This is a genomic window from Neisseria sp. 74A18 (assembly GCF_001308005.1).
Lineage (GTDB): Bacteria > Pseudomonadota > Gammaproteobacteria > Burkholderiales > Neisseriaceae > Neisseria > Neisseria dumasiana.
On the sequence record NZ_LGZA01000017.1, the window covers coordinates 1 to 52,889 of the forward strand.

A 52,889-nucleotide genomic window follows, 5' to 3' on the forward strand; every position below is an offset into this window, starting at 1 on the left:
TTATAATAACAACATAAATATATTCAATATTAATATTTTTTAAGGTGCGTTGCACCAAACCATAGGGTGCGTCTCGACTCATGAATGATTATTTGTCTTGATTTTTTGATAAGGAAGTTATCATGAGCAGCAAACAAAATCGGGCCTCAGGCACCGCAACAGACGGCCAAGCCGGCGCATCGGCGTTGAAAGCAGAATCTGCCGCCCGTTCTCCCCGTGTGATGTACGGAGATGAAAGCAACAACTTTTTCCGCGTTACCCACCCCGGCGACCGCGTGATCGAGAAACCCGATCAAGGCACCGATACCGTGTACAGCACCGTTCATTACACATTGCCGCAAAATGTTGAAAATCTTTCTTTGGTAGGCAAAACCGCGCTCAACGGTTTAGGCAATGATGCGGGCAACGTGATTATCGGCAATGAAAACCGCAACCGTTTGGTGGGCGGCGGCGGCCGCGATTATTTATACGGCAACGGCGGCAACGATTATTTGGACGGCGGCAGTGGAGCAGATGTGATGTTCGGCGGCAACGGACACGACGTTTACCAAGTGGACAACCGTAACGACAAAATTGTTGAATTTGCCGGACAAGGCACCGACAGCGTATTCAGCAGCACCGACTACACCCTGTCTGAACATATCGAAAACCTTACCCTAACCGGCGAGAAGGCCGTAAGAGCCACGGGCAACAGCGGCAACAACAAACTCACCGGCAACGCCCAAACCAATCTGCTGCGCGGCGGCGGCGGTAACGACGTGATTGACGGCAGGGGCGGCAACGACGACGTTCGCGGCGGCGACGGCAGCGACAAACTATACGGCGGCACAGGCAACGACCGGCTGATAGGTGGCACTTATGCCCGCCCCGAAAAAAATGCCCAAGGCAGACTTTACTGGCGCGACAGCAACGACGGCGATGACTACTTAGACGGCGGCAAAGGCAACGACACCCTATACGGCGGCAAAGGCAACGACACCTATTTTTTCACCAAAGGCTACGGCATCGACACCATTATCGATTACCGCATTCCCGGTATCGAAACCCTTGACGATCCCGAAGGCGAAAACACCGTACGTTTCGGCGCAGGTTTACGCCCGCAAGATTTAGAAATCAAAGCAGATGTATTGCCGAGCGGCAGTATCGACAACGTGTGGAAAGTCGGCATCAAAGGCACCCGCGACATTTTGCTTATCCACAACCAAAATGCCCACAGCGATGATGCCGCCATTCAAAATTTTGTTTTCGATACAGGTTCTTACAAGCCGTGGGAATTGCAAGACATCATCGGCATACAGGGCAATGTCAAAACCCTGACCATCGACAACAACAATGCCTACCGCTTGAGTGCCGCCGATTTCGGCGTGGGCGCAAACAATGCCCATCCCGAACACAGCTACGATATCCAAAAAATCACCGGAGGCCGCTTGGCGTATATGTCTTCAGACGGCAGCATCCGCCAATGGGTTAAATCGGATATTTTCCACGTTTCCGACAGCGAAGATTTGGTTTTCATCCCCAACAAAGGCATCCATGAAGCTGAAATACAATTTTCCTTCCATTCTTATTATCCCGACCGCACACTCAGCGACGACGCCACCCACACCATCAAATTCGCCCTGCGCGACCTGCCCGACACCGGCGACCGCATGCTCTTCGGCGACGTAAACGGCAATCTGCTTATCGGCGGCAACGGCAACGACCTGCTGCACGGCTTGCAGGGCAACGACACCCTAAACGGCGGCAAAGGCAACGACACGCTGTATGGCGGAGCCGGTAACGACACCTACGTTTTCGGCAAAGACGGCGGCAGAGATACCCTGATCGACGCACAAGGCAACAATATCGTGCGCTTCGACAAAGGCATCACCCCCGAAGACCTCACATTCAAAAAAATCACCTATGCCGCAGGCGGGCAAACCGACTGGGTTATCGGCTTCAAGGACAGCGCAGATACATTAGAAATAAAGCGGCAGCTGAACCGTGAAAAAAACGTATCCGTCAAATTATTCGCATTCGATACCGAAACCGTGAGCCACGATTTGCTCGAAAGCAGAATCAACAGCAAACTCGAGGCCGTTCTCGGCAATGCCGAAGCCGGCAAACAAGCCGCTCCGCCTGCAAAAGCCGAATATGCTTATCAGAATGCACCCGCATCGGCTTTATCCGATGAAACCGCCACCCCGTTAATCTAACCTTATCTCTGCTTAGCTTGGATAGAGGCCGTCTGAAACCCGCTTTTCAGACGGCCTTCACTCTAAAAGCCGCAGACGCAGGTTTTGCAAAGGTTTCGATTCGTTTGGCAACTATAAGTTAATCCACTTAAGTTTAATAACAAAACCGTCATACTCGGGCTTGCCCCGAGTATCTCGAGTTTCAGCAAATTTAGGGGATATTCGGGTCAAGCCCGAGTATGACCGATGTACTATAGAGTGATGCCGTCTGAAAACGGCTATATCGCGCCAACCTGCGGTTCACATCAAAACACACCGAGATTAGCGAAGTATTTTTGTTTGGCGATTCAAACCGTTGCCAGTGCATAAGCCGTGATATAGTTCGGCATGGCCTTTTTACAACCTGTTTAGCGCAAATGATGACTTGAAGCCGCGTGACACAAGGGATGGGGAAAGGGCTTCAGCCACCTTCGCGTGGCTGTGTGTTGAAACAACCATAACTGATTAAAAAAAAATAGTTGACAAGTCAGCCACCTTCGCGTGGCTGTGTGTTGAAACTGGCACAAAGTCTTGAACAAGGTGCGTTGTCTTCGGCTCAGCCACCTTCGCGTGGCTGTGTGTTGAAACTAATTTTCGCGGGCGCCGTTTGATTAGGGTTGATAGTCAGCCACCTTCGCGTGGCTGTGTGTTGAAACGCCCGCCGTGTGAATCCGACGATTTGCGATGTGCTCAGCCACCTTCGCGTGGCTGTGTGTTGAAACAGGCTTTAATGCTTCACGGCCTTTTTGAGTTGTTGTAAGGCGGCGCGCGTTTTGTCACTACTTTGCATTTTTTTTGTCATCCAGTAGCATTTAGGGGCATGACAAAAAAACCGCCAAAGGAAGTTTTAAACCCCGATTAAAGTCGGGGTTTTTGGTATTTAAAACTTGTACACCAAGTTGTCCTCATACGAGGCATCCTTGCTTAACTTTGCCTGCACGGTTAGGCGTGTGGCTTGGTCGAATGCCTGCCAATTATCCAGCTGCATTGATACGATCGTATTGATGTAGTCGATAAACTCGGAGCGGGTGGAACTGAAAAACAGGTACGGCGGGCGGGTTAGGCTTACCAGCTTTAGATAGTCCACCAAGCCGAAGCGATTGGCTTGTGCGTAGGCGGCCTGCGTGGTGGATAAATACGGCGGGTCGAGCACAAGTAACGCCTGCGGGTTGTCTGAAAATTGTGGGATTAGGTCTATATAAGACTGCCGCGTTATCTCCAAGCCGTCTAAGTAGTGGCGGGCGACGGGGTAGTCAAATATCGGTAATTGGTAATACCACTCGGCCTTATATAGCTGCTGCCAGCTTGCGGCTTGACGGCCGCTGAACAGGAACCAAGACGAAACGACTACATGGCATTTGAAACCGTCGAAGCGCTCTATATCTTGGATAATGGCCTGCTTAAGATCATCAGGTATGCGTTGTTTTTTGCGGAAACCATCAAGATGTTGTGCGATCAGGCGGCGCAGGCGGTTAATGTCGGGGATGGCTTTTACGCGGGCAGCGTAGTGGTCGTAATCGTTATAGATGACACGGGCGGCGGGCTTGACGCGCTTGGCTACATGAGCCAGTAAACCGCTGCCTCCGAATACATCGACAATCGTCCAACCTTGGCCGTTGCCGGGTATATTATCCAGCACGTTGATATAGTGCCTAATGAAATTGCGCTTTTGCCCTGCAAATGGAAGCGGTGCCTTTGAGTAGTATTTTTGCATCATAATTTACTTGCTCTCTGGCACTCTTTTGGCGCTCTGAAATAGTCAATAAAAAATGATGCTCTCAGGCATTCTGATATAGTTACTTACTGAATGTATTGATTGTTTTGCATCTGCTGCATTTGATTTGTACGCTGCCGCTGCCTTTGGCCAACAGTTTGTGGCAATGTGAGCAGCGCAGCTCGCGGTAATTAACCATATTGCATTTACTCCGTTTAGGTTAAAATTCCGCCGCTTGTACAAGCAAGGCGGCCTTGAAGTCAATGCAGGTTAGGTCTGCTTGGCTGGCGTTACGGTGTTACCGCACCGTAACGTCGCCGTCCCTCGAATCATCTTTATTTAAATCTGCATCAATCTCCTTTTACTGCCATCGCTAATTTTTGCGGAGAATACCGCCACGGCTTGATAAGGCCGAAGGCTTGGGCGCACCACTCACTGCAAAACCAGCGGCTTTTGCTGTGCGGAGTTTTGAGTACCGTACCGATTGCGCCCGACCAGTCATAACGCGCGCCTTGTGTGCGGGCATATAAACTGACGGCGGACGAGATACAACTTTTGGGCAAGGGGATTAAATCCCATTTTTCGGCCGGCAGCGCCATCACTTTGCAGCGCACGCCGCCATCGCGGGCGCTGGCGGAGTAGCATGTGTAAAGTGTTTTAGGATGGACTGTTACGGCTATCTCGCAATGGCTGTATGGACTGCGGGTTACGGTACGCACCAACCAATCTCTAAACCGCGCCCATCTTACTTTGAGGCCGCGGCCCTCTTTTTTGCCCTTATACAAAGCTAAATACACCTTGCGATTACTCATCTGCCACCTCGGTCGTTGTAGTTTGTGATGGCGGCGTGGTGCAAAAATCGCATTGCACGGCGGCAACATCTTCGGGGGTTTTGGCAGCGTAGATTTTGTCTTCGGCGGCTTGTCGCAAACCGGCTATATGGGCGGTCAACATCTCAAACTTAACCGCCTTTTCATAAGCTTTTTGCTTAAGCGCTTCTGCTGGGATACCGCGAGCGTCCGCAATCGCATCCAGCGTGGGCGTGACAGCGGCATTGTCGGCGTGCCATGCCTTAGCCTCTAGGGCTTGGATTGTCCACGTTGCGACTTCAAACTGCGGCACTTTGTCCAAGCCCGCAGCTTGGTCGATACAGGCTTGGGCGGCTTGGTTGATTGCGGCGAGCTTGGCCGCTTTCGCCTGCTTGAGCTGCTCGGCTTGGTCTTCTTTACTTACCGTCCATTTTTTGCCGCTCCATGTGTGCCAATGGCTCGGCGGGGCATCAAACGTTAAGCCGTCTGAAAGCTCGCCAACGGCATCTACAATCACGGCTTGGCCGTCTGCGGTACGGTAGGCTGTTTGTCCTCGATGGTCGGGTATGTACTCCCACGCCTCGCCCGTCCAGCGGGCGGCATGGCCGTCTCGGGCTTCGGGCGGCTCGGTGTCGATGCAGCCGCCGGGGATAATGTAGCTGCCGTCGCGAGCATATACGTCTAAATCGGCTTCGGTTTGTCCGATATACAGGCCGTCTGAATCGAGTTGGCAGACGGGTTTTGTCCATTGGATGTTTTGGGTCATTCCTTTTTCCTTTTCGGGTTTCTGTTTGGGCGGGCAAGGATGCCTGCCCTACGGTTTCAGACGGCCTTAAATCTTGATGCAGGCCAATAAGGCGACGTTACGCGGGTAAGTCTCTCCCTGTTTGTCGTAATAAGTGCTTGATGTCGCGTAGGTATCGTTGCTGTTGGCGTAGGTGCTGCCTGATACATGCACATAATGCTCATCATGCCCGGGTATCTGCGCACCGCCTTTGGCAACTACGTCAGCCGTTATATTGCTTTGACCCGACCAAGCCGACCGCAAAAGCACAAACTCGTTACCTCTCGATCCTGCACGCCAGCCTGTTGCATGACGGTGCTCGGCTATATTGTCGCTTTGGTTACTGCCCACCGCACGGCCACGGTCGATATTGCGGCCGTCGTCCCAGCCGCGTACAAACTCGCCGCGCAGGTCGGGCAGGTTAAATGTTGTGCGTCCGTCACCTGCTCCGTATGTTGTGCCGATGGCGGCAAACAGGCCGGCGTATGTCGTTCGGGATACGGCAGCACCGTTTGCTTTAAGCCAGCCTGCGGGGGCGTTGCGTCCGGCAAAGTAGGCAACCGTACCGGCAGGTGCTGCCTGCTCTATTTTGTTGTCAAATCCACCTGTGGCAGCATTGATTCGGGTTGTCACCCAATCTTGATATGCAACCGTGTGGTTGGTACTGCCCAACTCCGGAAAATGTATATACCGGGTTTGCCCGCTTGATTGCTCATATTTGATGTTGACTTTTAGGGTACTGCCGTCGGCGTAGTTTGATTTGGGATTGGTCTCAAACACCCAATGCCCCCCGCTCTCAACCGGATTGCGCAAAAATCCCCAATGGTTATTGCGCCCGGCAGTTAAGATCTCGCCAAAGGTTTTGCCTCCGTTGATGGTTTGGTCGCCCGTCAGCATCACGCCGTTTTCTTCGGTTAGGATTTCCTTATATCCCCGGTAGTTACCTGTCGCGTCCCAAGCGGTTGTGTAGATGCCCCAGCTCGTCCCGTAGGCAAACCCGATACCGCGCGAGTATGCACCATTGGCATAGCTGGGATGACCGACATGTATCTCCATGCTGGGTAGACTATTACCGTTCAGGCTACCCCCGTTTGTACGGACAAATCCGCTTTTACTGGGATTAAACTCGCCCAATGTACGCATAAAGTCTTGTGTGGTATTTGGTATTTTTTCTTCGGCTAATTTTTTCCCCATTGCGGCCGATAAAGGCTTGTCCGTATTGGTGGCGGACAAACTATTAACCACGCCGTCGCTAAATATCTGTTTGATTGCATCGGCAATCTGATTGGTTTTGGCTTTATTCGGCTGGATATTGGCAGCCGTCAGCACGGCCAACAGCTCGGCCTGAATCTGATTGAGCCACCATGCGGGCAGGATGGTACCCAGTTCGCTGGTACCGTTGCCGTCTTTAAACTGTTTATCGGGGGTATCGATAGCGTGCATTGTCTATGCCTCATAAGTAAATCGCACTGCGGTATGTGCGGGTTTTAAATCTTGGATAACGGCCTCAATCACGGCATCGCCGTAATCGGTCAACCTGTCGCCCGCCGCCGAGATACCGGCGCGGAATCGGGTAATGCGGTTGTTGCCTCCGCGCACGTTAACGTGCCACACCCACATGATTTCCTGCGGCGCGAGGCGGTCGCCCGCACGGTTGACACCGGCGCGGAACGGCTGCGGTTCGTCAATTTCGATTTGATAGCCCGCCGCCTCGGCCAAACGCACAAAATAAGGGATACTCAAGCCGCCTGTTTCGTTTAGTTTGGCCATAACAGCCAACACACGGCGCTGGCGGTTTTTGCCCGTACCGTCCAAACCTAATACGCGCTCCCAATCGGCCAGCATTTGGCCGGCGCTGCGCGGGTCGACGGCATCGGCAACGCTTTGAGCCGATTCCGCCACCGCATCCAGCGCTGCGCCGTCTATTTCTGCCTGCGCCCGCACACGCGGGGCATTGCGGGCATACGACACGGGGGGCAACAGTCCGCGCAAGATGTCTTGATAGCTCATGACGGCATCTCCGTTACATTAATCGCACCCGCTTTAAACCACTCGATGCGGTTAACCGTATCGGCGGCACGGTTGGCCGTCGGCGCAGTCAGACGGCGGTCGATCACACCTTCTACATTGCTGATAGCCGCCTCGATTTGCGACACAGTCAGGCCGTCGCCGGGGATCAGGGTGTCGAAATATTCTTTTAGGGCCGTCTGTATGCGGCGTTTGGCCTCGTCCAAGTCGATGCCGTCGAGCTTGACTTGCACGGTAACAGGCACCGCCGTTACGGTTGGCTTGAGTACCAGCGCATTTTTTGCTGTTACCGGGCGCATCTCGTCGATATAAGCCTGCACGCGGCGCACGGTTTCTTCCGACGGCACACCGTCGGCGGAGGTAATCGCAATATCCACCGTGCCCAAGCCGCGGCGCAGCGGATAAACATATGCGCTGGTTACGCCGTCAACACTCAACGCCCAGTTTTTATAGTCGTAACGGTTGCCGCCTGCGGGCGGTCGGCGGATGATTTCCAACAGCCGCGCCAGCAGCGAGGCATCATTTTCGCGGTCAGTGCCGCCTTGCACGGTAAGGCGGCATTCGGTGGCCACACCGGCGGGGGCGGCCATCAGTTGAGCCTCGCCGTCGCGCACATTGGCGGCCGCGCCCGGCTCTTCGGCGATTGCCGGTATTTCCGCCGTGCCGCCGCTGCCGATAACGGCGCGGGCGGTAGTGCGGTAAAAACGCTGGCCGATACGCACTTGCAGGCCGTCTGAAAGCACGGATTGGGCAATGCCGCTTACGGTCAGCGTGCCGCTGGCCGTGGTAGGATTGCGCCGCCGCAGTCCGCGCATGGAGGCATGCCGCTCCAAATACTCGCGGTCGGCCGTATCGGGGAAAATCTGCCGCGCAATCCAGCTTTGATGCGCGTATTGCCCTTCTGCGCAGCTGGCCAAACGACTGGCGTGCACATAATGGTCGCTGTCGGGGCTGATATCGGCATCCGGCCACAGGCTTTTGGTATCGCGCAGGATACGCTCGCGGATTTGCTCAAATGTCGGCGTTTCAAACACGTTTAAAACCTCTTTAAATCACGGGCACTTCGTGGCGGTAGTCAAACCCGCCCGCCGCCGTATCCACCCGGATATGCAGGATCAGGCGGCCGTCGTGCGGCTGCTCTGCGCGCACGGTAATCTTGTCGGCACGCCCGCTCTTAACAATCGGTTGCAGTGCCTCATCGGCATATTGCTCGGCCAACAGGCTGACCCGTTGCAGGTCTTTTTTGCGCTGCAACAAATGCAGCAGCGAGCCGAGCGTTTTATCCGCCCACCAGCTGCCCAACGGTGTCATCAATCGGATGTACACGGCATTTTGCAGCGTATCGACGGTGCAGCCGGTATAGTCGCCGGTGCCGGGGTTTAGCTCTTTGTCCATGTTGGCATTTTGCCGTTTTCAGACGGCCTCACGGAGTACACGGGCTTCAAGCCCGCCGGCGCAAAAAAAGCAGCCCGAAGGCTGCCAAAGGTCTGCTTGTCTATGCTGGTTTCGCCGACGAGGTTTTGCCGCCGATGCTGTCGGTATGCGGGTGCTGGCGCAAGGATATATCGCCGGCCACCACGTCGCCGTCGGTGTTAAAACTGCCGCCCGTTTGACTCACATCGCCGCTAAAGGTGGCGCCGTTGCCGCCCTCGACGGCCATGCCGCCGTTGCCGTTGATTTGGCCTTGAGCCGTCAACACCGCACTGGTCTCCACCAACGGCGCGTTAAATTTGGCATCCGTGGCCGCATTAACCTCGTATTGTTTGCAGTTAACCCGGTACACGTCGCAATGGGCCTCAATGATTTTGCCTTGCTTAATCACGATTTTTGCACCCTCATGGTTAAAAATCGCCGTCTCGCCGGGCTTAAGGTTTTTGATGCGGTAGTTGCCGTGCTGGCTGCACACAATCACACCGTGCGATGTATTACCACCTAGCGGTATCACTACCGCTTCGCTTCCGTCGGGGGGATGGCTGGCAAAGCCGTATTCCTGCAAATGCTCAAGGTCTTGCAGGTTTTCGTCGGCCAAGCCGCTCAACTGCACGCGCTGTATCGGCTCGGACGACACCACCAGCGTGATTTTGCCCCGAAAGGCCGCGCGCAGGGTTTCGCCTATGTTTTTAGCAGTTTGTGCCGTTTTTTTAGCCAATTTACTCAAAATCATTCAAACACCGCCGTTTCCGTTTGCTTTCTGCCGCCTTTTTTGCCCTTATGGCTCACGCCTTTGCGCTTACCTTTGCGCTTGCGCGCCGCCTCGGCTTTTTTGGGGTAAGCGTCGGGTGTCCAAATGCCGTCCTCTTTGAGCCGCAGCTCGGTTTGGGTGCCGTCCATGCGCGACAACATAAACCGCCGCCCCATCAGAAAAAACACCGCATCGATACCGTGCTCGTCGTCGATCACATGCACACGCTGGCCGGGTTGCCACAATACGCCGTCGCGGGTTTTATGGCCGCCCACGGTTATCGTGAGCGTGAATCCCTCCAGCCGCCAGTCGGCCAGCTGCTTTTTAGCCTGCTTTTGCAATGCGGCCAAATTGTCGGCATCGGACACCACCACCGTTTTGGGGCGGTGCAGCGTCATGGTCGGGTCTTTGTACACCCACTTTAAATTGTGTTTGGCGCTGTCGCCGCTGCGGCCGTGCGATTGCGCCAAAAAAGTAACCTCGGAAAAGCGGTTGTCGGTATCCCACTCAATATCCATGCGCTCGATATTGCGGCGGGCATCGGTGCGGCTCCAGCACAATGTCGCCACCGGCGGGCTGCTGTAATCCGCACCGCCCACCACCAACGTGCCGTCCGGCTCCAGCCACGGATGCAGCCCGACCGAGTTGGCAATATGGGTTAACGCCTGCCATACGGTTTCGCCCGGCTCGATGTCGATTTTGTCCAAAGCGGGGTTGTTTTCCGCTTTGAGTACCACCGCCTTAATCTGCGGCCACGGCGCGGCCAGCTTTTTGGCTGCATCCAATACCGTCATGCCCTTTACATTGAGCTGCGGCGCGGAGCAATCCACCAAAAAACCGGCCAAATCACGCCCGCTCAAGCTCAACTCGCGGCTGCTCTTGCTTTTGCCGTGGCGCTGGCTGCCGATGATGCCCGTCATCACGGTTTGCCCGTCTATCACTACCTCGCAGCTCTCTCCGCTTAAATCGGGTATGGCCGCCTCCGGCCCCGACCTGCCGATGGCAAAATCGAAGCTGTCGGCAGGGATTAAAAAGTCGCTGTCGATGTCGTAGCGCTCCCAGTGGCGGTGCTCTTTACCGCCCACGCGCACCGACACGGCATAACCGTATGAATTATTTTGCATAGCTGTTGACCAAAGTGCCGCGCTTGATAAACGCGGGGTGGTGGATATGGGGATTGAGCCGCACCAGCTCTGCTGCGCGGCTGATATCGCCGTAAAACTCATGGGCGATTTGGTGTATCGTGCCGTTGATTGGGGCTTGGCGCACAATCAGCGGCGGCTTTTGGTTGATGGCCGCCGCAACCAACGCATTCAGACGGCCTGCCGCCGCGCGCAGGGATTCTGCCGTTTGGTAAGCCTCGGTATACACGGCGTTGGCCGTCAGAGTGCCGGACTCGGCAGCAGCCGTCTGCACCGCCCGCAAGGCGGCAATCTCGGCCTGCATACGGCGGCGCATGGCGCGGTTAACCTCAATCAAATCGGGCGCGGTCATCTCTTCGCCGTGCGCCTCGATTAATGCCGTTGCCACCGACAACAGCGATGCCGTCGATAACAGGCGCACCGCCTGCGCTACCGGCTGCACTTGTTTGGCGGTTAAACGGTTCAGGCGGTTTTGCAGGCCGTCTGAAAAGCGGCCGGTAAGCAAATTATCAGGGATAGCGGCGGCACGGTCGGCAACACCCGCAGCCCCGTCAAACCGCTGCCGCGGCGACCAGCCGGCATGGTGCATGGCATTATCGGCCAAACCCGCCTCACGGCGTATGCCGGTATCCACCATAACCGCCATATCGGCAAACAGCTTGGCCGAGCCGCTTTTAAACGCCGCTGCGCTGTATCCGCCCCGATCAGGAAAGGCGATTTTGTCCAAATCAAACAAACGGCGCACCGCGCTAAACGTACCTGATGCCGCACTCCAAATGCCCAACGCGCTGCCCCATAAAGCCGATACGCCCGCATCCACCGCCAACACCGCATCAATAAAGCCGATAGCCGCCTCGCGGTAGGTGTCGATATCGGCAATCAACGCCTCAAGCTCGACCAAAAAGGCGTTTTCAAATACAAAGATTTCCTGCGCTTCGGCCGCCTCGCGGAAAGTAATATCGATGCCGGCATAATCCACATAATCAGCCTCATGGCGGTAGCTCCATGATGCTGCAATCATGTTGTGCATCCGCCCCCAAACAGGGTGCACCAGCACGCCGCCGCCCGGCTGCTCCAGCGCATCCAGCAGCTTTTTCAGACGGCCTGCATAGCCCTTGCCCCAAAACACCGCATTAATCTGCACCTGCCGCCCGGTCGTGCCCATGTCTTCGAGGTCGATACCCTGCACAAACGGCCGCGCATGCTCGGCCAAAGCCTTGCCGTTGCTCTCGTCCACCGCCTCAATATCAAAGCCGACGCCCTTGTAAGATGCGTCCTGCAATAAGGTATGCCATCCGCTCATTGACCCGCTCCACGGCCGAACATGGCCACTTGATACCGCGATACCTCGTGGGCAATCACGCGCCCGTCGAGCGTTATCGTCATATTGTTGTTGATGGTTTGGTTGGCCGCCGCCAGTGTGCTGTTAATTTGATTCAGCCCGCCCGTTACCGCCGCCGTCTCGGCATTCAGCGCGGCTTGGTATTGCGCCGTCTGCTCGATAATCGCAGCTTGGTAAGCCGCGGTTTGCTGGGTAATAACGGGCGCAAGCGGTTCGGCGGGTTTAAGGGGTTCGAGCGGGCGCAATGGTTGCAAGGGTTCGGCAGCCATGCCCGCAGGTTTGGGCGGCGGGTTTTCTTTCCACGCATCGGTAATAGCAGCCATTAGCAAGCCGCCACCGCCACCAATCGCAGCACCGATGGCCGTGCCGATACCGGGGATAATCGAGCCGACGGCCGCACCCAAAGCCGCGCCGCTTAAAGCAGACTCGGCATATCCCGCCGCGCGGCTGTTTAGGCCGCCCTCTGTAAATCCCTTACCCTCATTGCGGTTGATGCGGCTGTTGGCATCCCATAAACCCAAACCGCCCGCAGCAGCACCAATACCGACAAGGCCGAAGCGTGCGGCTGTGCCAACCGCCGCCGCACCGCCGCCCAAACCGCCACCACCCAACACACCCATTAAGCCTTGAGCCGCCGCCGCAGCCATTGCGGCAGCAGCAAGCGTTTGCAGGGCTAAGGTTGCGCTGGGAAATTCAGCAGTCAGTTGTTTGAATGCCGTTTCGGCCTCGATGAATTTTTGAGGGTCTTGGCGTAACACTTTAAGAGAATCGGCCTGCTCTTGTTGGGCAGCAGCATCCAACATACGCGCCTGATTGAGCTTATCGACCTTACCATCATCGGTTGCCCGTGTTTTGGCTTGGTAATCCTGCATTTGTTTAAAGTCCATTGCCGCAATCAACCCGCTTTGCGCCTGCAAGTCGGGAAATATTTCTGCAACCAATTCACGGCGGATCGTTTCGGCCTGCACCGCAGCATTAGCATCCCCCGCTTTGGCTTTACTTAAATAGCTTTGATACTCTTTGTTTTTGTCCAAATGCGTATTAATCAGTCTCGCCAACACTTCTATCGAGTTTTCGCCTTTGCCTTGGCCTGCCAAAACCTCTTTACGCCAATCCAGCCCCAAATGTTTTTGGACGTTTTTGCCGGTTTGAGACGACACCACTTTGGCCAAAGCATTATTAATATTGTTGGCCGCTTCGCTGGTTGTTGCCGCCTTATTGGCACCGGACTGCATCCATGCCAGCATGTAGTCGATATCTTTGTCGGCGGTCATACCTGCTTTACCCATGCTTGCAAACAAACCGGGAGCCTCACGCACCACGTCATCAATTTCAAATTTACCGTCCAAGCCTGATTGAATGGTTTTTTCAACGGCGCGGGCTAGCTTGTCGCCGGTTAGTCCTTGATCGGTAAACGTCTTATAGAGCGATGCCACCCCGTTATAGTCGTAATGGCCGTTTTGCGACGTCGCGGTCATGGTTAGATATCCTCGGCCTTGGTCGTTTTTGATTTGCTCAAACGATAAACCTTGTGCCATTTGCGCATTTATAAATTGCGCCGCCGCATCGGCATTGCCCCCGTACTTGCTTACCCACTCGTCGATAAGCGACCGCACTTGAGCCTTACCCGATGTGGCAATCCATTCGGCAGATTTATCCGAGTCGGCGATAAATGCGTTACGCGCAACTTGCCCGATATTGGCATCCATCTGCTTGGCGCTATCCATTGCAGGCTTAAGCGCGGCATAGGCTGCCGTACCCGCAGCAAGTGCGGTGCCGCCGATAGCCATACCTTTTTGCAGTTTCGAGCTTTTACCCAACTCTGCATTTAATTCAGCAATGCGTTGTTTATGTGCTTTCGTCGCACGCGCCAAATCGTTTTGTGTAGCCGTGCCGCTGCGTTTAAGGCGGTTGTATGCCGCCTCGGTCAGTTTGATTTCACGCTGTATCGCCTTTTCAGAGCGGATACCTGTTATTTCATAAGGTTTATGCGCCCGAGCCATTTTCATACGCGATGTGGCCGTGCGCTGCAATTGCCGCTCGGTTTCGGCCAAAAGCCGCTTTGCGCCGTCATCCCGCCCGGTCAGCGACAACACCAATTTCATCAATCCGTTTGCCATAAAAAAACAGCCTTTAAACTCACATTAACTCACGGTTAATTATGGTTTAAAGGCTGTTTGAATCGGGATTTAAGAGGCTTCAAGCCTGATTGTTTAAAAATTCTTTAAATGCACCTTGATAAATAAACTCATCATTCAAGGCATCTTTAATTACCTGTTGGATTTCATTTCTAGCTTTTTCTTTTGACCTATCGGTTTTATAGGTGGTTATTTTAAAATTTAAATGCTCTATATAAACCATGTAATGCCTTGTATTTACCAACCTAATTTCTTTATCACCAATCGGAATGTGTGGATATTTCATATCCTTTAAAATGTCATTCATTACGCTTGATCTTGATTGAATGGTTTTAGGGTTATCACTAATCAAGCATATTTCCAAAGATTCCCATAAGATCATTCTGTTTCTGTCATCTATAGATAACCTGCTTGATTGGCTTTTTTTAAAGTAATCACCTGCTGTCGTTTTCGCGTATTGATGACAATCATGCACTTCTCGCATAAACCCCTTAAGTGTATGCAGCCGCTTCTCTTCTTCAATTTTTCTTTGCCTTATTCTCTCCAGTCTTTCTTTTTCTTGCTGTCGATGCTGTTCAATTAATGCTTGTCTTTCTTTTTCAAATGCTGTTTTTTTATTTCTTTGCACCTGTTTGATTATAGCTACCACGCCAAAAAAGAATACAAACCAAATTAACATTAACCACACCAAAATATTCCCCTTTTTATATATAGAAAGGGAAAATATGTTAATTACAATGTGTGTAAATAGCAATACCGCCTGAAATCTAAGTTTCAGACGGTATTTAGATTATCCCTTCGGTTTAGGCAACCGCCTCGAGATAATCACTCCGTCATCCGTGGGCTTTTTAACGCCTAAGCTGTCCAAGATGTCTCCAAACCAAGCCACCAGCTCGGCGTGGCACATACCGGCCACGGCATCGGCGGATATACCCGCTTTGGCCATCAAGATGACGGATTGTCGGTAATTGCGGTGGCAGTTTCGGTAGCTTCGGGACTCGGTCTTTCGGCGGCCGCCGTGGTGTTCCCGGGGTTTGCCCCAGCGGCGGTGTATTTTGCCCGCAGGTCGTCCTGCGCGGCCAAGATGATGCCGTAGTCTTCGCCGGTCAGGTTTTCCGCTAGGTATTCGGCGGTTAGCTGGTTGGGGGCGATGCCCTCAACGGTAAGCTGCTGCGCCCAATAAGCCAAGGTTTCTACCATCAGGGCGCGGGCCTTGCCGCTTTCGGTTTCCGCTTCGCCCCAATCCATATCTTCCAACGCCGCCTGCGCGCGCAGTTCGCCGCCGATAGTCAGCGGCCGCAATGCGGCACGTTTGGCCACACCGCCGCCCGGCAAGGGCAGGCCCCACACCAAATCAATCTCGTGTTTCACGCGGCGTTACTCCGTGATTTTGTGCAGTGCCACCATCTCGATATCGATACGCGCCTCGTTGTCGGTCTCGTATTGCTCGCTGGTTTCCACGGTAAAGCAGTCGAGATAAGAGGTACGCTTATCGTCTTGGTTGATGGGGTAGATGGTAATTTTGGCTTTGGTGATGTTGTCCCAATCCACGGCGCGGCCGTCGAGCGGAATGGCGGCAGTCACGCTTAACTTGTGCTCGGTTACACCGTCGCAATAACCGTTTACACGGCCGTTGCGGTTCATGGTTTTTACCGACTTGCGGCCTGTGGTGGTTTGCGGCTTGATGCTCACAATTTCGATATCGCGGCCGTTAACCTCCATGATCACCGTACCGGCATAAGTTGCATCGCTCATGTTTTATCCTTTTTTAAGGTTTCAGACGGCCTTTAAAACAGGTTTAAACGCCGTCTGAAAGGGTTACAAAATCAAATCAATGCGCCCGGCAAACACATGCAGGCCGTTGACCACGTCGGCGGGGATGATGGCATTCACGCGGTTCGGGTCGTTTTGCGCACGCGCCACCACCAGCTTGCCTTTGTTGGCTTCGGCGTTTTCGATGATTTCGGCTTGGTCGAGTTTAATCAGCACGTCCAAAATCTCGCTCTTAACCTTGGGCAGTAGGCGGTCGCTCAATTTGTCGCGCGGGAAACGCAGGGCAATGCGCTCTTTAACGCTGCGGCGTACATAATCCAGCGTGCGGATGGTGGTAATGTCGAGTAGTGCCGGGTCGTCGGTGTTATTGGCCGATTTGGTGTAGGTGGATACGGCACGCATAATCTGCACGCGGTTATTGACCACGGTCAGCGGGGTCAAGCCGTTGTACAGCGCGTTGTTGCACTCGGCAAACAGCGGCCATTGCGCATCGGGCGTAACGGCCAGCCCCTTGATCTCAAGGGTATTCAGCGGCTTGGCGGGGTCTTCCTCAAAAGCCAACACCGCCGCATAGCCCGCGGCAATGATGCCGTTTGGCTCTACCGCGCCTTTGTACCAAGCGCAGGTAATGCGGCCGTCGTTGATTTTGCCGGTAGCGGTGGTGGCCGCGCTCAAGGTCGCACTCATACCCAATACGCCGATACAGCCGCGCTGCTCGATGGCGTTGGATACGTTGGTAATATGGTTGCTCAAGGCTTTGGCGTTGGCGTCATCGCTAAACGGGCTGCAAATAATGTGATAATGCTTGCCCGCCACTTTGGACAAGGCCGTGGCAATGTCCGCATTTTTGGCACCGCCGGTAAAGGCATTGGCTTGATAAGTCAGGCCGGTATTGCCGGTGCTCACGGTTAAGCCGCTCTCGTTGCCGATCTCGCCTTTGTGTTTGGCCGTCAGCGTAACGGCTGCGCCGCTGCCGGATGCGGTAACGGTTACATCGGCGGCAGTGATGGCGGTTTTCAGACGGCCTGCCACTGTGGCGGCGGTCTCTCCGGTGTTAACGGCCGTGCTTACCTGCTTGCCGCCAATCGTGATTTCCACCACGCCCGGCGCGGTGGCCGTGCCGGAAAGGGTAACGGTTGCGGTTGCCTGCACGCCTGCGCTGTGGTCGGCAATGCCGATAACGGTCAAATCCAAATAAGGGTTGTTGGCAAACGCTTGGCGCACCATCAAATGCGCGAGCGAGCCTTGCCCGAACAAATCGGCCGCCTCGGCATCGCTAAACAGTTGCACCGGCTCTAAGGCGGGCTGTCTGCCCGCGGTCAGCATGGGGGCGACCATCAATACCTTTTGCGGATTTTGCGGCAAACCTTGCACCGCATTGCGGGTATTAAATTCAATGTACTGGCCGGGCACGCGGATGCTGCCCGGAATCGTGTCAAAATCAATATGGGGCATGATTACTCTCCCTTAGTATTGCGGGTTTTGGTATTTGGGGCGGCATCCTCAACCACCACCAAATCGCCGTCATCAATCATGCGGCGGTAATACAGGCTGTTGCCGTCCACCTCCACCGGCTCTTGGCCGATATACTCATGCGGGTTGTGCTCGGTCGGCACACGCAGGCTGTCTGCCGCCGTTACTGTCAGTTTTGTCATTGCTTGTCTCCAAGTGTTAAGTGCAGATTGATTTCGGCATGCGACTCCCCGGCGGGGCTGCTCAACGCTTGCCCGCTGCGCGCATGTCCGATACGCAGGCGGTGCAGGGTTATATAGGCATTGGGGTCGGTAATTTTTGCGTCTAACAACCTAAACCAAGGCCACGGGTCGCTTAATTGGCCCTGATACTTGGTAAAGATATGGTCGGGGTGGTCGGGATTGTCGGTGCGTTCGGGGTAGCGGTCGTTTTCCAGTCCGCAGGTGTTAAAGCGGATGGCGTACTCAACCGCATATATGCTTACCGCGGCGTTTTGCACCAACACATGATTGGCAATGGCGCGCACCGCTTTGGGCACCAAGCCGCGGCTATCGGCAAAACCGAGCCGCTGGCCGTCAAGCAGGCGGCGCACGGCGCGGATTAAATCGTTGCTGCCGATTTCACGGTTGTCGATGCCGCCTTGCCGCTGCGCCTGCTCGTTGCGCAGATTGCGGGCCGCCACCATCACCACAAATTCGGCGGTATCCTGATAACGTCCGCATACGCCGCCGGTGCTGGCAGGCTCAACTTTGCTGCCGCCATACGTTACCCAAACCGCAGGCAGCGCATGGATTTGCCCCGCCAAATCGTCGGCCTCGCCGTTGTAGCTTTTAACCGTGCGCACCATGCGACCCAAGCCCCGTTTCAGACGGTCTGTTATCGCTTGCTCAATATCAGTGATCACGCCCGAACACCTTATTTTTACCGTTTACAAACACAATACCGTCTTCGCCCGCGGCCACTTCTTCGCCGCTATCATCCACGCCCAGCTGCACATCGCCTTTAGCCATAGCACGCAGCAGGTCGAGCACGTCGATTTTGTAGCGGTTGCGGATTTCGTCGGTAATCAGCACGCCGTTGGCGGCGGTAAGGCGGTAGCGGGCAATATCGCAACACAAGCGCTTGAGGATGGGCGGCACATCGGTAAACGGACGTTTAAACCGACCCAGATAAGCGTCTATTTCTGCGGTGGCATCGGCCAGTGCCACTGCCGCCACGTCCTCGTCAATCAAGCCGTCTTGGTTGCGGTCGGTCAGCTGGATAACCTCCAGCTCGCCGAAACGCGCCACCATATCCGCCGTCACCGCATAAGCCATGATTTATGCCTCTTTAGTTTGCAGGGCCGGCTCGTCGATAATGCGCTGCCACGCCTCGTCGCCAATCACGGTGCGGTCGATCTCGCGCCACTCGCCGTCAAATTTCTCGCCGGCGCGCCAAAACTCGCGACCCGATGCCGTGCGCACCAGTCTCTTATTTGGGTTGCCGGACTTAGCAGGCTTATCCACCTGCTTGCGCAATGCGTCCAATTCGCGTTCAGCGGCGTTTTTTGCAGATTCGGCAGCGGCCAATTGCTCCTTTAAGGCGGATAGTTCGGCCTGCACTTTATCCAGCTCTTGCTTGAGCGCCGCTTCGACGGCTAAGTCCTGCGGGTTTGGTTGGGTTACAGATTCAACGGTGGTGTCTTTTTTTGGATTTGCCATAGTCAGGTCTCCATTCAGACGGCTTTTAAAACAGGTTTAAACGCCGCCTGAAAATCAAGGTTGGTTTACAGGTGCACCGATACGTGCAGTTTCAGACGGCCTTTAAAGGTGTTGGTCGTACCGTTGATTTTTTCGGCTTCCAACAGCTCGCGGGCTGCGTCCTCCAACTCGGGCGGCACCACCAGCAGGCTAGGCTTGATATTGAGGGCATAGCCGCCGTTAGATTTGAGGCGGCGCATGGTGGTAATAATTTTTTGCAGGTTGGCTCTGTTCAACGCGGTTTTTTCCGCCATATGCGCCAACTGCCACAGCCCGAAACCGGCCACACAGCGGCGGCGCGCACCGTAAACATACACATCCTCCATAAACACTTTGTCGGACTTGGACGGGTCAAACTTAGTCTCAAACTCCGGCTCGGTGCGTGTTTGGAATACCAGAGGCTTAACCGTGCGAGTATCGTCAATCACATACCATGTCGGCACATTGTTATCGGTGCCGGTGGTAATGTTTGCGGCGGGCGTGTTTTGGCCGGTGCCGTCGGATTTTTCGAATACCGGATGATCTGTGTCGAAAAAGTATTGGCCGTCATAGCACAAAGTGGATTTGCCTTTTTTGAGCAATTCCCAAACCAAACGGTCGGGCAGCTCGGCGGCAGATTCGCCCATCTCTGCCATCAACGGGCGGTAAACGCCGACTTGGTCGTCCTCAATGTCGGTACGCTCTACGCCAACCGTTGCCTCGTATTTTTTGTTGGCCAAACTCATGGCCTCGGTTTGCATTCTTTCGACCACACGCTGACCGACCCACTCTTTCATTTTCGGGAATTTACCCAACCACGCGTAAGTATTGGTGGCGGTATTCGATGGGATAGTCATGGCAATGGTTTGGTAAGTCTGCTCAACCGTACTCAAACCGCGCTGAAATTCTTGTCGGAAAGCGGCAGTAATCGCTTTTAAAATTTCGGTTTTATTCATTGTTCACCTTCTTTACTTTTAATTTCCGCGTATTCTTTATGGCTCATGCCGAGCATTTGAGCAGCTTTTTCTTCTTCCGCCGTCAATGCCACCACATTCGCACCCGGCTCTTTGCCTGCGGTTTGCGTGCCGGCCAAAGCCGCTACCGGCTGCGCGTTTTCGATAAAGCCGGTTAAAAAGGCCAAGCCGCCTTCTTGTTTCAGCACGCCCTCCGCCCATGCCTTTTGCGCGGGCAACAGCTTGCCTGCTGCCAATGCGGCAGTAATCAGCTCGTTGCCTTTATCGGCGTTACGTTCGGCGGTCAGCGCGGCGATTTGGCTTTGCAAATCCTGCACCACCGACACCGGCGCGTATCGGGTCAAGTCGGGCTGGCCTGCCGGCTGGGCGGACAAGGCGGCGATTTTGCTGTCTTTGTCGGCCAGCTCTTTAAACAGGTCGGCAGATAAGGCAACGTTTTGCGGTTTGGCCGCCAGCAAAGCGGTTAACGCCGCCGTAATCTGCTCGTCGCTTGCCTGCGGCAGGCCGAGCAGTTGTTGCAACAACTCTTTCATCGGGTTTTGCTCCGTTTCGGGGTTAAAAAACTGTGCCGACGCTGCCGCCAACACTTCATCCATGCCGTCCAACGCGGGGTAATTGGTCAGCGCGGCGTGGTAAATCTTGCGCACATAGCCCTTGGTGTCATAGCTGAACACCGCCGAGATATAACGGTATTCTTTGGCGGCAATGGCCGCCGCGGCTTTATCCGTCCACTCCACATCGGCAAACAAGCCTTTGGGGGTAAACTCCAGCCAGCGCATCCAACCGGCGGCGGGCGCGGGCTGGCCGTTTTTTTCCTTGTGCAGGGTTTGGTGCTCGTAATCGACCACCAGTTGATTGCGCGAGGCATTGGCCAGCTCCACCACGTCGCGGCCGTTTTCTTCCGTTAGATACCAAGCGGGCACATCGTGGGGGCGGCCGTCAATCGCTCTAAACTCGCCGTAAGGCAGCAACTGGATGCGGCCGTCGCGCGGCTGCACCCCTAAACTGCATGCGGCAAGCGTTAATCTGTTTTGGGGCATGTTGCACATCCTTTTTGCGATGCTGTCATTTTCGCCGCAACAACCGCGCCGAAAAGAGTGGACGCGTTTCAAACCCCGCACCGCATTTCAAACCCCGTTTAAACCCCTTTTAAAATCGCGTCAGATTGGTTTTAGCCTATCGGCCTATGCCAACCTATTACCCAAAACAAAAACGCGCTAAAAAGCGCGTTTTAAAGGCGGTCTGAAAAATCATTTAATCAGGTTGGCAAAATAATCCTGTACATCGTCCATCAAGTCTTGTTTGTCTTGGTCGGTCAGCGTTAAAAATTCCCGCTGCGGTATGTTCACTTTGCGGCCGCGTCCGGCCATGCCGCCGAAGTTGTGGATGGCGGCATACACCATATTGGTGCCGACAAGGGCGGTATCGTTGTCTGAATAGGCAACAACGCTGTCACGCAACCGCCCGCTATCCACCAGCGGTTTACCGTTGCGGTATTTCAGCCCCAGCCACTTAGGCCGGCCGCCTTGGCGGAAGTTGGTATTAACGGCGGCTCTCATTGTTTCAGACAATTTACGCATCAACAAATAGCGGTTGTCGTCCAAACCTTGCCCAAGCCGTTCGATTTGGTTTTGCACTACAAACAGATTGTCTATTTTTATTTCAATCATTGACTTAGATTTATCAAGGGGTTAGTATTTTAATAAAGAGCCGTAACTGCGGGTTTCCTACTGGAAAGGTTAAGCTGGCGTATGCCACCTTATGATCCTGTTCGAATCAGGCAAAGCAGTTTACGGCTTTTTCCATATCAGCTTATATCCTTTCAAGCTTTCTGCTTGCCGTATATCCAACATTGTCCCCGTGTTAACCATATTGGTAACAACAAGTTCTTTTTTGCCGCTAAACGGATTGCGGGTTTTGGCTTCGTAATCCAAGGTAACGACCATTTTTCCTTTGCCGTCGGGCAAGTCGTAAATCATCAGGATGGCATCTTTTTGCCCCTTTCTGTCCGCAGGGCTTAACCTTACCTCGCTGGGCTTGGTCAGATATACGGGCAACTCTTCCCAAAAGTCCGACGGCAGGGGCGTAGCTTTTTTATCCCGCCAAGCATGCCATAAACGCTCATCATTGGCGGAAATAACCGCACTGACCGGCATTTTGTTTTCAAGCGCCAACGCATCCAGCACGGCCAACGGCAACACACCCACATGCATAAATTGGCCTGTGGCAAAGCCGCTTGCCTTTGCCTTTTGCACCATTTTTGCCATATCCGCAGCAATGGCTTTGAGCAGCAAATCATCTTGCAACGCCTGTCCTACCGCCATCGCCGCCAAACGCGGAGGCAAATCGACCGCCCGCGCCATCTGCAATTGCCCCAATTGCGCCAAGTGCGCCATACCCACATTGCGGTCAAAACCTTTATCGGGTGTGAGCCGTCTGCCGTCAGGCAGCTTAATGCTTTTAACCGGCGTGCTCTCTCCCTTGCGGTTGGTAACATGCACTTCTTCAATCAGGCCGTCTGAAACGCTGATCGCATGGCCGCCGCGCTCCAAATCTCTTTGGCTTAACGCATGCGCCTTGCAGCGGCAGCGGAAACCGTTTGGCGGAAAAAAGTAATGCCAAAACTCATCGTCAATATGGTAAACCAAGCCGTCCATAGCGCGGTGTGCGGGGCGGGTGCGGTAATCGTTTACCGCCGTGTACATCAGATAGGGCCGCTCGTTTTTGTTGGCCTGCAAAGCCTGCCATTCTCCGGCCATAAAAGCATTTTGCATGTTGGTGCGGTACACAGTCTCCAGCCGGTGTTTGGTCAAGCCCGTCCCGGCCACTTCGCCGGTTGTCTGATCCACAATATCGCCGTCTTTATCCAGCGCATAACCCGATTGCGCCAAACGGATGCGGATGTCTTTTTGCCAAGCGGCAAACGGTGTGCCGTTATAAGCGGATGCCCTGATCGCACGGTGTAAATCGGCCACGATATCCTGCCGGTAGATACCGGCAATGGTGCGGGCTTGGCTCTGCGCCTGATTTGCCAAGGCATGCCAATCGGCAGGGATATCGTAACCGAGAGTTTCAAAGTATCTGACTGCGGCCTCGGGTTTGAGGCCGAAAGCAAAACCCATATCGGGTGCTTTAGGCTTGTCCATTGATACGTCCCCACAAGTCAGACACAAACAGTATCCGCGACAACGCCTCCTGCATGGTAGCCGTATCCAATTGCGGGTATGCCTCAATCAGGCGTTGCTCAACATCGGCATAATCCTCTCCTTGCGCCAGCTCTTTGCCCAGCGTTTGGATAAGCGGCTCCAACTGCGCCTGCAATTGAGCCTGCTGCAAATACTGCTCAATCCCGCCGTCTATTTGGGCTTGCGGCATAGACACAATATCGTGCTGTGCATTAAGGGCAACCTGCCGATAGCTCAAGGCCGATTTAGCCTGCGCCGTGCCGTCTTTGTCTGCCACACGCGCCAGCACCCGCTCGCCCTCGGCAGGCTCGGGGATTACCAGCTTGTCGCGTACCCAGCTCTCCGGGATTTGCACGCCCACATCCACCAGCTTAGGGATGGCTTCGGCCATTACCGCAATATCCTCCGCCTCGCGCGTATCAAACTCAAATTTGGGTATGCGGTTCGGATCGGTATTCGGGTGGTTGATTTGCAGGTAGGGCAAGATGATCTGCTGGGTAATGGTCTGTGCCACTTGCTTGGCATCCGACACCAGCAAATCACGGCGCACCTCGTTGTGCACTTTGCCCAGCGCATTGGTGCTGCTTTTGCCGTCGGCTCCGCTGGTGAGCGTTTGCCCCAAAATCAGGCGCGCGGCGGATTTTTCGCACCAATCAGCCATCTGCAAAAACGGGTTGCTGGTGGCGGTCGTGCCGCTGGCCGCTTGATGCAGCTCGATTTCCATGCCTTCGGGCATGATGCCCGCCGCGTTATGGCCGATTTCGGCCACCGCGCGCAACAGCGTGCGTTTTTCCGCTTCCGTTGCGCCCGCCCCGTATTTGCCGATACGGATGGGCATGCCGTAAAGCTCCAAAAACTCGGCAAAATCATGCACGGCGTAGTGTTTGAACATATACAGCCATGCCAGCGTGCGGAATAAGCCGTTACGCGCCTGCTGCACGCTGCGCGATTTGTGGCTGTGCACAATCCATCCCAGCGGCCACAGCGGCTCGCCGTCTTGATTGTCTTGCGATTTGAGCATCAGCTCGTCTTGATGGCTCCATTTAAACCAGCTTTGCGGGCGGTGTACAAAGCGGGCGGGGGCATAGCGGCCGTCTGAAAAAGCCCACTCGATTTCCAGCGCGGCAAAACCGTGGCCGACCGCGTCCATCAGGTCGATAACCAAGTCCTCAAACTGCGTCAGGCCGTCTATCAGCTCAAAGGCAGCCTCGGCCAATTGCTCTTCGGCGGGCGTAGCATTGCGCGGCGGGGTCACGCGCCAATCCAGCGTCAGCAGCGCCCGCTTGCGCGTGCCCATATTGGCACCGATGTCGCTGTCGCGCTCCTCAATATCGGCAAACAGCTCGTGTTGGGCGGTAATGTCGCCCGATTCCGCATCTTGAAACAGCGCGCGCATTTTGGCCGGCGTGATAAAGTTGGACGGATGTTCTGCGATTACGCGCCCGGCAGCGGTAATTTGCGCCAAATCGGTCTGCAAGCCGTTTTCAGGCTTTTGCAGTTTGTTTTTTTTGTCTTTTTTAGCCATTATCTAGCCCACTTGCTTTGGGTATTGTCATCAAGGTCGTCGTCAAAATCATCGTGTGTTTCAGACGGCCTCACGCTTTGCCACTCAATCGGCGCGGAGTTGGCCAACGCGCCCGCCCACAGCATCTGCACCGCATCGGGGCCGTCGTCATGGTCGGCCATCGGGAAATGCCTAAATTGCTGCTCCAGCGTGGTTTGCCCCGCATGCAGCAAAATCAGCCCGTTGGCCATGTGCGGCTGCAAGGTCTCAATGCGCAGCAGCTTGTCGGTAATCGGCTTAACCGCCCGGGCGGGCACAGGCAGGCCGCGCGCCGCGCTGCGCTTAACCAGCTCATCTTTTAAAAATTCTTGGAATTGCACCGTCTCGATAAACCACAGTTTGCAGCGGTATTGTTGGTGCAGGCGGATCACGTCCTCGATAATCAGATCGGGCAGGCGTTTTTTGATTTGTGCCTCCACGATATACAGCTTGCCGGTGCTGCGGTGGTATCCGCCGACAATAATCGCACTCGGGTCACGGCTTGCGCCGGCCTTGCCCAACGACGGGTCGAGCGCGCCGAAATAGATTAAATCGCCCGGCAACTCCGTCCAGTATTTGAGTGCAGACGCAAACGGTGCCGCATCGCCGCTGACCGGGTCGTTTTGATATTCGCTGTCAAACGTAGCATGGCCGTCGCGGGCGCGGATTTTCATTAAATCCAACACCCCGCGCGCCGCCCAGCTCGTTACCGCACCCGCGTCCATTTCCGTTTGGTTGGCCTGATAAAACGCATCAGCCATTGCCGCACCGGCTTTGCCGTTGTTGCGCAGGATGGCTTCCCATTCGTCCCATAAATCCATACGGTCTGGCCAGCTCAACATCGCCTTAAACTTGATGCTGCGCCAAAACGGGTTATCCAACGTGCGGTTAAGCACGCTGTCGTAATGTAGGATCGTGCCGATATACACTACATCGTATTTTTGCCCGACACCGCCCAGCGGCAACACGGTTTTGGTCAACCACGCATTGAGCTTATCCCGCTGTTCGGGATTTCTCACTTGTTCGTCATTTTCAATATCGTCTAATACGGTTAAGTCGGGGCGGTAAGGGCCGTGGCGCAAACCGCGCAGCTTTTTCCCCGAACCGGCCACCTGCACCTTGATATCATTGGCCGTCACAATCGTACCCGCCTGCCACACGCGCCCGCCGCCCGCCGCCTCGGGGAAATCGGTTTTTAACCGCGGGTTAAATTCCAGCTCGGCCTTAATCGCCTCCAACATCGGGTAGGCTTGGTCGATACTGTCCATCACAATCACAATGTAATGTTTTTGGCCGGTAACGATGCACCACAGGCTGAAAAGCTGCGTAACCAGCGTTGACTTGGCTTCACCGCGCGGCGCGGCAATCCCGTCGTGGCAGCCTTTATCCTCGCGCAAAATTTCCGGCAGGCGCTTAAACAGGTATTCGTGCAGTTGAGATTTGCTGGCCGAGCGCACATAATGAGGGAAGTAAGTATTAACGAAGTATTCGTAACCGCTTACCGGGTCAAATACCTTTCGCCGACGTGCCGCCACCGCAAGAGGAGATGCGTCGAAACCGTCCACCTCCGCCTCAATGATTTGGCGCAGGTTGGCGGCTAGGTCGGCAAGGGATTTGAGGAAATCTTTGTTTTTCATAGGAGACAATCATGAATAAGAGCGTATTAAAAAAACAATTTCTTAAGTTTCTAGAAGGAGAAACACGTGGATTAAGATTTGAAGATTTTGTAATCAGAAGCTACATGGACACCCCAAACGAAACTATTAATCAATCGACTCATCCAGAGATTGCGGAAGTACTTAATGAATTAGTCGAAGCAGGCGAGATCATTGCAAAAACACACCCAGAAGCACCGGGGGCAGGTATTGTTTATTTCCTTCCCCGCTAACCAAACAGCTCCACAAAAGCAGCCAAAGGAAAAGAGGATTTAGTTGCTTATTTTTATAAGGATATTTACATGTATAAGTTAATTGCAGATTTCATAAAAAAAAGTTTAATTGAATATATTAAGGAGTTAATCCGAACAAGTGATACAACTCCCGACTTACAATCAATCAAGGAAAAAATTAAAAACGACTTTGGTTTATCATTGACTGATGATTATCTGTCTAAACTTATTCAACAAGCCGAAGAAGAGCTTGAGATTGAACGGAAAATGAAAAATCAAAAAAAACTTAAACCTTAAATCATCCTCAACTACCAAACCTTTTCTCCACCTCCGCCCCAAACGGCTCCAGCACCTCCACAAAGGCAGCCAAATGTTTGGGGTGTTTTTCTTGTGCAAAAGCCATCAGCATTTCAATCAATTCCAGCGCGGTCGCCAGTTTGCTCGTTTCCGGCATCACACGGGCGTTGGCGGCCACGGTTTTGGTAAACGCATCGGCCAAGCTCGCCAGCAGTTTGGCACGGGTCGACGGCGGTAAGTCCTCCACCGTTGCATCTTGCAGCATCGTCATGGTGCTGTTGTACTGGGTCAAAAATCCCGCCAGCATGGCGCGGCTCAAATCCTCAATGCCGCCGCCCGCCAATGTGTAGGCCGCCCGCAGCTTGTCCCAATCGTCGCCTTTGTCTTTGGCCGATTTTTTCCAGTTGCGCGCCGTGGCAAAAGGGATTTGGCACATCATGGCCGCCGTCTCAAGCGTTTGCTGGCCACTAACGTATAGCTGTCTTAGCTTGTCTCGTATTTCTTGGGGGTGTGCCATCGGTCAGAATCCTAGCTTTGCGCGGATAAGCGACACGCCGATAGATACAATGCCGCCCGTGGCCGCACCGGATACGCCGCCTACCACGGCAGCAGTACGTTTGGTGTCTTTATGGATTTGAGCGATTTCCGCACTCATTTCGGCTTGGTTTTTAAGCGTTTGGTCGGTTTTTGCCTCAATGCGGGCGAGTGCCGCCAAGATGGGGTCTTTGTTTTCCATGATGTTTACTTGTCCGCCTTTCTGTCGGCGAGTTTGTCCAATTTGTCTTCGATGCGGTTAAGCTGACGGTTGATGGTTTCGCGGTCGGCACGGGCTTCTGCCTTGGTGGAGTAATCCAACTTCACGTCGTGCAGCTCTCGGCGCAAATCCGCGCGGTCTTTTTCGGCTTCTTTCAAACGGCTGGCGATACCGTTAACCCAAAACCAGCCTGCTGCGGTGGCCAAGCCCCAAAGCGTTTTAAAGCCAAATTCAAAGTCAATCGGTGTCATGCCAGCTCCTTAAAAATCAAGCGGCAACTACATCCGCTGCGACGGCAGGCAACATCCAACGCCGGCGATACCGTCGACACCGTAAACTCAACATCAAACTGTTGCTCCAACGCCTGTTTTATTGCCTGATATTGGTTCTTAAAGTCCACAATACCGCGCTCAACGTGGAAGGTAACGCCAAAATCCTTATCCATGCCGGCAACGTAATCCCAGCTGGTTGCATCCAGTTTGCGTGATACCTGCTCGATAAACGGCTGTTGCTCACGCGCCTTGGCTAACCCCATTTCAAAGCCGGCAAATTTAACCGCCAATACGCGCGCAACCAAATCCTGATAGGTGCTCATTTTTTGCCGCCTATCATTTTTCTTAACCGATTGTATAAATTTCTAAACCAAGAAATATTTACAGGCGCATAAATTTTTGCTAAAACTTCCCCGTCATACTGTGCATTTTCTCGGGCTGCTCGAAATTTGGCTTTGGCTTCTTCCGAGCTGTCCGCCCAAATGCTCAATGACCAGGACTTACCGTTAAAACGGTAGGAAAACGTATACTCTTTCATAGGAGAAACCTTATGTATTTTGAAGTTTATAAAGACGTAAAAGGCGAATACCGTTGGCGTTTGAAAGCTGCCAATCATGAAATCATCGCCCAAAGCGAGGGCTACACCACCAAACAAAACTGCCTGCACGCGGTCGATTTGGTGAAAAGCACTACCGCCGCCACCCCCGTAAAAGAGGTATAAAATCCATTTTTACGTTCAGCCCGCAACCTACGCGGGCTTTTTTGTTGTCAATCGTCAACTTTAGGTTGGCCACTCGCCGCCCATTCGCGCCAAGCCGTGTTTTGGTTTTCCAGTTCAGACACATATCCGCCAAACTCGACCGCATGCTCCAACAACGCCTGCACGGTGCCGTTTTCCGGCGGGGCGGGGCGCACCGGCGGCACCATCAACGCCGCAGGCGGCGCGGGCATTACCGGCACCTCAATGGTTTTAATTGGTGTAGCCGAGGGCACGGTTGTACTGCCGCAGGCTGTTAGGCCCAAGCCCGTCAATACACATACCGGCAGCAGTTTTATCTTGCTCGATTGCATGTTTAATCCCAGTTTTGTGTTGTTGTTTCAGACGGCGCACATCCGCTTGCGCCTGCGCCAGCCGCACGCCGACTGCCTGTGTTTTGGCCGCCTGCTCGTCTTTCGCCTGCTGCGCCTTTTTTAATTCAGCTGTAAATGCTTCGGCAGATGCCAGCAGCGCGGCGGTTTTGTTTTTTTCAGCCTGTTCAATCACAAGCTGCTGCTCGTTATAGGCCGTCTGAAAACCGTTACGGTAGGCCAGCCATAAAGCCGCACCGAGTAGCAGCACCGCGGCAAGATGCGGCAGGTATTTAATCCACTTTATCGGCATTGTCTGCCTCCACCTCTTGCCGTTTAACCGATACCATCGCCCGCGCCACGGCATAACCGCCCACGATGCCCAAATACACCGCCCAAATCTCCGGCGAAGGGTCGGGCAGCACCACAAATTTATATGTGCCGGCCGCGCAGGCCACGTTGGCCCACAGCTTGCTGTGCGACACCTTGCCCGTGGCCGGATTTTTAAGGATATCCAGCAGAGCCATCATTTCGCCTTTCTTCGGTTTCGTGCCTTGCGTGCCGCACGCTTGGCAGCGGCCACGCCCGATCTACCTGCACGGATACTCGGATGCTGGCGCAATTGATACACTGGTGCCGGAGTAATATTAAATTCAGGTATTGCATGGCGGCTCATAACAGATAATGCCAAAGCGATTAAACCTTTTTTCATACTTTGGCCGCTCCCACTTCCATCGCGATGGCCGTCGCCACGGCGCGGCAGATGGCCCATTTATTGGCTTTAAATTGAGCCAAGTCTTTATCATTACTGATAAAAAACGGCTCAAACACAATGCCGCCATGCTGGGCATACGCCAAACGGCTGTGCTGACCGGCATTGTCGGGCTTGTAACCGCCGTCGCCGCGCAAACGCCAACCGGTCACATCCGCCACTGCCTTGCTCAAAATCTGACACCAGCGTTTGTTTTTGGCCGTACTCAAGGCTTCGATGCCCGTTGCCGGCTGTTGCCCCGGCTTCGGTTTAGCGGCCGCGTTGGTGTGAAACTCCACCGCCACCGTTGCACCTTTAATCAGCTTAACAGCCTCGCGCAGCGGCAGATTGCCTTTGCCCTCGCCGTCTGTATGTACCGTCAAGCCGTAGTCGTTGCGCAGAATAGATGCCGTGATATTGCGCATATCCTGCGCCAAATCCGCCTCGCGGTCGCTGCCGTTGACCGCGCCCGGGTCTGTGTTGGAATGCCCTGCGGTCAACACAATAATCTTGCCCATATAAGCCCTTTCACAATCGTTTTAAGCGGTTTTAAACCCATTTTTGAGAGCCTTTATGCTATCGGCCTTTACGCGCATCCCCGCACGGTATGCCTTTCAAACCCTAAAGGCCGTCTGAAACAAGCGGATTAGGCCAAAAAAAATCCGCCCGAAGGCGGATGAAAGAGGAGAATTGAAACAGCGTTAAAACAGGGTATTTTGATGTGATACCGGCTCGCAGCCCGAGCGCATAATCGTGTAGCCCGTGCGCTCGGAAATGCCGTATTTCGGGCACAGTTCCGTCATCGCCATCAGGCCGCTTTTGCCCTCGACTTTGGTCAGATTTAAAAATTCGTTTCTAAAACGTTCATTGCGCAGCTCGCGCAGAGCGTTTTCACAGCGCGGCACATACAGCTCCTCGCCGCCATACACGCGCAACAGCTCGTAGGTTTTCGCCTCGCCAATCGCCGAAAACAGAATATGCAGGCGCGGCGTATCTTCTTTGCCCTTGCCAAACTTAAACCGCGCGCCGCCGATGGCTTTTACCAGCTGCTCGGCGGCCCGTAATCCGATAACCTCGACAATATCCTGCATGGTTTCGGGCAGCAGGTGTCGTACCTTTTTAAGCTCCATTGCCTTCCCCCTTTATTTTTTGCTGTTTTTTTGTCAGTGCTGCAATCACACCGCGCATGTGCTCGTCGGTGAGCCATTCAACCCGCGCCACCCCATACATGCGCTTGGCCAAAGCATGCGCATAATTCCAGTGTAGCGCCATCGATGCCAGCAAGGCTTCGATTTTGCGCATCATCGGGTCGGCCGAGCTGCGGCGGCGCGGGCGCGTGCCGTGGCTTTTCGCAAGCGGCACAAAGCCCATGCGCTTCATTTCTTCCGCCACTTTTTCCAGTTCCGGCACGCCCATTTTTGCGCACGAATCCTTACCCGTTACCCGCGCCAGCATGGCACGATAGACATCATCGGCCATATCAAGCTGCTTTTGCGCAATCTTGATTTTGGCGATTAATCCGTTTCGGGTCGGTGTTTTCATGCTTTATCCGTAAATACAATATGTTGTGGTATTTTATCATTTTATTGATAAAAATCTACCACATATTGTATTTTATGTGTCATTTTTATATGCAAAAAAATCCCCGCTGTTTAAAGCGGGGATTGGGTTTGTTTAATCAGCCTGTCTGAAATCTTTAACAAGCTCGCCGTCCACAAAATAGGCTACATTGTATTCGGGGTGTTGGGCGGTCGGCTTGCCATCGCCAAAATCTACCAGCAGATAACCGCCTTTCGCTCCTGTAATTACCCCGCGCCTGCCGAGGTATTCAACTTCTGTTCCCGGGCGTAAAAACGGCATTTTGTAGGCATTGCGGATGTAATCCATTTCAGACGGCCTCTATTGATTGAGGCAATCTGCAAACTCTGCTGCAATTTTTTTGACTAGCTCTGCATGCACCTGTTTTTGTGCATCTCGGAGCACACCTGCTGCGGAATGTCCTGCAATGATTGCCGGGGTCGGGTCTTTTTGTACATCCAAGCCTTGTAAGTCAATCTCAAACAGGCCGCTGCCTGTATCTTCAATGGTAATCACTACTTTAGCCATAACCGTTTACCTTTCATCTTCACTACGCGTTTTACCGCTCTCATGACTACCTACTTCGGAAATTCCAATCCCTGATAAACCAACGTATTCTTTGCCAGTTTTGCTGTCAGTAATTAAATAAACGCCTCTTTCTCCTCTATAAGCCAATTGATCAGTAATAATAGCGATACGTTTAACCCCAAAGCGGTTATCGGTTACGATGTCAAGTTTTGCGCTTTGCTCGCGCTGGACATCAATCGGGTATGGCTCCAAGCAAGCTGTCAGCAGCATAGCAAGACATAGCGATAAGTATTTCATCATGATGTTTTTCCTTGTTTATTGATACGCCGTGCAAACTTGGCGCGGTTTTTCCTGCCAATCGAAATCAACCAAATCATACAAATGCAACCAATTTCCGGTCTCCGCATCTTTAACCAAAAAATTTGCATAGATTTCGCCATAATTGCCGTTATCTATATCACTTATGTCGCTTGCCTCCATCAGTCCGCTGTCTCGGATTACGTGGATAGATTCGCCGCAGTAGATTTCAGATTCTTCGCCCACCCAAAAAAAGCGTGGTTTAGGGGTCGCCAACTTATCGACTACCTCTTGGTAAATTGGCCAATCGCTCTCGACAACGGCGCACTCAAAACTTGCTTTGCCGCGCAGTTGACGTATGCTGACAACTGCTTGGCTCACTTTATCTAACGTGCCCACATCCGACTCGGTGATTAAACCGCTGTTTAAGGCATCCGCTAAATCTTTCTTTTTAATCACTACATAACGGGGTTCTAATTGCTTATTCATGATGTTTTTCCTTTAAAAAGGCGGGCAATGCCCGCCGTTGGTTAATCAAATTACGCCAACTCCTGATTAAACGGCTCAATGGTAAAAAACTCCTTACCCTGCACAATCTTCAGCCCGGGCACGGGGTTGGCGGCAAAAAACGCTTCTTCATTCAATACTGCGTCTCTGTTTACCTCTTTTTTCACGCGGATAAAACGCTCAAGCGACGGATCGGCTTCCAGCAGGGCAAGCACCGCATCGGCACCGCTTATGCTGCATTTGGGCGGGTTGTTTCGCCACTTAATGATGCCCGTGGTTAAGTCGGCAAACTTAACCTTGCCGCCGTCAGTGAGCGCGTCGCGGTTGGCTTCCGCCCAAGCGTGCACGCCCGCCTCAATCACTTTGATTTCTTCCACCAGCGGCGCGACTGCTTCGTCCGCCGCTTTTTGCAGCTCGGCCACTTTGTCGTTGTGGTCGGCTTGGATGCGCTCGATGTTGCGCTGCAAATCGCCCATGCGTTTGATTTGCAACGATGCGTCATCGCGGGATTGCACGGCTACCGCCAGCGCTTCTTTTTTGGTTCTTTTGGTTGTTTTAGCCATTTCGTTTTCCTTTCTGTGTTTAATCTTCGCTTTCAAAAAATTCACTTACATCCGGTTGCTTAGGCCAGTTTTCCACATAGCCTTCGGCATTGATTTTCAGATCGATATAGTCGCCGTACTCCCCGGGGATTAAGCGGTTGGGTACATATTCATATTGAAGCTGTGCTATATCGTTCATATCTTTGTCGAGCAGGGTATATGTGCCGCTGTCGCTTAACTTATCGGCAATGCGGACGGGCACATTACCCTGCCACCCAACAACGCGGCCTGTATCAATCTCAATCAAGATTTCAAAATCTCCGCCGTCTTGCAGCAAAAAATCGGGTACGGTTTCTGCGGATTCTTCATAAAGTGCGGCATTGATACGCACGGCGTAAACTTCAATTTCAACGGGTTTTAAAACTTCAACTTTCATGATTTATTACCTTTCTGCTTGTTAAAAATCTGCTTCACTTTTTCCAACTCTTCCCGACCTTTCGCCCGGTCGGGTTTGGGCTTTTCCAACATCGCCCGCGGTATCAGGCGGGGCGGCAGATTGCGTATCAGGTCGGCCACATTCGGCCATTCGGCTGCATCTTGCAGCGCCTTAAAGGCCGTCTGAAACCGAACACGGTCAAACTGTTCTATCGGTTTCTCGTCTCTGCCCTGCAACCGTTGCACCCATAATTCGGCCACTACTGCCAAATCAGGCGCGGCAGGACGGCCTTTGATATTCATGGCCGACAACACGGCAAACCCTGCGGCAATTTCCTGTTTAAGCCAATCGTCGCCCGCCCATTGGCTTAACGCGTTCACACCTTGCCGCAGCTTGGTGCTTACCGCCGCATCGCCCATAGACGGTTTCCGCGTTGCAGGCATCACCGCTGTTTCAGACGGCCTCCAACCGCTGATAACCTCATAAAGATAGCCGTGCGATTTAAGCGGCAGTTTCAGACGGCCCGCATCCCGAGCATCAATGGCCGTCTGAAAACCGTAAATCCAAGCCTCGGGCGGGGCGGGGTAAACCACCCCGTCGCGGCTGATTTGCCCGGCTTGGATGTCCGGCAGCAGCTCGCCGAGCAGCTTGGCCGTGCGGGCAAAAGTCAGCTGGCTTTTGGCCGGCCGAAACAAGCCCACATAGCGCACCGCCGCTTTACCGATGGCCGCATCAAACTCCAACACCGCCTTAATCAAATCCGCCGCACCGTCGTTGCCGATTAAGCTGTCAAGGCTGTGGACTGCGCCGCAGTTGGGGCATTTGAGATTCATATTTACGCCTCCACCCAAACCCAGCTCATGTCTTCAAAAAACGTTTCCTTCGCCCATTCTTCTTTTTCTTCCTCCGACATCAGCTCCCAGCCGTCGGGGGCGTCTGACGAAAATAGCGGTCGGTGTTCGCATTCGCAGCACAACCCGGGACAACTAATAGCAAATTGGATTTTTTTACTCATTTCAGACGGCCTCCTTTGCCATTTCCCCCATAGCCTCATCAACAGCTTCGCGTAACGTCTTGTGTGGCTGCATAAAATGCCAACCATCCAACCCGCAGAATTTCAAAAAATCCTTTTCCAAGAAATCCATGCGGCGGCTGTCTTGCTTGCCTTTCCTGATCGACGGGTGTTTTTCCAAGACATCTTGATCAGGGTCAATCAGCCGGTTGTCCGGAGCAATAACGGTGCTTAAAGCTAATAAAAGCCATTCGATATCGCACTCGTCGTATAAGGCGATGATGTTGTCTAATACTTTGCTTTTATCTCCGTCTTCCAACCACGCAGGTTCCTCATCTTCGTCGGTCTTAAACGGGTTATAGCCGCTTGACAGCAGGTTTAAAGCCTGTAGTAATCCAGATGCCTCTTTAATATCTTCTTCAGTAGGTCTTTCGATTTTCATTTTTAAGCTCCAATCTGTTCAGCTTCCCCGCTCTTAAACGGGTTTCCAAAATCACGCGGATGCAGCCCGCGCATCTCCAAAAAATCCTCCCGCGCCAAATCCACCGCCTCACGCACCGTCGGCGCTTGTGCCGCGAAATACTGACCCGGCTGGATTTCCACAGTAACAACAGGGTTTTCACCGTCTTTTTTGTCAATCAAAAAGCTGCCCAAATCCTCCAGCCACCCCATTCGGCATTGGTCGTATAAATCTTGCGTGCTCAAATTCATGATGCAGATCGCCGCTTCGTTCAACATCAGTTTCAGCCCTGCCGGAGTAGCGGGGTTTTCCGCCGCTGCGAGCAAATCGTCTACCAGTTTCATTTTTATGTTTCCTTTATTTTTAATAGGTTATGAATTTCACAAGGCAAAAAAATTATTGCCCGATAAGTTTTTCCACTGTCAACCAGCCCAAATACCCGCCCAATGCCGCAGCCGACCAACACATCACCACTGCCGCCAACCACAATCTAATCAGCCATAAGGCCGTCTGAATTTTTTTGCTCATATTCCACTCCCGTAATAATGGCGTCATCGCCGTAGATTTGTTTGATTTGCCTGATTGCCGCTTGCAGCCGCCCGTGTTTGGTATGCGGGCTATACAGATTGTGATATATCCGCTGACGCCGCCGGTGCTGCCCGTATGCCTGCCAGTCTTGGTTGCGCCGTCGGTGGCTATTCATATACCACCCCGCGCATTCTTTCTTCGTCGCTCATGCGCTCATACGCCTTTTCCGCTTGCAGCGCCTCAAAATCGGCCACATCTTGCTTTTCGCGCATCAGCCGTTGCGCCGGTGTCTCATGCTCAAAATAACTGCGGGCGGGCTGCGGCTCCGTGCAGCGGTTGGCGCATGCCGTTGCCAGCATCACAATCAAAACGGGAGCGAGCAAGTGGCGCATTCTCAAGTTTTTCATTTTTATGTTTTCCTTTACTTTCAATGTGTTACATAAAACACAAGGTAAAAAAATATATAGCCCTATCAATGGCTTACCCGTTAATCAGGTCGGTTTGGGCATTTCAAACACGCTTTCCACTGCCCCATTTTTATAGGGTTGTGGGTAGGCGCTGCCGCGTGGGCGGTATCCCTGCAATCTTTCAATGTGATTACATTGCCGTTAAACGGGCATTTAATATTCGTGTAAACCCGCATCACTTGAGCAGCGATTTTTTCTGTTTTGCCTTTGTATTTGCCGTGTACCACCAAATTGATTGCCGTCATGCTGTAACCCAGCTTATCGGCAACGCGGCGCTGACTGCTGTTTTCAATCTCGCGCGTCAAAACTGAAAACCACTCTTCTTTCATATAGTCTTTATTCATAGTCCGGCACCTCCCGTAACATGATTTGGTTTAAATTAGGGTCGTACACCTCGCGTATATTAAGCAGCTGCGGTGCTTGGCTGCCTGTGTTGTGCAGCAAAACATAATCCTCACGGCTGCGCTTGCCCAAATACCCCGCCGCCAGCAGCGAGATAATGTATTTTTTGACCCATTCTCTTTGCACCTCGTGCGTCATCCGCACATGAGCCGTCAGTGAGTCCAAAGTAAATGTGTGCATAATCTTGATGGTGCGCCAAATAATTTCTGTATTCTTCGGCGTGGCCTCGGTGCCGTCCGGCCGCAGGCGCGGAGCATCTACTCCTGCGTCTTTGGTCAGTCGGTAGAGCTTGCAGCGGTCGGCTGCCGTTTCAACCGCCACATAGCCCGCCGCAATCAATGCTTGCAGATACATATATACCGTGCGGCTTTTCACATCTGCCTGCTCGCTCAATGCCGCCAACGTCACCCAACTTTCACGGCTTGCTCGCAATGCCGTCCACACCAGTTGGCGGTTATTGCGGGGCAAGGTCAACTCTTTAACCGGCTTCATACTTTCGTCCCCCGTTTAGGCGCTTCGCCCTTATACAGTTCGGCCTTGGCAATATCGCCCAAGCCCAGCTCTGCCAAACCTTTTTCAGCGGCAAAGGCGGCAAGATTGACCAAGTTAACCGTTACCCTGCGCACCGAGCCGTGAGCGATTTCCACCAAATGCGCCAGCAAGTCGTTTGACAGGAGCACTTTCGGGGCATATACCGCCGCCAGTTCCGCTGCATCATCCACGCTAACCGGTTGCGCCGGCACCCAAGCGAGCACGCGCCCGTGAAAACGCTCGTATTTTTTCAGCTTGTTCGGTAACAACTCTTCACCTACCAACATCACAGGCGCTTGGCTGCCTTCGTAGATGTCGCGCACCAGCTCAACCATGCCCTCCTTAGAAACAAGGTAGTCGGCCTCATCGATGATGAGCGGTCGTTGACTGGCTGCCAATTGCTCACAGATCACATCCAAGCAGCCCGCCGTAGTTCGAGCCGGCGGCAAGCCCATCTCAAAGCAGATTTTTTCGAGCAGCGTCTTTTTGCCCCACGCACTGCGCATCTGTACATAGTAGGCGCGGGTCTGATTGGCCACCGCCACCGTTGCCGTGGTTTTGCCGTAACCGCTGGGGCCGTACAGCACACCCAAACCGGGCAGGCCGTCTTGTCGGTTAACCAAACGCTGCATGGCAATAGCAACCAAAGATAAATTATTAATGTTTGCAATCTTCATTTTTTAATACTCCGAGTAACTACGTTTTATCCGTGTTTTAAACAGGTTTTTAACAGGCCGTCTGAAAAACGGCGTTTGGCATTTTATTGCGCGGCGGCCAGTGGTCGGCGCAGCACTTCGCGCTCCACAAAACCCAGCACAAGCCGTTTGCTTTGGCGGCTTTTTCGGGTTTCCGCCATCTTCTTTACCAGCCATTCAGGCATTTCCATCTTCATTTTTAAACCTCTTTCTATCCGTAAGCCCGTGCCATTTGCTCCATCAGCTCGACACGGCCGCTATTTACATACCACTCAAGCCATTTGGCTTGCGCCTCGTTTAATTCGGCAGCTTCGCAGCTTGCCAAGCGTTTATATTCGGCGTATTGCGCCTTCGGGTTGTGCGCATCAGGGGCTTCCCAGCTTGAGGCCGTCTGAATCGGCTCCGGCTTCACCACCTTAAACACCGCCTCCACCGTTTCCGGCTCTTCACGCCGCGCCAGCACTTTCGCGCCTTGCTCTTTTAAGCGGCTCATATCCAGCGTGATACCGCCTAAATTCACGCTGCTTTCATGCTCGATAACCGCTTGCCTGCGTTCCGCCAGCACGTTTTCACGCTTGATTTCAACCCGTTTCAGGGCTGCATCGTTGCGTTTATCCAGCGCCTGCTCAATCACGCTTTCAGGCATATAGCTTTGGCTGTTGCCGTGCCATTCCGCCTTGCAAATCAAGCGGCCTGCATCGTCATACACCCAAACCCATTGCGCATCTTGCACGTCGTAGCCAACCAGCAACTCCTCGCCGTTAAACTCTTCCAAAAGATTGGAAAAATAAACGTTATTAAATAGTTGCACCTCGCCGCGCCGCACCGTACACATTTTTTGCGGTCTGAACAGCCAGCCCTCGTCTTCCGGCAACACCTTCGGCGGCTCGCCGAATTCTTTTACCTTCAACGCCCACATTTCGTTTGGGGTCATGTGGCGTTTTTTGCCTTCGGCATCAGTAAATTTCAGCAGGCTGCGGTGCGGGCTGTTGTTGTAGGCTTCGATTTCTGCCTCGATAAACGCCTTAAATTCGTCCCACGTCGGTATCGGCGAGTTGATAATCTTGCCTTGCAGCTTGATTTCTTTGCGTGTCCAGTGATACAGCGATTTGCGCGCTTCCGCATCCATGTCTTTACCCACATAAGTCGGCAGCTTTCGCGCCGCGCGGGTAAAAATGTTATGGCTGCGTTCCGATACGCCTTTAGCTTGCGAGTTATAAGCCAGCGAGTGTTTCATCGTCATACCCAGCCTGCCCATAATCCCCGTTGCCTCATCAGTCATCATCAAGTTTTCAAAGCCTTTACCCCAGTCCACATACCACACCGCGCCGATGGCCGTGCGGCTCGCATGGCACAATGCTTCCAGCACCGTAAACCGGCTTTCCGCCAAGCCCACGCTCCAGCCCATACAGCGGCGGGTTGCTACATCGATTACCGTTGTGATTTCAGGGCGGAACGGGTGGCCGCTCATCGGGTTAAGCACCTCCGCATCAAACGTGTGGCCGTCTGCGGTATAGATGGCAGCCGGAGGCAAGTGCAAAAACTCGCGCCGTTTGTGCGGCAAATCGTTTTTCAGCTCGCGCTTACCTTTGCGGCCGTCTTGCAAGGCCACATTGCCCACCTTGCCCATCGCCCGCCGTACCGCGTGTATGCTCGGCACCTTAACCAGCGGCATTTCAACCGCCAGCGCATCCAAAAACGCCTCGTAAGCCATCTGAACGCTTGGTTTCGTCGGCAAACGGTAATATTTCAGGAACAGCGGCAGCCAATCAGGCATATTCATATCGGCGGTGGCCACTTTCGGCACCAGCGTGTTGCTTTCCCGTTGTGCAAACCAGCGTTTGATGGTACGGCTGCTCGGCAACTTCAAACTGCCTGTGCCGCGCTCGTCTAAGGCCAGCTCAAACATCTTGGCCACATGCTCAAACTGCGGCAGCCTTGCTTGCGTCAGCAGCGTAGTAATCGCCGCATCCTTGCCGACATTCGATTCAGCCATCAGCCGCTCAACCGCATTCAACACACCGAGCCTTGCTCCCTCGCGGGTGCGCTGCGCTTCGGTGGTTTGCATGTACCGCACTTCCGTCGATACCGCCGTATTTGTGGCCGCCAACACCGGCAGCGGCGGCGCCGTATCTGCCAGCACCTTAGCCATCTCGCGCTCTTGTATCTGCATCATCACTTCGGGCGGTGGGGTGTACTCGCGGCGTTTGCCACCGCGACCGCCTTTGCCTGCCACTTCTATAAACGGCCAGTTTTGTTGTTTGGCTCGAAAAACCACTCCCGCTTCCGTTTTAGGCAGTCCGCTTAATTCAAGAGCCACCAGTTCCGACGCGCTGTAATGCTTTTTCATGATGCTTCCTTATAAAGATGTGCCCATCTAGGGCGTATTCTTTTACCGTCTATCGTCCATCTATCAGGCCAAAGCTCGTGTAACTCTTTGCCTAATACATTTGCTATTGCTTTCTCGCCAGATAGGCTGGGCTGCCGTAATGCTTTCCTAACAGCATGCTCCCCAACCTTTTCTTGCTTTGCTACATCAGTAAGGCTGAAACCTTTTATACGCAGCTTTGCTTTAATCAATTCTGGGTGCATTGTTTTTTCCTTTTGTACTTTATTACTTTGAAACATAAGTAAACCGCTTAATCGACCGTCCAATTTCTTAGACGGTCTGTTAAACAGTCTCTGTAAAAGTACCGTTTATCTGCGTTTTCGGCTCTTTTTTCCAAATTGTTAAAGAACGATGTAGAATCAGCTAAAATCTGTTTAGATTTCTTGTTTGCTACTTTTAAACGCATTATAGTACCAAAGTTGATTGATGCAAAGTATAAAAGTAAGAATAAAAGTGAAAATTAAGCAACTACATGATTTAAAAAGAAATAAAGTATAAAAGCACTTTGATACTTGTCTTTTATACTTTTAAATGGAGTATGAAAGTGGATTTTTCCCAAAATATAGAACTTGGGGCCTATGAATTACATAAGCTGATTGAGCAATTGGCAGAGCAAGGAATAACACTTACATCTCTACCAAAATCAGGACCCGGCATAAAGCTGCGCGCACAGTCCGAACAATGGGCATCAAGAGTAGTACCCGGAAAGGGCGGTAAGGGTGGCAATAAAACCATATACATCTTACCGGGTTATGTCATTCAAGAATTGATAGAAAAAGGACTATTAAACCTGTTTGAAGAGGCTGCGGAAGAAATATCACAAGCTGCGACGGATGAAAGTATATATATAAGTAACGCCGCATCATCCGCACCCAATAAACAGCGCGAAATAGCAGCCATCTATTCAGCCGACCCCATACCGGCCAGCATGGAAGATTTGGTGTCCGGTTATAAAGCATGGGCTTCTCATCAAGATACCGCCAATATCGTGCCTGTACGCTATCACATCAACGTGTATGGCAGCGCAGGCAACGGCACAATCTCATGGCAGGCTGAAGAAACCGAAGCAATGTGGTTTAGAGCTTCATTTTTCAAACACTTAGGCGTAAACCCAAACCGCTGCTTCTGCACGCGCGTCAAAGGCGACAGCATGTTCCCCACTTTAATCGACCTTGGCACGGTTTTATGGTGTGCAACTGCCAAATACACAGAGGAAGGTATCTATCTCTTCCGACAATACGACGAGATCAGAATCAAACGCCTACAACGCCTGAATGCCCACACCTTTAACATTATTAGTGATAACCCGAACAAAGGGATATATCCAACAACAGAGTTGGATTTATCCCAAACCGAGCCGCATGATTTCGAGATACTTGGACGCTACCTGTGGAGCTGTGGCATAGCCAAATAATCGAATCTGATAATTCCCCGATTATTCCATGACAAAAAAAGCGCAAAAATGATTGAAATATGCTCATTTTTGCGCTTTTTTTTGCGTTTTAAATTTTCACCTGATTTTTTCGTTATTTTTTGATTTCCTTAAATTTTTCGCGTTTTATGCTGTTGTATACCACATGACAAAACTAACACCACCCCACAGTTGTCGTCAGCCACCTTCGCGTGGCTGTGTGTTGAAACTTTATCGGACGGGGGGGAACATGTTTGGTTACAGCTCAGCCACCTTCGCGTGGCTGTGTGTTGAAACAAGGTATGCGACGGCGTATTGGGGTACGCCGTTTTTCAGCCACCTTCGCGTGGCTGTGTGTTGAAACCGCACCAGCGCCAATTGGAATAACGAAACCCTCCTTCAGCCACCTTCGCGTGGCTGTGTGTTGAAACCCGCCCCTTTTGAGTTGTTGAGATAGCATCCGCTCAGCCACCTTCGCGTGGCTGTGTGTTGAAACGATATATCCGTCATACATTAGATTTTGCTGCGATTTCAGCCACCTTCGCGTGGCTGTGTGTTGAAACCGTCAAAAGACATCGGAACCGCGCCGCCGCCCTGCTCAGCCACCTTCGCGTGGCTGTGTGTTGAAACCAAACTGTTGAGAATATGAGCTAACACCATCAACAGTCAGCCACCTTCGCGTGGCTGTGTGTTGAAACGATGTGGTCGACGACACTTTGCGCGGCTCGCACGCTCAGCCACCTTCGCGTGGCTGTGTGTTGAAACCGACTGGTACGGTATGAAGCGTTATACCGTCGAAATCAGCCACCTTCGCGTGGCTGTGTGTTGAAACGCTTTGGGTGGCGTTGCGCATCAAATTTGCCGTTATCAGCCACCTTCGCGTGGCTGTGTGTTGAAACTCGTAGTAATGATAATTGGCTAGCCGACTATAAATCAGTCAGCCACCTTCGCGTGGCTGTGTGTTGAAACGTTTAAACCGCCGCCAATACAAACGACGCCATAATCAGCCACCTTCGCGTGGCTGTGTGTTGAAACTCTTGGCTCAAACCGTTTTTGTTGGGGCATGTTTTCAGCCACCTTCGCGTGGCTGTGTGTTGAAACGGTTTTGGCGCGGTAGCCGTCGTACTTGTCGAGATCAGCCACCTTTGCGTGGCTGTGTGTTGAAACGGAAAATGCACTCACGAATATGCAGGAATGGCAGAATCAGCCACCTTCGCGTGGCTGTGTGTTGAAACAATTAGCTTTTCAATCAAACCATCAAACATGCGGGCCAGCCGCCTTCAGGCGGCTGTGTGTTGAAACATTCATTGTTTTATTACGGTTATGCGGATTCTGACCAGCCGCCTTCAGGCGGCTGTGTGTTGAAACCGCATCAACAAAAACAGCGGTGTATTGGTGCTTTGTCAGCCACCTTCGAGTGGCCGTGTATTAAACCTTCTCAAAACACAACAGGCCGTCTGAAATGTTCAGACGGCCTGTTGTTATTTCAAACGCCTTAATCAAATACGTTTCGCCAACGCTTCGGCTTTGCCCACATACAGCGCGGGTGTTAAAGCCAGCAGCTGCTGTTTGGCATCGGTGGGGATGTCCAGCGATTCGACAAACACTTTCAGCACTTCGGGCGTGATGCCGTCTTTGCCGCGGGTGAGGTCTTTCAGTTTTTCATACGGATTGGCCACGCCGTAGCGACGCATCACGGTTTGAATCGGTTCGGCCAAGAGTTCCCAAGTGGCATCCAAGTCGGCGGCTAAGGCGGCGGGATTGGCTTCGAGTTTGTTCAGGCCGCGCAGGTGGGCGGTCAAGCCCAGCACGGTGTAGCCTGCGCCCACGCCCATGTTGCGCAGCACGGTGCTGTCGGTGAGGTCGCGCTGCCAGCGGGACACGGGCAGTTTTTCCGAAAGGAAGCCCAACACGGCGTTGGCCATGCCCAAGTTGCCTTCGGAGTTTTCAAAGTCGATGGGGTTGACTTTGTGCGGCATGGTGGAGCTGCCTACTTCGCCCGCTTTGACTTTTTGTTTGAAGTAGCCGAGGGAGATGTAGCCCCATACGTCGCGGTTGAAGTCGATTAAGATGGTGTTGATGCGGCTGAGGGTTTGGAAGAACTCGGCCATGTAGTCGTGCGGCTCGATTTGGATGGTGTAGGGGTTGAAGGTGAGGCCCAATGCCTGCTCGACGAAGGTTTGGCAGTGTGCTTCCCAATCCACATCGGGGTAGGCGACCATGTGGGCGTTGTAGTTGCCGACGGCGCCGTTGATTTTGCCTAAAAATTCTTGTGCGGCAAGCTGTTTGATTTGGCGTTGCAGGCGGTAAACGACGTTGGCGATTTCTTTACCCAAGGTGGATGGCGTGGCGGGTTGCCCGTGGGTGCGGCTCATCATCGGCACGGCGGCCAAGTCGTGTGCCATTTCGGTGAGCTTGGCGGTGATTTCGGCCAGCTTCGGCAGCAACACGGCTTCGCGTGCTTCTTGCAGCATCAGGGCGTGGGAAAGGTTGTTGATGTCTTCGCTGGTGCAGGCGAAGTGGATGAATTCGCCGGCGGCGGCAACTTCGGGCACGCCTGAAAAACGCTCTTTCAACCAGTATTCGATGGCTTTCACGTCGTGGTTGGTGGTGGCTTCGATGGCTTTTACGGCGGCGGCATCTTCCAGCGAAAATTCGGCAATCACACGGTCGATTTCGGCAACGGTGAAGTCGCTGAATGCGGGCACTTCGGTGATTTTGGGTTCGGCGGCCAGAGCTTTGAGCCAGTTCAGCTCAACTTTCACACGGGCTTTCATCAGGCCGTATTCGGAGAAGATGGGGCGCAGGGCTTCTACGGATTGGGCGTAGCGGCCGTCGAGCGGGGAAAGGGCGGAAATGGGGTTGATCATAGCGGATTCCTGTCTGTTGTCGGTGCACAGCCGTTATGCGGCTTGGGGATTGAAACCGGCGGCAATTATACATCAAAGCGGCTTTTCAGACGGCATGCTTATAGGTGGGGCGGGCATCACTGTATGCGGTTGCGCCGTTGTGTATCGCTTTATCACGCCTTACCTGCCATACAAGGCGGGCAAGGGCTGGCCGGCTTAATATATTGGGGGAAAAGATCTCAGGCCGTCTGAAAAAGTGCTTTCAGACGGCCTGCCGGTGTTTAATCGAAACGTATGCTGTATTTGACCTCGCCTCCCCACGAGAGGCTGCCTACGCGGGCTACGGCCTGAATGGCGCGGGTAAGCTGGTAAACCAGTTTCACCGATTGGGTGGTGCTGTTGATGCCGTATTCGTAGCCCAAGTAGAGATTGTTGGTGAGCTGTTTGCCTACGGTAAGCACCTGTTCGGCGGCGTTGAGTTCGCCGGTTTGGGCGTTGCGGCTGCGTTTGCTGGTAAAGCCGAAGTCGTCAACCAAGCCGAGTTTGTCGTTGACGCGGCCTGCGAGAAATGCACCGGCGGCGGCGGAAAGGGCGGCTTCGTCGCTGTCGCTGCCGCTGCTGGCGCGGTTGAGAATCAACCACGACAATTTGTCTTTTTCACTCATGGCTTCGTTAGTTACGAGTGAAATGCGCGGGTTGTTGAGGCTGCCGAGCACTTCTACACCGGCGCCGACGGCAGACAAGCGGCGTTCGGCGCGGATGTTGAGGTTGGGAGAGGTCAGCGGGCCGACGAAGGAAATTTGGCCTTTGGTGATGTCGAGGTCTTGACCGTAGGCTTTGTAGCGGCCTTTGATCACGTTAACCGTGCCTACGCCCTGAACGGCTTCTCCCGGTTTGGCGGTCAGGTTGAGTTGGCCGCCTAGGGTAACGTCTAAACCTTCGCCGGTAAAGCGCAGGTTGTTGTTGAGGTCTAGCACGAGATTCATGCTGATGGGCGTGGGTGTGGTTTTTGGTTTTTCTACCTCGCCCAGCACCACCACGTCTTCATCCAGAGTGGGCATGCCGGATTTTTGAAGCCCGAAGCGGCCCGAGTCTGCCTTAAGTGCGCCGGTTAGGATAATGCCGTTGGCTTCGGTATAGAGCATTTTGGCATTGCCGCTGAGGGTCAGGCGGCGGTTGGCTTTGTCGAGCGCATGGTATTGGTTGAATAAGATGTCGACATTAACATTGGGTTCGGCGTTGTTTAGGCCGACCGTGCCTTTCAGTTCGACGGTGCCGCCACGGTGGAAGCGCAGGCTGTCGATCAGCCACGATTGGCCTTGAATGCGCGAGCGCAATACGCCGTGATCGAGTATCAAACCCAAATCTTGATTGCGGTAATAAAGGTCGTTGCCGTTGAGCGCACCGTTAAATTGCGGTTGGCCGACACGCCCGCCTATGGTGGCTACGCCTTCCAAATTGCCGCGCAGGGTTTGACCCACGGGCAGGAAGTTGCGGAATGCTTCGAGATTGGGCGCACCGATGCTGATTTTGCCGTTGATGGGCGCGAGTTTGATGTCGTTACCAAACTGCTGGCTGATCACGACGTTGCCGTTGATGTTGCCGTAGCCGGTAACGCCGTCGAGCTTGCTGTCGATACGGCCGTTTTGGAAGGTGGTGTTGAGCGACAATGCGCCCAAACCGAGCATCTGTTTGCGGTAGGGCAGTTCTACGTCGCCGCTTTGGCGGCGGATGTTGAGATAGCCGCGGGCGTTTTGGCTGTACGACAAATCCCAGTCGCCTGCCAAAACGAGATTGTGTTTCACGGGCGGGGTGTAGAAATTATGCAGTTGCGACATATCGAGATTGACGGCGTTGCCTTTGGTGGTGATGCCGCTTCTCTTGTCCCAAACAAAGTTTTCCATATTCAGGCTGCCGCCCATAGCCGCCCAGCGTGCCGCACTCATCACAACGCGTTCGGTGCCGGCCTCAAGGTTCATGCGGTTTTGCAGCTTGAGGTTGAATGCACCGCCGATATCCAGCACGCTGAGCGTGCCTTTCCATTGTTGTTTGTTGTCTAAGCCGCCGTTGGCATCGACGGCAAGGGTGTAGGGTTTGCCGCCCAGTGACATATTGCCGCCGCCGCGGATGCGGTGGCTCAAACCCGTGCCGTTAACCGATAAATCAACGGCATCGATCACGGTGGGCGAACCGCCGCCGAGTATGCTGATGCGGTTGCCTTTGAGTTCGACGTTTAAGGGGCGGCTGTAATCGGGCGAGCCTTGCAGTTTGAAGTTGAGGTCGTTGATTTGTACGGCATCGGCAACGCGCAGGCTGCGGGCTTGTCCGACCAGATCGGCTTCGAGTTTGGCGGGGTCGCCGGCAATATAGCCTTTGGCGGTTACCAATCCGCTTAATCCGAAACCGAAGCGGCTCAAATCGGGGGCGTTGATGTCCACGTTCAGGCGGTCGCCTTGTTTGCCGAAGCTGCCGTTGGTTTTGATGCTGTTGTTACCCAACAGGATATCGGCCACGGCGCGCGAGAGATGGGCTTTTTCATAAACGACATCGGCGCTGCCTTTGAGCGGTACGCCGGAAAGGGTGCTGGGGCCGAACTGCATTTTGCCGCTGTATTTTTGATGGGTGATTTCGCCGTTTACGTTGATGGTGCCGTTCACGCTTCCGGTGGGAAATTGTGCGTTCAGTTTGCCGGGGTTGAAGTTTTTGCTGACAACGTCGAGTTTGAGTGCTTGGTTTTTAAACAGCTCCAGCGAACCTGTGGCGTTGATTTCGCCGCCGTTTTCGGGCCGGACGCGCACTTGTTTGAATTGCAGGGTTTGTTGGCCGTTGCGGGTGTCGGTGTGCATTTGGATGAGGCCGTCTGAAAGGGCGTTACCCGTGTTCAGTTGCCAGCCGGTTTCCAAGTTGTTGAATGCACCGCCCACTTTAATGGTGCCGTTTAATTTGCCGTCGAGTTTTTGTTTGACCACGTCGGCGGCGGTGATGTCGTGCAGGGAGGCGGCGAGGGCAAGCTCTTGTTTGGCGGTATCGATGGTGCCGGCCAGCCCTACGGTGCCTTTGTTCATCAGTTGGGCTTCGGTATCTTGAATGCGGATCAGTCCTTCATCGTTGATGGTAAAGCCCGACAGCAGCTTGCGTACCGGAATGCCTTGGGCATCGGCGGGTGCGGCTGCGCTGTTGAGCAAGTCTATCGAACCTTCCAAACCGATGCCTTTTTCAAAAGAAGGCACGATGGTGGCGTCAAATTCGAGTTTGGCCTTGGGCAGCGAGGGCAAAAACGCGCTCGGGTTGATGTTGAAGCCTTTTACCTGCACGAGTTTGATTTTGTCGTTCAGTTTGGTGGCGAAAGGATGCAGCACGGATGTGGCGTGCAGGCGCACGTTGTCGCCGTCGATGCGGATATCGGTTTCAACGTCTTGCAGGCTGCCCCAAAAGCGTGTGGCGGCAACGGCGTGTTCGTTATCCAATGTGCCGCTGCCGTTGATAACGGCCTGAATGGGGAAGGGGCTGTTCACGCCCAAGGATGCGTTGCCCGAAGCTTGGTTCCACGGGGTTTGTATGTCGGTAAGTTTCAGGCTGTGCAGATGGTGGTCGTAACCGTATGAAGCCAGCAGATGGTTGAGATACACCGTTTGTTTGTCGGCACGCGGGCCTACGCTGATTTTGCCGGTTTCCAGTTTGTCCACCAGCACTTCCAGCGGCAGGCTCACGCTTTTAGGCAGCCCTTGCGGCGGTTGTTTTTCTTTCGGCGGAGTGGGTTTGGTAACAATGCTGATGTCGCCCGCGATGATCTGGCGGATATGCAGTTTTTTCTGTTTGAGTTCTTGCGGCTGCCAGTCGAATGTCAAGGCGCTGATTTCTACGTCGGCACCTTCGGTTTCGATGCGCCAGCCGTCGCCGGTAAAGCCTTCCCATATAGTGCCTTTGAGGTTTTTCGATTGGATGTTGACGCCGAACCACGACGGAATGTTATACAGGCCGTAACGCAGGCCGGATTCGGTGCTTACCAGCCATACTGCCGCGCCGAATAGGGCGGTAAGCAGAAACAATACCACGGCAAACAGCACGGCCAGAATTTTGAGCCATTTTCTTTTTGCGGGCTTTTTTTCAGACGGCCCCGTGCCGGCAGCATCTGCGGCAGGTGCTGCCGGCGGGGTTTGCACGGTGTGTTCGTTATCCTTATGGTTTGTCATGTTGTTTCAACCTGTGTGCATCTCGGATCGGGCAGGTGCGGTAGGGAGATGTTCTGCCGTCGCTTATGTTCAATAGCTTGCGTGATAAAGGTGTGGCCGTCTGAAAAACGGTTTCAGACGGCCTTGAAGGGGCGGTTTAAAAACGTGTGCCCAAGCTGATGTGCCAGCGTATTTTTTTGTCTTGGTGGCCGTAGGCAATGTCGAAAGAGAACGGTGCTACGGGGCTGAACCAGCGTACACCCAAGCCGGTGCCGTGTTTCAGGTTCATTTTTTTGAAATTTAAAGCAGCGTCGCCCATATCGTGGAATACCGCCGCCGAAAAACTCTTGTTGATCGGGTATTGGTATTCGAGGCTGGCTACTGCTAAAGCACGTTCGGGCAGCACCGAATTGTTCGGCCCCTGCAAGCCGATGCTGTCGAGTTCGTAACCGCGGATCGACGTGGCGCCGCCGGTACGGAAACGCAGGGTAGAAGGAACTTCCTGATCTTCACGCGCATAAACATAACCCAATTGGCCGCGCACGATAAACGTGCCTATTTTTTTGTTTTCGGGCGTGAAGTAATAACCGGCATTGGCGCGTGCCCGAGCCATAGTGGTGGAAGACAGCAACGAACCGATGGTCGAGCCGATTTTGCCGTCGAGATAATAGCCGTTTTCCGGGCGGAGCAGGGTAGTCATTTCCTGCCGCTTCCAAGAAGCCGTTACCATTGTGGCATGGCTGCGGCCCAAGTCGTAGTTCGTATCGGGAACGCGGCTGCTTTCGGTCAGATATTCGATACCGATGCGCGATTCGATATTGTTGCGGTCACGCACACGCCAAATGCCGCTGCTTAAAGCGTGCTTTTCAAGATTTTGCGTGGTTGAGCGGGTGTAAGAAACATTAGAAGTCAGGTAATGCCCGTTGCTTTTCCTCGGTTGGCTGATACCAGCGGCCACCGTTGTTTCATATTTGTCGGTGTCCACCACAAAAGAACCGATATAGCCGCGGTTAAACAGGTTGTAATAGTCGTAGCCGATGCGCCCGCCCAAGCCGTATTCGGAATCATAACGCACGCCTGCTTCAACCTTGTGCCGTTTCACTTCCGAAACCGCCACTTTCACCGGTACCCTGTCGTCTTGAAGATTATCGAAATCAGCCTGTACCGAAGCACCCGAATAATGCCCGTCCTGTTCCAAAGCCTGTTGGTAATCGAGAAGCTGGTCTAAGTCGTAAGGCGAACCGGGCTGAAACTTAGCCATGCCGCGCACTACGCTTTCGGGATAACGTTTCGTGCCGCTGATTTGGATGTCGCCGAAATAAATGGGGCGGTTGCTTTCAACAACCACATTGAGATCGGCAGTATTGTTGTAAGGATTAATCGTAGCTTGCGAATGCGACAGTTTGGCCAGCGGGTATTTTTTGCGCGTTACCGCAGACAACACCGATGTTTTGCTGCTGCTCCAGTTGTTTTGATCAAACGGGTCTTCCACCGGCAATGCCCAGTTTTCCAAAGCCGTTTTGTAGTATTGCGCCAAATCGCCGTCTTGCAGCACATCACCCACAATGGCCACACCTACGTTGTCTACTTTAGTACGCGGGCCGGTCGTTACGTTCACCCGATAACCTTCGCCCGCAGGCTCTACCGTTACTTTACCGTTAAAATAGCCTTTGGTTTTCAACATTGTGATCACGTTTTCAGGCGTTTCTTCGGCAAGAAATCCCAATTGTTCCTTATCCAACTCCTCTTCTTCCTGCTGGGCGATCAAAGGCAGATGCTCTTCGAGCATTGCTTTGACCTCTTTATCGTTCACGTTAATACGAATCGGATATTTTACCGGCAGCTTTTTTCCACCGCTTTCTTCAATCTGTTCTTTCCGCTCCTTTTTGATAGGCACATAGTCTTCCGGAGCCGGCGTGTAAGCGAAAGCTTGGGAGCAGGCGAGCGAAAGAGTGGGCAATAACAGCTTAACGGTGTGTTTCTTCATATAAACTTCAAACCAATTTAATTTGATAAACGTGCCGGTATAGACGAGAAGCGATTTTAGCATTTTTTATAGTGTTCGGCAGTTGGTACAACCTTGGTAAAACCCGCTCCGAAGATGAATAAGCATTTATCGGGGCAGTAAATTTTACAGATTTTCCGAAAACTGCAAATTCACAAACGAAAATGCGCCGAAAACACAAACAGCTTGTAAAATGCGTGAAAAACAAAGTTTCATTATTTCTGTTTGCGTAAATTTCAAATAATGCGGCAAAGAAAAATGTGAAAAATTTAATGCTGCTATCCATTCAAAGCGTTTTATTTTAGAATGTTAGCTATTCTTAACCTTTATATTATAAGGATGCATCGTGGCAAGTGGAAATCCGGTTATTGATGCCGTTAATCGCGTCAGTTTGGTTCAGCAGATTATTATCGGGCTGGTTTTGGGTGTCGCACTGGCTTGGTTGTCTCCCGGTGCTGGTTTGGCAGCCGGATTGCTGGGAACGCTGTTTGTCGGTGCATTGAAAGCAGTTGCACCGGTGTTGGTGTTTGTTTTGGTCATGAGTGCCATCGCCAGCCATCAAAGAGGCAACGAAGCCTATATCAAGCCGATTATTACACTGTATGCCATCGGCACTTTCACAGCCGCACTTTGTGCCGTAATCGCCAGTTTTCTGTTTCCCACCGAAATCGTATTGGTCAACGCCAGTGATGTTGCCGCTACACCGCCTTCCGGCATTAAAGAAGTAATGAAAACCCTGCTGCTGAACTTGGTGGTCAATCCGGTTAACGCCATTGCCAATGCCAACTATATAGGCATTTTGGCTTGGGGTTTGGTTTTGGGTTTTGCTCTGCGTCATGCCTCCGAGCAAACGCGGATGATGATTGCAGATTTTGCGGATGCAGTTTCAAAAGTAGTCAAATGGGTTATCCGTTTTGCACCTTTGGGTATTTTCGGTCTGGTGGCGTCTACCATAGCAGAAACAGGTTTTGATGCGCTAATAGGGTATGCGCAACTGCTGGCAGTATTGCTTGGTTGTATGCTGTTTATTGCATTGGTGATTAATCCCTTAATCGTGTGGTGGAAAATCCGCCGCAACCCCTATCCGCTCGTTCTTACCTGCCTGCGTGAAAGCGGTGTGACGGCTTTCTTTACCCGTTCGTCTGCCGCCAACATTCCGGTTAACATGTCTTTAGCGAAAAAACTGGGTTTGCACGAAGATACTTATTCTATTTCTATTCCCTTAGGCGCTACCATCAATATGGCAGGAGCAGCCATTACCATTACAGTATTGGCTATGGCAGCCGCGCATACGCAAGGTATCCAAGTTGATTTTGTCACAGCCCTCCTCTTGAGTTTGGTTGCAACAGTTAGTGCGGCAGGAGCTTCGGGTGTTGCTGGCGGATCGTTGCTGCTGATTCCATTAGCCTGCAATTTGTTCGGCATTTCAAATGATGTAGCTATGCAAGTAGTTGCAGTAGGTTTCATTATTGGAGTAGTTCAAGATTCTGCTGAAACTGCATTGAATTCTTCGACAGACGTTCTGTTTACAGCGGCTGCAGACTATGGCAGGCAAAGAGAAAATGGTGTGTATTAAAATATCGGTTCTATAAAAACATAAAGTAGGCCGTCAAGCGGCCATAACTCAACCGTGCCGTCTGAAAGAAACTTTTTCAGACGGCACGGTTGTATTTTGTCCGGTTGTATTTTGTATGTGAAGTAGGGTTTTGGTGTATTGATGTAGGGTTTTGTTGTCGGTTTGTCGGTTTGGCTGTTACGGGGTGTAAAATAAAAACCGATAAGAAACATCGTGATGAGTGATTTGGTGCAAATAATTGCATTTTTGGTGTTGACGGGTTGGGTTTGGGGTGTGTATAGTTCGGTTTCTTCGCTGCTGAGACGGCGGATTTAAGTTCTTTAACAACACAGATTACCGATAAGTGTGAGTGTCTTAGGCCTCACACTGCGACAAAAACAGACGAGACAAGATTATATCATTGTCAGTCGGTTTCTTTGAAGCAGACCAGAAGTTAAAAAGTTAGAGATTGAACAT

At 52.9% G+C, this 52,889-nt stretch carries 65 protein-coding genes, 1 pseudogene and 2 CRISPR repeat arrays; of the genes and pseudogenes, 6 read left to right on the forward strand and 60 right to left on the reverse strand.

Features of this window, described 5'->3' with window-relative positions:
* Positions 1 to 122: 122 nt before the first annotated feature.
* Positions 123 to 2,195 (forward strand): calcium-binding protein, encoded by a 2,073-nt coding sequence (locus AKG43_RS13590; protein WP_054599763.1) that lies wholly within the window; start codon positions 123 to 125, stop codon positions 2,193 to 2,195.
* Between the two features lie 439 nt (positions 2,196 to 2,634).
* Positions 2,635 to 2,935: a CRISPR direct-repeat array (repeat unit 32 nt; unit sequence TCAGCCACCTTCGCGTGGCTGTGTGTTGAAAC).
* A 158-nt stretch (positions 2,936 to 3,093) separates the two neighbouring features.
* Here the strand turns inward: AKG43_RS13590 and AKG43_RS06535 are convergent.
* The 27 genes and pseudogenes from AKG43_RS06535 to terL all read right to left on the reverse strand — a co-directional run bounded on the left by AKG43_RS06535 (position 3,094) and on the right by terL (position 26,655).
* On the reverse strand, positions 3,094 to 3,930 hold the full coding sequence (locus tag AKG43_RS06535) for a hypothetical protein (RefSeq protein ID WP_156300632.1): 837 nt from the start codon (positions 3,928 to 3,930) through the stop codon (positions 3,094 to 3,096).
* 79 nt (positions 3,931 to 4,009) lie between these two features.
* Positions 4,010 to 4,126, reverse strand: coding sequence for a Com family DNA-binding transcriptional regulator (locus AKG43_RS12280; protein WP_082403005.1), 117 nt, complete (start codon positions 4,124 to 4,126; stop codon positions 4,010 to 4,012).
* Positions 4,127 to 4,277: 151 nt separating this feature from the next.
* Entirely contained in the window at positions 4,278 to 4,739 is a 462-nt protein-coding gene (locus AKG43_RS06540; protein WP_054599764.1) for a hypothetical protein, read from the reverse strand.
* Positions 4,732 to 5,502, reverse strand: a complete 771-nt coding sequence (locus AKG43_RS06545) for a tail fiber assembly protein (RefSeq protein ID WP_054599765.1) — start codon at positions 5,500 to 5,502, stop codon at positions 4,732 to 4,734. The genes AKG43_RS06540 and AKG43_RS06545 overlap by 8 nt, the downstream gene beginning before the upstream one ends.
* A 66-nt stretch (positions 5,503 to 5,568) precedes the next feature.
* A complete protein-coding gene (locus AKG43_RS06550; protein ID WP_369799569.1) occupies positions 5,569 to 6,714 on the reverse strand; it encodes a phage tail protein in 1,146 nt (381 codons plus the stop codon).
* 63 nt (positions 6,715 to 6,777) lie between these two features.
* Positions 6,778 to 6,963: pseudogene (locus AKG43_RS13645) on the reverse strand (tail fiber protein); the annotation flags it as partial.
* A gap of 3 nt (positions 6,964 to 6,966) precedes the next feature.
* A complete protein-coding gene (locus AKG43_RS06555; RefSeq protein WP_054599767.1) occupies positions 6,967 to 7,530 on the reverse strand; it encodes a YmfQ family protein in 564 nt (187 codons plus the stop codon).
* Complete coding sequence (locus AKG43_RS06560) at positions 7,527 to 8,582, reverse strand: baseplate J/gp47 family protein (RefSeq protein ID WP_054599768.1); 1,056 nt, start codon at positions 8,580 to 8,582, stop codon at positions 7,527 to 7,529. The genes AKG43_RS06555 and AKG43_RS06560 overlap by 4 nt, the downstream gene beginning before the upstream one ends.
* Before the next feature lie 13 nt (positions 8,583 to 8,595).
* Positions 8,596 to 8,943, reverse strand: a complete 348-nt coding sequence (locus tag AKG43_RS06565) for a phage GP46 family protein (protein WP_054599769.1) — start codon at positions 8,941 to 8,943, stop codon at positions 8,596 to 8,598.
* A gap of 100 nt (positions 8,944 to 9,043) precedes the next feature.
* On the reverse strand, positions 9,044 to 9,712 hold the full coding sequence (locus tag AKG43_RS06570; protein ID WP_054599770.1) for a phage baseplate assembly protein V: 669 nt from the start codon (positions 9,710 to 9,712) through the stop codon (positions 9,044 to 9,046).
* Positions 9,709 to 10,854, reverse strand: coding sequence for a phage baseplate assembly protein (locus AKG43_RS06575; protein ID WP_054599771.1), 1,146 nt, complete (start codon positions 10,852 to 10,854; stop codon positions 9,709 to 9,711). The genes AKG43_RS06570 and AKG43_RS06575 overlap by 4 nt, the downstream gene beginning before the upstream one ends.
* Positions 10,844 to 12,175 carry a DNA circularization protein gene (locus tag AKG43_RS06580; RefSeq protein WP_054599772.1) on the reverse strand — a complete coding sequence of 444 codons (1,332 nt, stop codon included), beginning with the start codon at positions 12,173 to 12,175 and terminating at the stop codon, positions 10,844 to 10,846. Before AKG43_RS06580 ends, AKG43_RS06575 begins: the two co-directional genes overlap by 11 nt.
* Entirely contained in the window at positions 12,172 to 14,334 is a 2,163-nt protein-coding gene (locus tag AKG43_RS06585; protein ID WP_054599773.1) for a PRTRC system protein F, read from the reverse strand. The genes AKG43_RS06580 and AKG43_RS06585 overlap by 4 nt, the downstream gene beginning before the upstream one ends.
* A 79-nt stretch (positions 14,335 to 14,413) precedes the next feature.
* Entirely contained in the window at positions 14,414 to 15,031 is a 618-nt protein-coding gene (locus AKG43_RS06590) for a hypothetical protein (protein ID WP_156300633.1), read from the reverse strand.
* 266 nt (positions 15,032 to 15,297) lie between these two features.
* Positions 15,298 to 15,723 (reverse strand): hypothetical protein, encoded by a 426-nt coding sequence (locus tag AKG43_RS06600; RefSeq protein WP_054599776.1) that lies wholly within the window; start codon positions 15,721 to 15,723, stop codon positions 15,298 to 15,300.
* A gap of 6 nt (positions 15,724 to 15,729) precedes the next feature.
* Positions 15,730 to 16,107 (reverse strand): hypothetical protein, encoded by a 378-nt coding sequence (locus AKG43_RS06605; protein ID WP_054599777.1) that lies wholly within the window; start codon positions 16,105 to 16,107, stop codon positions 15,730 to 15,732.
* Positions 16,108 to 16,170: 63 nt separating this feature from the next.
* Positions 16,171 to 17,580, reverse strand: coding sequence for a phage tail sheath subtilisin-like domain-containing protein (locus tag AKG43_RS06610; protein WP_054599778.1), 1,410 nt, complete (start codon positions 17,578 to 17,580; stop codon positions 16,171 to 16,173).
* A gap of 2 nt (positions 17,581 to 17,582) precedes the next feature.
* Entirely contained in the window at positions 17,583 to 17,780 is a 198-nt protein-coding gene (locus tag AKG43_RS06615) for a DUF2635 domain-containing protein (RefSeq protein ID WP_054599779.1), read from the reverse strand.
* Complete coding sequence (locus AKG43_RS06620) at positions 17,777 to 18,502, reverse strand: DUF1834 family protein (RefSeq protein WP_054599780.1); 726 nt, start codon at positions 18,500 to 18,502, stop codon at positions 17,777 to 17,779. The genes AKG43_RS06615 and AKG43_RS06620 overlap by 4 nt, the downstream gene beginning before the upstream one ends.
* Complete coding sequence (locus AKG43_RS06625; RefSeq protein ID WP_054599781.1) at positions 18,492 to 18,914, reverse strand: gp436 family protein; 423 nt, start codon at positions 18,912 to 18,914, stop codon at positions 18,492 to 18,494. The genes AKG43_RS06620 and AKG43_RS06625 overlap by 11 nt, the downstream gene beginning before the upstream one ends.
* A gap of 3 nt (positions 18,915 to 18,917) precedes the next feature.
* Entirely contained in the window at positions 18,918 to 19,298 is a 381-nt protein-coding gene (locus tag AKG43_RS06630; RefSeq protein WP_054599782.1) for a hypothetical protein, read from the reverse strand.
* Between the two features lie 65 nt (positions 19,299 to 19,363).
* Positions 19,364 to 20,272 carry a Mu-like prophage major head subunit gpT family protein gene (locus tag AKG43_RS06635; RefSeq protein WP_054599783.1) on the reverse strand — a complete coding sequence of 303 codons (909 nt, stop codon included), beginning with the start codon at positions 20,270 to 20,272 and terminating at the stop codon, positions 19,364 to 19,366.
* Positions 20,269 to 21,330 (reverse strand): phage protease, encoded by a 1,062-nt coding sequence (locus AKG43_RS06640; RefSeq protein WP_054599784.1) that lies wholly within the window; start codon positions 21,328 to 21,330, stop codon positions 20,269 to 20,271. Before AKG43_RS06640 ends, AKG43_RS06635 begins: the two co-directional genes overlap by 4 nt.
* Positions 21,331 to 21,540: 210 nt before the next feature.
* On the reverse strand, positions 21,541 to 21,960 hold the full coding sequence (locus AKG43_RS06650; RefSeq protein WP_054599786.1) for a phage virion morphogenesis protein: 420 nt from the start codon (positions 21,958 to 21,960) through the stop codon (positions 21,541 to 21,543).
* A gap of 120 nt (positions 21,961 to 22,080) precedes the next feature.
* Positions 22,081 to 23,436, reverse strand: coding sequence for a phage minor head protein (locus AKG43_RS06655; RefSeq protein WP_054599787.1), 1,356 nt, complete (start codon positions 23,434 to 23,436; stop codon positions 22,081 to 22,083).
* Positions 23,423 to 25,000 (reverse strand): DUF935 domain-containing protein, encoded by a 1,578-nt coding sequence (locus AKG43_RS06660; RefSeq protein WP_054599788.1) that lies wholly within the window; start codon positions 24,998 to 25,000, stop codon positions 23,423 to 23,425. Before AKG43_RS06660 ends, AKG43_RS06655 begins: the two co-directional genes overlap by 14 nt.
* Positions 25,000 to 26,655 carry a phage terminase large subunit gene (gene terL / locus AKG43_RS06665; RefSeq protein ID WP_054599789.1) on the reverse strand — a complete coding sequence of 552 codons (1,656 nt, stop codon included), beginning with the start codon at positions 26,653 to 26,655 and terminating at the stop codon, positions 25,000 to 25,002. The genes AKG43_RS06660 and terL overlap by 1 nt, the downstream gene beginning before the upstream one ends.
* 11 nt (positions 26,656 to 26,666) lie before the next feature.
* Here terL and AKG43_RS06670 point away from each other — a divergent pair, with 11 nt between their 5' ends.
* Positions 26,667 to 26,906, forward strand: a complete 240-nt coding sequence (locus AKG43_RS06670; RefSeq protein ID WP_054599790.1) for a hypothetical protein — start codon at positions 26,667 to 26,669, stop codon at positions 26,904 to 26,906.
* Between the two features lie 69 nt (positions 26,907 to 26,975).
* Positions 26,976 to 27,203, forward strand: a complete 228-nt coding sequence (locus AKG43_RS06675; protein WP_054599791.1) for a hypothetical protein — start codon at positions 26,976 to 26,978, stop codon at positions 27,201 to 27,203.
* Positions 27,204 to 27,210: 7 nt separating this feature from the next.
* On the opposite strand, the gene AKG43_RS06680 is transcribed toward AKG43_RS06675, so the two are convergent.
* The 5 genes from AKG43_RS06680 to AKG43_RS06700 are packed head-to-tail and all read right to left on the reverse strand — an operon-like array spanning position 27,211 to position 28,767.
* Positions 27,211 to 27,720, reverse strand: a complete 510-nt coding sequence (locus AKG43_RS06680) for a DUF1804 family protein (RefSeq protein WP_054599792.1) — start codon at positions 27,718 to 27,720, stop codon at positions 27,211 to 27,213.
* Positions 27,721 to 27,723: 3 nt separating this feature from the next.
* Positions 27,724 to 27,939: a hypothetical protein gene (locus AKG43_RS06685; protein WP_054599793.1), complete on the reverse strand. Its 216-nt coding sequence runs from the start codon at positions 27,937 to 27,939 to the stop codon at positions 27,724 to 27,726.
* Between the two features lie 5 nt (positions 27,940 to 27,944).
* Positions 27,945 to 28,199, reverse strand: coding sequence for a hypothetical protein (locus tag AKG43_RS06690; RefSeq protein ID WP_054599823.1), 255 nt, complete (start codon positions 28,197 to 28,199; stop codon positions 27,945 to 27,947).
* Positions 28,200 to 28,204: 5 nt separating this feature from the next.
* On the reverse strand, positions 28,205 to 28,552 hold the full coding sequence (locus AKG43_RS12970; RefSeq protein ID WP_197273130.1) for a hypothetical protein: 348 nt from the start codon (positions 28,550 to 28,552) through the stop codon (positions 28,205 to 28,207).
* On the reverse strand, positions 28,549 to 28,767 hold the full coding sequence (locus AKG43_RS06700) for a hypothetical protein (protein WP_054599794.1): 219 nt from the start codon (positions 28,765 to 28,767) through the stop codon (positions 28,549 to 28,551). The genes AKG43_RS12970 and AKG43_RS06700 overlap by 4 nt, the downstream gene beginning before the upstream one ends.
* 12 nt (positions 28,768 to 28,779) lie before the next feature.
* On the opposite strand from AKG43_RS06700, the gene AKG43_RS12285 reads away from it, so the two are divergent.
* On the forward strand, positions 28,780 to 28,950 hold the full coding sequence (locus tag AKG43_RS12285) for a YegP family protein (protein ID WP_082403006.1): 171 nt from the start codon (positions 28,780 to 28,782) through the stop codon (positions 28,948 to 28,950).
* A gap of 47 nt (positions 28,951 to 28,997) precedes the next feature.
* Here the strand turns inward: AKG43_RS12285 and AKG43_RS13300 are convergent, their stop codons facing one another.
* The 25 genes from AKG43_RS13300 to AKG43_RS06815 form a co-directional block, all read right to left on the reverse strand.
* Entirely contained in the window at positions 28,998 to 29,180 is a 183-nt protein-coding gene (locus AKG43_RS13300; RefSeq protein ID WP_054599795.1) for a hypothetical protein, read from the reverse strand.
* 19 nt (positions 29,181 to 29,199) lie between these two features.
* Positions 29,200 to 29,610: a hypothetical protein gene (locus AKG43_RS06710; RefSeq protein WP_054599796.1), complete on the reverse strand. Its 411-nt coding sequence runs from the start codon at positions 29,608 to 29,610 to the stop codon at positions 29,200 to 29,202.
* Positions 29,591 to 29,824 carry a hypothetical protein gene (locus tag AKG43_RS06715; RefSeq protein ID WP_054599797.1) on the reverse strand — a complete coding sequence of 78 codons (234 nt, stop codon included), beginning with the start codon at positions 29,822 to 29,824 and terminating at the stop codon, positions 29,591 to 29,593. The genes AKG43_RS06710 and AKG43_RS06715 overlap by 20 nt, the downstream gene beginning before the upstream one ends.
* On the reverse strand, positions 29,824 to 30,009 hold the full coding sequence (locus tag AKG43_RS06720) for a hypothetical protein (RefSeq protein ID WP_054599798.1): 186 nt from the start codon (positions 30,007 to 30,009) through the stop codon (positions 29,824 to 29,826). The genes AKG43_RS06715 and AKG43_RS06720 overlap by 1 nt, the downstream gene beginning before the upstream one ends.
* A complete protein-coding gene (locus AKG43_RS06725; protein ID WP_054599799.1) occupies positions 30,006 to 30,566 on the reverse strand; it encodes an N-acetylmuramoyl-L-alanine amidase in 561 nt (186 codons plus the stop codon). Before AKG43_RS06725 ends, AKG43_RS06720 begins: the two co-directional genes overlap by 4 nt.
* Positions 30,567 to 30,749: 183 nt before the next feature.
* Entirely contained in the window at positions 30,750 to 31,178 is a 429-nt protein-coding gene (locus AKG43_RS06730) for a Mor transcription activator family protein (protein WP_054599800.1), read from the reverse strand.
* Positions 31,168 to 31,590 carry a gp16 family protein gene (locus tag AKG43_RS06735; protein WP_054599801.1) on the reverse strand — a complete coding sequence of 141 codons (423 nt, stop codon included), beginning with the start codon at positions 31,588 to 31,590 and terminating at the stop codon, positions 31,168 to 31,170. The genes AKG43_RS06730 and AKG43_RS06735 overlap by 11 nt, the downstream gene beginning before the upstream one ends.
* Before the next feature lie 132 nt (positions 31,591 to 31,722).
* A complete protein-coding gene (locus AKG43_RS06740) occupies positions 31,723 to 31,935 on the reverse strand; it encodes a hypothetical protein (protein WP_054599802.1) in 213 nt (70 codons plus the stop codon).
* A gap of 12 nt (positions 31,936 to 31,947) precedes the next feature.
* The gene (locus tag AKG43_RS06745; protein ID WP_054599803.1) at positions 31,948 to 32,154 is read right to left on the reverse strand and encodes a hypothetical protein; all 207 of its coding nucleotides are present in this window, start codon (positions 32,152 to 32,154) and stop codon (positions 31,948 to 31,950) included.
* Between the two features lie 6 nt (positions 32,155 to 32,160).
* Complete coding sequence (locus AKG43_RS06750; RefSeq protein ID WP_054599804.1) at positions 32,161 to 32,454, reverse strand: hypothetical protein; 294 nt, start codon at positions 32,452 to 32,454, stop codon at positions 32,161 to 32,163.
* Positions 32,455 to 32,469: 15 nt separating this feature from the next.
* Positions 32,470 to 32,940 (reverse strand): hypothetical protein, encoded by a 471-nt coding sequence (locus tag AKG43_RS06755; protein ID WP_054599805.1) that lies wholly within the window; start codon positions 32,938 to 32,940, stop codon positions 32,470 to 32,472.
* A 50-nt stretch (positions 32,941 to 32,990) separates the two neighbouring features.
* Positions 32,991 to 33,521: a host-nuclease inhibitor Gam family protein gene (locus AKG43_RS06760; RefSeq protein ID WP_054599806.1), complete on the reverse strand. Its 531-nt coding sequence runs from the start codon at positions 33,519 to 33,521 to the stop codon at positions 32,991 to 32,993.
* Positions 33,522 to 33,540: 19 nt separating this feature from the next.
* The gene (locus tag AKG43_RS06765) at positions 33,541 to 33,936 is read right to left on the reverse strand and encodes a hypothetical protein (protein ID WP_054599807.1); all 396 of its coding nucleotides are present in this window, start codon (positions 33,934 to 33,936) and stop codon (positions 33,541 to 33,543) included.
* The gene (locus tag AKG43_RS06770) at positions 33,933 to 34,769 is read right to left on the reverse strand and encodes a hypothetical protein (protein ID WP_054599808.1); all 837 of its coding nucleotides are present in this window, start codon (positions 34,767 to 34,769) and stop codon (positions 33,933 to 33,935) included. The genes AKG43_RS06765 and AKG43_RS06770 overlap by 4 nt, the downstream gene beginning before the upstream one ends.
* Before the next feature lie 2 nt (positions 34,770 to 34,771).
* A complete protein-coding gene (locus AKG43_RS06775) occupies positions 34,772 to 34,951 on the reverse strand; it encodes a hypothetical protein (RefSeq protein WP_054599809.1) in 180 nt (59 codons plus the stop codon).
* 1 nt (position 34,952) lies between these two features.
* Positions 34,953 to 35,390, reverse strand: coding sequence for a hypothetical protein (locus AKG43_RS06780; protein WP_054599810.1), 438 nt, complete (start codon positions 35,388 to 35,390; stop codon positions 34,953 to 34,955).
* A gap of 2 nt (positions 35,391 to 35,392) precedes the next feature.
* Positions 35,393 to 35,752, reverse strand: a complete 360-nt coding sequence (locus tag AKG43_RS06785) for a hypothetical protein (RefSeq protein ID WP_054599811.1) — start codon at positions 35,750 to 35,752, stop codon at positions 35,393 to 35,395.
* A gap of 52 nt (positions 35,753 to 35,804) precedes the next feature.
* Positions 35,805 to 35,936, reverse strand: coding sequence for a hypothetical protein (locus AKG43_RS13535; protein ID WP_255351190.1), 132 nt, complete (start codon positions 35,934 to 35,936; stop codon positions 35,805 to 35,807).
* A gap of 167 nt (positions 35,937 to 36,103) precedes the next feature.
* Positions 36,104 to 36,343 carry a hypothetical protein gene (locus tag AKG43_RS06790; protein ID WP_054599812.1) on the reverse strand — a complete coding sequence of 80 codons (240 nt, stop codon included), beginning with the start codon at positions 36,341 to 36,343 and terminating at the stop codon, positions 36,104 to 36,106.
* Positions 36,344 to 36,423: 80 nt separating this feature from the next.
* Complete coding sequence (locus AKG43_RS06795) at positions 36,424 to 36,747, reverse strand: XRE family transcriptional regulator (protein WP_231718124.1); 324 nt, start codon at positions 36,745 to 36,747, stop codon at positions 36,424 to 36,426.
* On the reverse strand, positions 36,740 to 37,297 hold the full coding sequence (locus AKG43_RS06800; RefSeq protein ID WP_054599813.1) for a hypothetical protein: 558 nt from the start codon (positions 37,295 to 37,297) through the stop codon (positions 36,740 to 36,742). The genes AKG43_RS06795 and AKG43_RS06800 overlap by 8 nt, the downstream gene beginning before the upstream one ends.
* The gene (locus AKG43_RS06805; RefSeq protein ID WP_054599814.1) at positions 37,294 to 38,013 is read right to left on the reverse strand and encodes an AAA family ATPase; all 720 of its coding nucleotides are present in this window, start codon (positions 38,011 to 38,013) and stop codon (positions 37,294 to 37,296) included. The genes AKG43_RS06800 and AKG43_RS06805 overlap by 4 nt, the downstream gene beginning before the upstream one ends.
* An 83-nt stretch (positions 38,014 to 38,096) precedes the next feature.
* Positions 38,097 to 38,228, reverse strand: a complete 132-nt coding sequence (locus AKG43_RS13540) for a hypothetical protein (RefSeq protein WP_255351191.1) — start codon at positions 38,226 to 38,228, stop codon at positions 38,097 to 38,099.
* A gap of 14 nt (positions 38,229 to 38,242) precedes the next feature.
* Complete coding sequence (locus AKG43_RS06810; RefSeq protein WP_054599815.1) at positions 38,243 to 40,381, reverse strand: Mu transposase C-terminal domain-containing protein; 2,139 nt, start codon at positions 40,379 to 40,381, stop codon at positions 38,243 to 38,245.
* Positions 40,378 to 40,659, reverse strand: coding sequence for a helix-turn-helix domain-containing protein (locus AKG43_RS06815; RefSeq protein WP_231718125.1), 282 nt, complete (start codon positions 40,657 to 40,659; stop codon positions 40,378 to 40,380). The genes AKG43_RS06810 and AKG43_RS06815 overlap by 4 nt, the downstream gene beginning before the upstream one ends.
* Before the next feature lie 305 nt (positions 40,660 to 40,964).
* On the opposite strand from AKG43_RS06815, the gene AKG43_RS06820 reads away from it, so the two are divergent.
* On the forward strand, positions 40,965 to 41,834 hold the full coding sequence (locus tag AKG43_RS06820; RefSeq protein ID WP_231718126.1) for a S24 family peptidase: 870 nt from the start codon (positions 40,965 to 40,967) through the stop codon (positions 41,832 to 41,834).
* 195 nt (positions 41,835 to 42,029) lie between these two features.
* A CRISPR array of direct repeats spans positions 42,030 to 43,266; the repeat unit is 32 nt; unit sequence TCAGCCACCTTCGCGTGGCTGTGTGTTGAAAC.
* A gap of 64 nt (positions 43,267 to 43,330) precedes the next feature.
* Here AKG43_RS06820 and purB read toward each other — a convergent pair.
* The 3 genes from purB to AKG43_RS06835 all read right to left on the reverse strand — a co-directional run bounded on the left by purB (position 43,331) and on the right by AKG43_RS06835 (position 50,839).
* A complete protein-coding gene (purB, locus tag AKG43_RS06825; protein WP_054599818.1) occupies positions 43,331 to 44,701 on the reverse strand; it encodes an adenylosuccinate lyase in 1,371 nt (456 codons plus the stop codon).
* Positions 44,702 to 44,961: 260 nt separating this feature from the next.
* Positions 44,962 to 48,873, reverse strand: a complete 3,912-nt coding sequence (locus AKG43_RS06830; protein ID WP_054599819.1) for a translocation/assembly module TamB domain-containing protein — start codon at positions 48,871 to 48,873, stop codon at positions 44,962 to 44,964.
* Positions 48,874 to 49,009: 136 nt separating this feature from the next.
* Entirely contained in the window at positions 49,010 to 50,839 is a 1,830-nt protein-coding gene (locus tag AKG43_RS06835) for an autotransporter assembly complex family protein (protein WP_054599825.1), read from the reverse strand.
* Positions 50,840 to 51,203: 364 nt separating this feature from the next.
* On the opposite strand from AKG43_RS06835, the gene sstT reads away from it, so the two are divergent.
* Positions 51,204 to 52,433, forward strand: a complete 1,230-nt coding sequence (gene sstT, locus AKG43_RS06840) for a serine/threonine transporter SstT (RefSeq protein ID WP_054599820.1) — start codon at positions 51,204 to 51,206, stop codon at positions 52,431 to 52,433.
* Positions 52,434 to 52,889: the final 456 nt, after the last annotated feature.

Excerpts from the sequence above, each read along its gene's own strand:
- AKG43_RS06580 (WP_054599772.1), bottom strand. The coding sequence starts at position 12,175 with ATGAGCGGATGGCATACCTTATTGCAGGACGCATCTTACAAGGGCGTC.
- AKG43_RS06710 (WP_054599796.1), bottom strand. The coding sequence starts at position 29,610 with ATGCCGATAAAGTGGATTAAATACCTGCCGCATCTTGCCGCGGTGCTG.
- AKG43_RS06725 (WP_054599799.1), bottom strand. The coding sequence starts at position 30,566 with ATGGGCAAGATTATTGTGTTGACCGCAGGGCATTCCAACACAGACCCG.
- AKG43_RS06630 (WP_054599782.1), bottom strand. The coding sequence starts at position 19,298 with ATGGCAAATCCAAAAAAAGACACCACCGTTGAATCTGTAACCCAACCA.
- AKG43_RS06585 (WP_054599773.1), bottom strand. The coding sequence starts at position 14,334 with ATGGCAAACGGATTGATGAAATTGGTGTTGTCGCTGACCGGGCGGGAT.
- terL (WP_054599789.1), bottom strand. The coding sequence starts at position 26,655 with ATGAAAAACAAAGATTTCCTCAAATCCCTTGCCGACCTAGCCGCCAAC.
- AKG43_RS06685 (WP_054599793.1), bottom strand. The coding sequence starts at position 27,939 with ATGGAAAACAAAGACCCCATCTTGGCGGCACTCGCCCGCATTGAGGCA.
- AKG43_RS12970 (WP_197273130.1), bottom strand. The coding sequence starts at position 28,552 with ATGAGCACCTATCAGGATTTGGTTGCGCGCGTATTGGCGGTTAAATTT.
- AKG43_RS06700 (WP_054599794.1), bottom strand. The coding sequence starts at position 28,767 with ATGAAAGAGTATACGTTTTCCTACCGTTTTAACGGTAAGTCCTGGTCA.
- AKG43_RS06775 (WP_054599809.1), bottom strand. The coding sequence starts at position 34,951 with ATGAGTAAAAAAATCCAATTTGCTATTAGTTGTCCCGGGTTGTGCTGC.
- AKG43_RS06575 (WP_054599771.1), bottom strand. The coding sequence starts at position 10,854 with ATGCAAAATAATTCATACGGTTATGCCGTGTCGGTGCGCGTGGGCGGT.
- AKG43_RS06655 (WP_054599787.1), bottom strand. The coding sequence starts at position 23,436 with ATGGACAAGCCTAAAGCACCCGATATGGGTTTTGCTTTCGGCCTCAAA.
- AKG43_RS06790 (WP_054599812.1), bottom strand. The coding sequence starts at position 36,343 with ATGAAAAACTTGAGAATGCGCCACTTGCTCGCTCCCGTTTTGATTGTG.
- AKG43_RS06535 (WP_156300632.1), bottom strand. The coding sequence starts at position 3,930 with ATGATGCAAAAATACTACTCAAAGGCACCGCTTCCATTTGCAGGGCAA.
- AKG43_RS06815 (WP_231718125.1), bottom strand. The coding sequence starts at position 40,659 with ATGTTTCAAAGTAATAAAGTACAAAAGGAAAAAACAATGCACCCAGAA.
- AKG43_RS06835 (WP_054599825.1), bottom strand. The coding sequence starts at position 50,839 with ATGAAGAAACACACCGTTAAGCTGTTATTGCCCACTCTTTCGCTCGCC.
- AKG43_RS06715 (WP_054599797.1), bottom strand. The coding sequence starts at position 29,824 with ATGGCTCTGCTGGATATCCTTAAAAATCCGGCCACGGGCAAGGTGTCG.
- AKG43_RS06765 (WP_054599807.1), bottom strand. The coding sequence starts at position 33,936 with ATGAAAGTTGAAGTTTTAAAACCCGTTGAAATTGAAGTTTACGCCGTG.
- AKG43_RS06750 (WP_054599804.1), bottom strand. The coding sequence starts at position 32,454 with ATGATGAAATACTTATCGCTATGTCTTGCTATGCTGCTGACAGCTTGC.
- AKG43_RS06745 (WP_054599803.1), bottom strand. The coding sequence starts at position 32,154 with ATGGCTAAAGTAGTGATTACCATTGAAGATACAGGCAGCGGCCTGTTT.
- AKG43_RS06755 (WP_054599805.1), bottom strand. The coding sequence starts at position 32,940 with ATGAATAAGCAATTAGAACCCCGTTATGTAGTGATTAAAAAGAAAGAT.
- AKG43_RS06545 (WP_054599765.1), bottom strand. The coding sequence starts at position 5,502 with ATGACCCAAAACATCCAATGGACAAAACCCGTCTGCCAACTCGATTCA.
- AKG43_RS06670 (WP_054599790.1), top strand. The coding sequence starts at position 26,667 with ATGAATAAGAGCGTATTAAAAAAACAATTTCTTAAGTTTCTAGAAGGA.
- AKG43_RS06780 (WP_054599810.1), bottom strand. The coding sequence starts at position 35,390 with ATGAAAATCGAAAGACCTACTGAAGAAGATATTAAAGAGGCATCTGGA.
- AKG43_RS06550 (WP_369799569.1), bottom strand. The coding sequence starts at position 6,714 with ATGGGGAAAAAATTAGCCGAAGAAAAAATACCAAATACCACACAAGAC.
- AKG43_RS06590 (WP_156300633.1), bottom strand. The coding sequence starts at position 15,031 with ATGTTAATTTGGTTTGTATTCTTTTTTGGCGTGGTAGCTATAATCAAA.
- AKG43_RS06675 (WP_054599791.1), top strand. The coding sequence starts at position 26,976 with ATGTATAAGTTAATTGCAGATTTCATAAAAAAAAGTTTAATTGAATAT.
- AKG43_RS06830 (WP_054599819.1), bottom strand. The coding sequence starts at position 48,873 with ATGACAAACCATAAGGATAACGAACACACCGTGCAAACCCCGCCGGCA.
- AKG43_RS12280 (WP_082403005.1), bottom strand. The coding sequence starts at position 4,126 with ATGGTTAATTACCGCGAGCTGCGCTGCTCACATTGCCACAAACTGTTG.
- AKG43_RS06810 (WP_054599815.1), bottom strand. The coding sequence starts at position 40,381 with ATGAAAAAGCATTACAGCGCGTCGGAACTGGTGGCTCTTGAATTAAGC.
- AKG43_RS13300 (WP_054599795.1), bottom strand. The coding sequence starts at position 29,180 with ATGCCCGCGCCGCCTGCGGCGTTGATGGTGCCGCCGGTGCGCCCCGCC.
- purB (WP_054599818.1), bottom strand. The coding sequence starts at position 44,701 with ATGATCAACCCCATTTCCGCCCTTTCCCCGCTCGACGGCCGCTACGCC.
- AKG43_RS06540 (WP_054599764.1), bottom strand. The coding sequence starts at position 4,739 with ATGAGTAATCGCAAGGTGTATTTAGCTTTGTATAAGGGCAAAAAAGAG.
- AKG43_RS06760 (WP_054599806.1), bottom strand. The coding sequence starts at position 33,521 with ATGGCTAAAACAACCAAAAGAACCAAAAAAGAAGCGCTGGCGGTAGCC.
- AKG43_RS06680 (WP_054599792.1), bottom strand. The coding sequence starts at position 27,720 with ATGGCACACCCCCAAGAAATACGAGACAAGCTAAGACAGCTATACGTT.
- AKG43_RS06555 (WP_054599767.1), bottom strand. The coding sequence starts at position 7,530 with ATGAGCTATCAAGACATCTTGCGCGGACTGTTGCCCCCCGTGTCGTAT.
- AKG43_RS06605 (WP_054599777.1), bottom strand. The coding sequence starts at position 16,107 with ATGAGCGATGCAACTTATGCCGGTACGGTGATCATGGAGGTTAACGGC.
- AKG43_RS12285 (WP_082403006.1), top strand. The coding sequence starts at position 28,780 with ATGTATTTTGAAGTTTATAAAGACGTAAAAGGCGAATACCGTTGGCGT.
- AKG43_RS06805 (WP_054599814.1), bottom strand. The coding sequence starts at position 38,013 with ATGAAGATTGCAAACATTAATAATTTATCTTTGGTTGCTATTGCCATG.
- AKG43_RS06770 (WP_054599808.1), bottom strand. The coding sequence starts at position 34,769 with ATGAATCTCAAATGCCCCAACTGCGGCGCAGTCCACAGCCTTGACAGC.
- AKG43_RS06720 (WP_054599798.1), bottom strand. The coding sequence starts at position 30,009 with ATGAAAAAAGGTTTAATCGCTTTGGCATTATCTGTTATGAGCCGCCAT.
- AKG43_RS06785 (WP_054599811.1), bottom strand. The coding sequence starts at position 35,752 with ATGAAACTGGTAGACGATTTGCTCGCAGCGGCGGAAAACCCCGCTACT.
- AKG43_RS06570 (WP_054599770.1), bottom strand. The coding sequence starts at position 9,712 with ATGATTTTGAGTAAATTGGCTAAAAAAACGGCACAAACTGCTAAAAAC.
- AKG43_RS06625 (WP_054599781.1), bottom strand. The coding sequence starts at position 18,914 with ATGGCTTATGCGGTGACGGCGGATATGGTGGCGCGTTTCGGCGAGCTG.
- AKG43_RS06735 (WP_054599801.1), bottom strand. The coding sequence starts at position 31,590 with ATGAAAACACCGACCCGAAACGGATTAATCGCCAAAATCAAGATTGCG.
- AKG43_RS06730 (WP_054599800.1), bottom strand. The coding sequence starts at position 31,178 with ATGGAGCTTAAAAAGGTACGACACCTGCTGCCCGAAACCATGCAGGAT.
- AKG43_RS06640 (WP_054599784.1), bottom strand. The coding sequence starts at position 21,330 with ATGCCCCAAAACAGATTAACGCTTGCCGCATGCAGTTTAGGGGTGCAG.
- AKG43_RS06615 (WP_054599779.1), bottom strand. The coding sequence starts at position 17,780 with ATGACAAAACTGACAGTAACGGCGGCAGACAGCCTGCGTGTGCCGACC.
- AKG43_RS06565 (WP_054599769.1), bottom strand. The coding sequence starts at position 8,943 with ATGGACAAAGAGCTAAACCCCGGCACCGGCGACTATACCGGCTGCACC.
- AKG43_RS06800 (WP_054599813.1), bottom strand. The coding sequence starts at position 37,297 with ATGAAGCCGGTTAAAGAGTTGACCTTGCCCCGCAATAACCGCCAACTG.
- AKG43_RS13540 (WP_255351191.1), bottom strand. The coding sequence starts at position 38,228 with ATGAAGATGGAAATGCCTGAATGGCTGGTAAAGAAGATGGCGGAAACC.
- AKG43_RS06650 (WP_054599786.1), bottom strand. The coding sequence starts at position 21,960 with ATGATTGAAATAAAAATAGACAATCTGTTTGTAGTGCAAAACCAAATC.
- AKG43_RS06635 (WP_054599783.1), bottom strand. The coding sequence starts at position 20,272 with ATGAATAAAACCGAAATTTTAAAAGCGATTACTGCCGCTTTCCGACAA.
- AKG43_RS06740 (WP_054599802.1), bottom strand. The coding sequence starts at position 31,935 with ATGGATTACATCCGCAATGCCTACAAAATGCCGTTTTTACGCCCGGGA.
- AKG43_RS06660 (WP_054599788.1), bottom strand. The coding sequence starts at position 25,000 with ATGGCTAAAAAAGACAAAAAAAACAAACTGCAAAAGCCTGAAAACGGC.
- AKG43_RS13590 (WP_054599763.1), top strand. The coding sequence starts at position 123 with ATGAGCAGCAAACAAAATCGGGCCTCAGGCACCGCAACAGACGGCCAA.
- AKG43_RS13535 (WP_255351190.1), bottom strand. The coding sequence starts at position 35,936 with ATGAGCAAAAAAATTCAGACGGCCTTATGGCTGATTAGATTGTGGTTG.
- AKG43_RS06795 (WP_231718124.1), bottom strand. The coding sequence starts at position 36,747 with ATGAATAAAGACTATATGAAAGAAGAGTGGTTTTCAGTTTTGACGCGC.
- AKG43_RS06610 (WP_054599778.1), bottom strand. The coding sequence starts at position 17,580 with ATGCCCCATATTGATTTTGACACGATTCCGGGCAGCATCCGCGTGCCC.